This window comes from Pseudofrankia asymbiotica (assembly GCF_001983105.1).
Lineage (GTDB): Bacteria > Actinomycetota > Actinomycetes > Frankiales > Frankiaceae > Pseudofrankia > Pseudofrankia asymbiotica.
Genome location: NZ_MOMC01000044.1, coordinates 57,672 through 115,342 on the forward strand (window position 1 = coordinate 57,672; position 57,671 = coordinate 115,342).

Genomic DNA, 57,671 nt, shown 5'->3' on the forward strand with positions numbered 1-57,671 from the left:
CCTGGAGGTCGACACCGCGGGCACCACGCGCGGCGCCCCCACGGCCGACACGGCCGACACGGCCACGACCGGCACTGGCGAGGCCGGTCCGGGCGGGAGCGGCGCCGGCGGGACCACACCGGGCTTCGACGCCCATGGGCTGCACCCCGCCGCCGTCCTCGCGTTGTTGCGCGGCCTCGGGGGGCACATCGACCGCGTCCTCGTCGTCGGCTGCCAGCCAGCCGCGCTCGACGAGGGTATGGACCTGTCGGAGCCGGTCGCGGCTTCGGTGGATGCCGCCGCGCGCCTGGTCGTCCGGCTGGCCCGGGATGAGGCGGCCGCACTGGCCCGTGTCAGGGAACCGCGCGCCAAGGAACCGCGTGCCAAGGAACGGAGGACCGTGCGATGACCACCACACCGACTCCCAGCCCAGACGCGGCGACATCGGCGCCGCGTGGGTTCGACGAGATGACCATCCTCTGGATCTCGGAGGGGATGAGCTGCGACGGCGACACCGTCTCGGTCACCGCGGCCACGCAGCCGGCGATCGAGGACGTGCTGCTCGGCCTCATCCCGGGCCTGCCCACGGTCAATCTCCACAACAAGGTGCTGTCCCCGACGCTCGGCGGCGAGGAGTATCTCGCTCCCTTCCGGGCGGCCGCGCACGGTGACCTCGCCCCGTTCATCCTCGTCATCGAGGGCTCCGTCCCGAACGAGAACATCAACGGCGACGGGTACTGGACCTCCTTCGGGAACGACCTGATCACCGGAGAGCCGCTCACGGTGAACTGGTGGATCGACAATCTCGCGCCGAAGGCGTGGGCGGTGGTCGCGATCGGTACCTGCGCCACCTACGGCGGTATCCACGCGATGGCGGGCAACCCCACCGGCTGCATGGGCCTGGCCGACTACCTCGGCTGGGACTTCCGGTCCACGGGTGGGTTGCCGATCGTGAACATCCCGGGATGCCCGGTCCAGCCGGACAACTTCATGGAGACCCTGACCTGGGTGCTGTACCACGCGGCCGGAACGGCGCCGCCCCCGCCGCTGGACGAGCTGCTGCGCCCGCAGTGGCTGTTCGGAAAGACGGTGCACGAGGGCTGCGACCGGGCCGGCTACTACGAGCAGGGCGACTTCGCCGGGGACTACAACTCGCCGAAATGCCAGGTGATGATCGGCTGCTGGGGCCCGGTGGTCAACTGCAACGTGCCGAAGCGCGGCTGGATGGGCGGGATCGGCGGCTGCCCGAACGTCGGTGGCATCTGCATCGGCTGCACCATGCCGGGATTCCCGGATAAGTTCATGCCGTTCATGGACATGCCGCCCGGCGCCAGCCTCTCCACGAAGTTCGTCAAGCCGTACGGCGCCTTCATCCGGCGAATGCGCGGCATAACGAACACGACCGTCAACAAGGAGCCGCGCTGGCGCCACAACGGCCCCGAGCTGACGAGCGGTTACGATCCGCGTTGGCGTCCGAACGGACAGGTATCCCAGGTTCGTTGACGCGGCGGAAAATCAGGGACGGCACTGGCTCGGGTAGGCACCTCACCCTTCTATCCGGAAGGCCTGACATGGCGGCGAGAACGACGCAGCGCACGGCGACTGAGCCTTCTTCCCAGCTTGTGGAGATGTCGTGGGACCCCATCACGCGCATCATCGGGAACCTGGGCATATACACGAAGATTGACTTCGCGAACCGGCGGGTGGCCGAGTGCCACAGCACGTCCTCGCTTTTCCGCGGCTATTCCATGTTCATGAAGGGCAAGGACCCGCGGGACGCCGGCTTCATCACCAGCCGCATCTGCGGAATCTGCGGCGACAACCACACCACATGTTCGGTGTACGCGCAGAACATGGCCTATGGCCTGAAGCCGCCCCCGATGGCGGAGTGGATCATCAACCTGGGCGAAGCAGCCGAGTACATGTTCGACCACACGATCTTCCAGGACAACCTGGTGTTCGTGGACTACTCCGCGGCGATGGTCGCCCAGACCAACCCGAGCGTGCTCGCCCGCGCGGAGAACACGCAGGCCCCGGGCGCCGCGATCCACGGCTACCGCACGATCGCCGACATCATGCGCTYGTTCAACCCGTTCGAGGGCGAGCTCTACAAGGAGGCGCTCCAGGTCTCCCGCGTCACCCGCGAGATGTTCTGCCTGATGGAGGGCAGGCACGTGCACCCGTCGACGATCTATCCGGGCGGCGTGGGGACCATGCCCGAGCCGGCGCTGTTCACCGACTACATGAGCCGGCTGGTGTCGATCCTGGACTTCGTCAAGAGGTCCGTGGCGATGAACGACGACGTCTTCGACTTCTTCTACGAGGCACTGCCCGGCTACGAGGAGGTCGGCCGGCGACGGATCCTGCTCGGCTGCTGGGGTGCCTGGCAGGACCCGGCTGTCTGCGACTACCGCTACGAGACCATGAACGAGTGGGGCAAGGCGATGTACGTCACCCCCGGCATCGTGGTCGACGGCGAGCTGATCACGACGAATCTCGTCGACATCAACCTGGGTATCCGGATCCTGCTCGGYAGCTCCTTCTACGGCGACTGGGTGAAYGAGGAGCCGTTCGTCACCCGTGACCCGCTCGGCAATCCGGTGGACATGCGCCACCCCTGGAACCAGACCACGCTGCCCGAGCCGCAGAAGCGGGACTTCGACGGCAAGTACAGCTGGGTGATGAGCCCGCGCTGGTTCGACAAGCGGTCCGGCGACCATCTCGCGCTCGACACCGGCGGCGGCCCGTACGCCCGGCTCTACACGACTGCCCTCGCGGGTCTGGTGGACACGCCGTACGTCACCTCGACCGGGCGCAGCGTCCGGATCTCGCTCCCGAAGAGCGAGCGGCTGCCGGCGACGACGCTGGAATGGAAGATCCCGCCGTGGTCGAACGCCATCGAGCGGAACCGGGCGCGGGTCTACTTCGTCGCGTACTCGGCGGCGATGTCGCTCTACTTCCTGGAGCGGGCGATGGAACGCCTTCGTTCCGGCGACACCCGCACCTTCACCGACTTCGAGGTACCCGACGAGGCGATCGGCTGCGGCTTCCACGAGGCCGTCCGCGGGGTCCTGTCCCACCACATGGTCATCCAGGACGGGAAGATCGCCAACTACCACCCGTACCCGCCGACGCCGTGGAACGGCAGCCCTCGCGACAGCTTCGGCACCCCGGGGCCGTACGAGGACGCCGTCCAGGACATGCCGATCTTCGAGGAGAACGGCCCGGACGACTTCAAGGGCGTCGACATCATGCGGGCGGTCCGCAGCTTCGACCCGTGCCTGCCCTGCGGCGTACATATGTACGTCGGCAACGGCCGCACCGTCACCCACCAGCACTCACCGATGCTGGGCGCCCAGCATGGATGACGTCCCGCGCGAACCGGCGAACGCCAGGGAGCCCGGTTCGCGGCTCGACGACGCGGCCGTGCGCGAGCGGCTGACCCTGCTCGACGGGCTGCTGGAGCAGGTCGAGCGGACGCCGGGGCCGGCGGCCCAGGCCGCGCTGGACGCGGTGGCCACGCTCCTCGAGGTGTACGGCGAGGCGCTGGCCAGGGCGGCCGCCCATGCCGCGCGGGCTCCCGACGTGCGCGACGCGCTGACGGCCGACGAGCTGCTCGCCCACCTGCTCGTCCTGCACGGCGTCCATCCCGACCCCGTCGAACGCCGGGCCAGGCGCGCGCTGGAGGCGCTGGGCCCGGAGCTCGCCACGGTCGGCGCCGAGGTCGAGCTGCTGGGCATCGACGGCGGCGTGGCGACGGTGGCGATGCGCGGCGAGGGCGGATGCGGCGCGGCGGCGACCAAGGACGCGGTCGCCGCCGCCGTCCGCGACGCGCTCCAGGCCGTGGCGCCGGAACTGTCCGAGGTGCGCGTCGACGTCGCGGCGAAGCAGACACTCGTCCCCGTCGACTCGCTGCTGCGCGGGCCGGCCACGCTGGGGTCGGCCCGGTGATCGCCGACGCCGGCCCGGGCGTGTTCGGCCCTGGAACGCGGGCCACCGGCGAGGCACTGCGCCGGACGGTTCGGCGGGCCGGGCGGGCCGGCGCGCGCGGGGCGGCGGCGGAGCGTTGCGGACTGTGCGCGGCGCCGGTGCCGGAGTCCCACCGGCACCTGCTCGACGAGCGGGAGGCCGGCCTGCTGTGCGTGTGCCAGGCGTGCGCGCTGCTGTTCGAACGCGACGCGGCGGGCCGCGGCCACTACGTCCTCGTCCCGCGCCGGCGGCTGGCCCTGCCCGGCTTCGTCTCGGGCGCGCTGGGGATACCGGTCGGGTTGGCGTTCTTCGTCACCCAGGCCGACGGGCGGATCATCGCGCACTATCCCAGCCCGATCGGTGTCACCCAGGGAGAGATCGATCAGGCCGTCTGGGCCCAGGCACAGGAGCGGTGCGACGCGCTAGGCACCCTGAGGCCGCAGGTAGAGGCAGTGCTGGTCAACACCGCCAGGGGCGCGAACGAGCACTKGATAGTCCCGATCGACCTCTGCTACCGCCTCGTCGCCATCGTGCGCGAGGAATGGAAGGGATTTTCCGGAGGCAGCACGGTATGGCCCGCGATTAACGAGTTTTTCGCCGCGCTGGCCAACCGCACGGTCACCAACCGCGCGGTCACCAACGGCGCCGTCACCGCCAGCGCCGCGCACGCCAACCAGGATTCCGGGCCCGCGCCGCGGGCGACACATCCGCCCCCGCCCGACGCCTCCGTCCACACCCCTGTCACCTCCGTCGCCTCCGCCCAGGCGGACACGGCGAACGCATCCGCCGGGACGGGCACCTGAGACGGGCACCTGAAAGGAGTGGTCATGTCCAGCATCCGAGTCGGCAGGCCCGACGTCGCCATCGACGCCTCGGCGCACACGCCCGGCGTCCCCCAGGGGAACGCCAAGGGCGCCTACGAGCGCGAGGCCGGACACCATCCCGACGGGAAGGCCGACGCGCGCCGCTCGACCGGCATCGTGCCGGAGCGGCACAACCCGGTGCTGCCGTCGATGCCCAACATTCCGCCCCCCTGACCAGCCGGCGCGGGCCGGGCCGCCTGGCGGCCCCATACCTGTGAGGACGGACAGGCATCGAAGCAGTCGGAAGGAGCATGCCGTGCGGAAATCTCTAAAGATGATCGCGTTGGCGGCGGCGACCGGGGTCACCGGCAGAATTGCCTGGGATGAACTCCCGGCCCTGCGCCGGTACCTGAAGGTCCGGCAGATGTGACGTCGTCACCCGCCGACCCGCCCGCGTTGGACCGGCGGTCGGCCGGCCCGGTGCCCAGACCCGACGCCGTACCGGCCGACGCCGTGCCGGCCGCCGCCGTACCGGCCGACGCCGTGCCGGCCGCCGCCGTACCGGCCGACGCCGTACCGGCCGCCGCCGTGCCGGCCGACGCGCTGGTGCGCCGCCGGTTCACCGTGTGCGGCGTCGTGCAGGGCGTCGGCTTTCGCCCGTTCGTCCATGCGACGGCGACCGGCCTCGGGCTGGCCGGCTCTGTGCGCAACGACGTCGCGGGCGTGGAGGTCGAGGTCGAGGGCTCCTTCGTGGCGGTCAAGGAGTTCGAGCGCCGCCTGCGGGACGACCCGCCGCCACTCGCCGAGATCGAACGGATCACGGTCGCCGCGCTCGCGCCGCGCGGCGAGCTGGGCTTCACCATCGCCCCGTCCGAGCCCGCCAAGCCTTCCGAACCATCCGAGTCGTCCCAGCGCTCCGCCGCCGGCCGTGCCCAGGCGCCCGCCGACACGGCGACCTGCGACGCGTGCCTGCGCGAGCTCGCCGACCCCGCCGACCGCCGCTACCGGCACCCGTTCATCACCTGCACCCACTGCGGCCCGCGATTCACCATCATCACCGATCTGCCCTACGACCGGCCGGTGACGACGATGGCCGGATTCCCCATGTGCGCCGACTGCGCCCGCGAGTACGCCGACCCGACGGACCGGCGCTTCCACGCGCAGCCGATCGCCTGCCCCGCCTGCGGGCCGCGGCTGGAGTTCCGCGCGCCGGACGGGCGCCGCGTGCGCGGTGACGAGGACGCGCTCGCCGAGGCCCGGCGGCTGCTCCTCGCCGGGGGCGTGCTCGCGGTGAAGGGCGTCGGCGGGTACCACCTTGCCTGCCTCGCCACCGACGAGGCCGCGGTCGCGACGCTGCGCCGCCGCAAGCGGCGCGGCGGCAAGCCCTTCGCCGTGATGGCCGCCGACCTCGCGACCGCGCGGGCGCTGGTCGAGCTCGACGACGCCGAGACCCGCCTGCTGACCAGCCCAGCCCGGCCGATCGTGCTGGCCCGGCGTCGGGCCGACCCGCGGCCCCGGCCAGCGGACGAGGTGGCCCCGGGCAACCTCGACCTCGGGCTCATGCTGCCCTACACCCCCGTGCACCACCTCCTGTTCGGCCACCCCACRCCGACCGACGCCGAAGCCGACGCCGACGCCGACGCCGGTACGGATGCCGGCACTGATGCCGACCTCCCTGGCATCGCCGTACTGGTGATGACCTCGGGCAACCTCGCCGGGGAGCCGATCGCCGCCGATGACGACGACGCGGCGCGGCGGCTGGCCCACCTGGTGGACGGCTGGCTGTGCCACGACCGTCCCATCCACATCCCGTGCGACGACTCGGTGGTGCGGGTCGTGGACGGCGTCGAGGTGATGATCCGCCGGTCCAGAGGATACGCGCCACTGCCGATCCGCCTGCCCTTCGCCGTGGCCCCGACGTTGGCCGTCGGGGGCGATATGAAGAACGCCTGCTGTCTTGGCTCCGGCCGCTCGGCCTGRCTGTCCGGCCACATCGGCGACATGGACGACCTCGCGACCCTGACCGCCTTCGGCCGGGCGGTGACGCACCTGGAGCACCTCACCGGGGTGCGGCCGGAGCGGCTGGCCGCCGACGCGCATCCCCGATACCGCTCACGCGCCTGGGCAACGGAAAGATCCCGCGGCCTGCCCGGCCTACCCGGCCTGCCCGGCCTGCCCGGCCAACCGGCCCACCGCCCCGCGCCCGACGCGCCAGGCCCGCAGGGCCCGCCCGGCCGGCCAGCCCTGCCCGTCCGGTTCGTGCAGCACCACCACGCGCACATCGCGGCGGCGATGGCCGAGCATGACCTCGACGGAACCAGCCCCGTCATCGGCTTCGCGTTCGACGGAACGGGATACGGCACCGACGGCGCCATCTGGGGCGGCGAGGTGCTGATCGCCGACTACCGGGGGTTCCGGCGGTTCGCCCATCTCGGCTACGTCCCGCTGGCCGGCGGCGACGCGACCGTCCGGCGTCCCTACCGGATGGCGCTCGCGCATCTCGCCTCCGCCGGGATCGCCTGGGACCCCGACCTGCCACCGGTGGCGGCGGCGTCGGCCGACGAGCGCGACGTGCTCGCCCGGCAGCTGCGCGGCGGGTTCGGCGCCGTCCTCACCTCAAGCGTGGGCAGGCTGTTCGACGCGGTCAGCGCGCTGCTCGGCGTGCGCCAGACCGTGGACTTCGACGCGCAGGCCGCGATCGAGCTCGAGGCCCGGTCCCGCGGCGGCCCGCCGGACGGGTCCCGCTATCGCTTCGAGCTGTGCGAGCCCGCGAGCGATGGCGGACCTCTGATCGCCGACCCGGCGCCGGTGGTACGGGCGCTGGTAGCCGACCGGCGCCGGGGTGTCGACGTCGCCACCGCCGGCGCGGGGTTCCACGACGCGCTCGTCGCGCTGATTCTGGCGCTGGCCGAGCGGGCACGGCGCGATCTGGGGCTGGAGACGGTCGTGCTGGCCGGCGGCGTGTTCCTGAACGCGCTGCTGCTCGCGGGCGCTCGGCGGGCGCTGCTGACGGCGGGTTTCGACGTGGTGAGCGCCCGGCGGGTGCCGCCCGACGACGGTGGCCTCGCGCTCGGCCAGCTCGTCGTGGCGGCCGCCGGCGACCAGCTGGCTCGCGACGACGAGCCGGCTCCCGACGACGAGCTGATTTCCCGCGACCAGCTGGATCCCGACGACCAGCTGGATTCCGACGAGCGGCCGGTTGGACCGGCCGCGGTGGACAGGATGGGGTGAGGGCGGGTGTGTCTGGCGGTGCCGGGCAGGGTTGTCCGGACGTTCGAGCGGCACGGGACGCCGATGGCCGAGGTCGACTTCGGCGGGGTCAGCAAGGACGTCTGCCTGGCGTACCTTCCCGAGGTCGCCGTCGACGACTACGTGATCGTGCACGTCGGTTTCGCCATCCAGCGCCTGGATGAGCGGCGCGCGTTGGAGACGCTCGCCGAGTTCCGACGGTTCGGCCTGCTCGACGAGGAGTTCACCGACCCGGTCCTACCGGCGCCGCAGGATCCCGAACCCGCCGGCGGACGGACGCAGAAGGGGGCGATCGCGCCGTGAGGTATCTGGAGGAGTTCCGGGATCCCGAGCTGGCCGAGCGCCTGCTGAAGGAGATCCACACGGTGACCACCCGGCCGTGGGCACTCATGGAGGTCTGCGGCGGGCAGACGCACTCGATCATTCGTCATGGCATCGACCAGCTGCTTCCCGAGAGCATCGAGCTGATCCACGGCCCCGGCTGCCCGGTCTGCGTCACCCCGCTGGAGATCATCGACAAGGCTCTGGAGATCGCCGGCCGGCCTGACGTCATCTTCTGCTCCTTCGGCGACATGCTGCGCGTCCCCGGCAGCCGGGCGGACCTGTTCGGAGTGAAGAGCGCGGGCGGCGACATCCGGGTGGTCTACTCGCCGCTGGACGCCGTCACGCTCGCGGTCGAGAACCCGGACCGCCAGGTGGTCTTCTTCGGTATCGGATTCGAGACCACGGCGCCGGCCAACGCCATGGCCGTCCACCAGGCCCGGCGGCTGGGACTGCGCAACTTCTCGCTGCTGGTCTCGCACGTCCTGGTGCCGCCGGCGATGGCGGCGATCATGGAGTCGCCGTCCTGCCGGGTCCAGGCGTTCCTCGCCGCCGGGCACGTGTGCAGCGTGATGGGCACCGACGAGTACCCGCCGCTGGCCGAGCGGTACCGGGTACCGATCGTGGTCACCGGTTTCGAGCCGCTCGACATCCTCGAGGGCATCCGCCGGGCGGTGATCCAGCTGGAGGCGGGCCGGCACGTCGTCGACAACGCCTACCCCCGCGCCGTGCAGGCCGAGGGGAACGCCGCCGCGCGCGCGATGCTGAGCGCCGTGTTCGAGGTGACCGACCGGGCCTGGCGCGGGATCGGCACCATCCCGCGTTCCGGCTGGCGGCTCTCTCCGGAGTACCAGGAGTTCGACGCCGAGCTCCGCTTCGACGTCGGCGGCCTGCGCGCCGACGAGTCCACCGCGTGCAGGTCGGGCGAGGTGCTGCAGGGTCTCCTCAAGCCGCACGAGTGCGCCGCGTTCGGCGCCGAGTGCACGCCTCGCCACCCGCTGGGAGCGACGATGGTCTCGTCCGAGGGCGCCTGCGCGGCCTACTACCTGTACCGGCGGCTGGAACCGGCTCGGGCGGGTGCCCGGTGACCGCCGCCGAGAGGACGGTCACCGCGGTGATGGCCACCGCGGTGACCACGGTCACCGAGACAGCAAGGACCGCAGAGGCAGCAAGGACCGCCGAGGCGGTGGATCCGGCGGCGTGGAGCTGCCCGGCGCCGTTGCGGGACTCGCCGACCATCGTGATGGGGCACGGCGGGGGCGGCGCCATGTCCGCCGAGCTGGTCGAGCATCTGTTCCTGCCCGCCTTCGGCGAGGCGGCCGCGACCGAGCTCGACGACTGCGCCGTGCTCGCCGTCGGGTCGGTCCGGCTCGCCTTCTCGACCGACTCCTATGTGGTGCGCCCGCTGTTCTTCCCGGGCGGGTCGATCGGCGAGCTGGCCGTGAACGGCACGGTCAACGACCTCGCCATGTCCGGCGCGAGGCCGCTGTGCCTGTCGACGGCGTTCATCCTCGAGGAGGGGACGCCGCTGGCCGAGCTGGCGCGGATCGCGACGGCCATGGGCACGGCCGCCCGCCAGGCCGGCGTGCGCCTCGCCACCGGCGACACCAAGGTGGTCGACGCCGGCCACGGCCACGGCGTCTTCGTGAACACCGCGGGGATCGGGCTGATACCTGACGGGGTGGACATCCGCCCCGCCCGGGTCCGTCCCGGCGACGCGGTCCTGGTCAGCGGCGATCTCGGGGTGCACGGCGTCGCCGTGCTGAGCTGCCGGGAGGGCCTGGAGTTCGGCACGGCCCTGGAGAGCGACACGGCGCCCCTGCACGGCCTGGTCGCGGCCATGCTCGACCGCGGCTCCTCCGGCCGGCATCCCGATGTGCACGCCCTGCGCGATCCCACCCGCGGGGGTCTCGCGGCCTCGCTCAACGAGATCGCCCGCGCGGCCGGCGTGGGCATCGACATCGTGGAGCGGTCGGTGCCGGTACCGGAGGCGGTCGCCGATGCCTGCGGCATCCTCGGCCTCGATCCGCTGTATGTGGCGAACGAGGGCAAGCTGGTCGCGTTCGTCGCGCCCGACGACGCGGACCGGGTGCTGGCGGCGATGCGCAACCATCCGAACGGCCGAGGCGCCGCCCTGGTCGGGACGGTCGTCGAGGACCACCCGGCCATGGTCGTCGCGAGGACGGCGTTCGGGGCGACGCGAGTCGTCGACCTGCCGCTCGGCGAACAGCTCCCCCGCATCTGCTGACGAGCGGGCGCGGGCACGGAACAGCCAACGGAACAGCCAGGAGACACGGAGCGGGCACGGGACGCGGAACGGGCGCGACAGCACGGCGGCGGCAGCACGTTCAGGGCCGTGGGCGAGGGTCAGCGCGGCCAGAAGGGCCGGGGTGGCGAACGATCTCGGCCGGCCGACGCGGCGCGCGTATGCCCGGACAGCACTGGACCTCGCACGCTCGGTTCGAGCGCCGGCGGTACTCGATCCGGGCGGCCCGCGCCGCGCATATGTAACGCTGCGCATGCGTATGGTCTCGGCATGATGGGCACGTCCCCAGGCGTGACGGATTTCTCCGACGCCCATCAAACGGGCAACAAGCGGATCAGGCTGGAGGGAGCGGGCGCGACCGACAACCTGATCTACTTCGTGGGGACGGCTACGACGATCATCCGGCACGCCGGGTTCACCGTGCTCACCGATCCCAACTACCTGCATCGCGGCCAACGCGCCTACCTGGGCCATGGCCTGTGGTCGAAGCGACGCACCGAACCCGTGTTCCCCCCCGGCGGGATGCCCGCGCCGGACCTGATCGACCTGTCCCACCTCCACGGTGACCACTTCGACCGGGTCTCCCGCCGGGCACTCGCCGGCAACGTCCCGGTGATCACCACGTTGGAGGCGGCCCAGACCCTGCGTGGCCGGGGCTTCCCAGCCGCCTGTGGCATGCGGACCTGGCAGGCGGTCGACCTGACACGGGACGACGCGCAGCTGCGGGTCACCGCCACCCCGGGCCGGCACGCCCTCGGCGCGGCCCGTCGCCTGCGGCTCCCGCCCGTGATGGGCACCGTCATCGAGTTCAGCGAGCACCCGGACGCGCGCCCCTTCACGATCTACGTCACCGGCGACACGCTGCTGTTCGACGAGCTGCGCGCCGTGCGCGAGCGGTTCCCGTCGATCGACCTGATGCTGGTCCATCTCGGCGGCACCCGCATCCTGGGCATGCTCGTCACCATGGACGCCCGGCAGGGCGCCGACCTGATGGAGCTGATCGCGCCGCACACCACGGTGCCCATCCACTACGACGACTACGGCGCGTTCCGTTCCCCGCTGGCGGACTTCGAGCGCGAGATACGCGCCCGCGACCTGGACGGCCAGGTCCGTTTCCTGGCGCGAGGCGACACGCTGCCGCTTCCCGCGGCCGCCACGACCCGCTGACCTCCCCGCCCCGGCTCCACCCCTGCCTGCCGCCTGCCGCCGAGCGGTCCGCCGGAAATATCCGTCCGCACGGCCATCCGGGCAGCTTGCGACATGGCGCCGGGCGGCGCACGTAGGAGACTCGTCCGGTGACGAAGGCTACCCTGCGTACCGCCACAGTGACGCAATTCGCCCCCTCCTCGACAGACGGCCCCTCCTCGACGGATGACCCGGCGGGCACGGCGGGGACGGCACCCTCCCGCGGTGTACTGCTCGACGGCTGGCGAGACGCGGTCGCGTCGGTGGCGGCCCGGGTCCTGCTCGCGGCGGCGTGCTGGTCGCTGGTCAGCCTGGCGCTGCGGCGGGCTCACTGGGCGCGCCGCGTCGACGACCTGTTCGGGCTGGTCAACCTTCCGGTGAGCCCGAGCCTGTTCTCCACCGCCCTGCTGTTCATCGTCGCGGGCGCGGCCCGGCGGCGGATGCGGGCCGCGCTCTGGCTGCTGCTCGCGTTCCAGGCCGTCGCGGCCGGTTATCTGATCGCGGTGCTGATCGCGATCATGACCGACGCGCGGGACGTCCGGGATCTGACGGCGCTGGGCACGGTGTACCTGGTGCTCAACGCGGCGTTGACCGTGACGGTCGTGACGCTGCTGTGGCTCGCCCGGCCGGCGTTCTCCTCCCAGCTGGAGCCCGGCGCGCGATGGCGGGCGCTCGGCGTGCTCGTGGGCGGGCTGGCGGTGTCGGTGGCGTTGGCCGTGACACTCACGCTGCTGTTCCCGGACGAGCTGACCGGCACGACCCGCAGGATCGTCTGGGGAGCGCGGGCCGCGCTCGGCGTCGAGCCGAACTCGTCGGAGGTGGGCTGGCGAGGGCAGCGGGGCCACCACTGGGTCGCCGCGCTGGCGGGCCTGATCTCCGCCGCCTCGCTCATCACCGCGGCCGTGGTCTTCCTGAGGTCCGCCCGGGCCAAGGCGTACCTCACGGCGGCCGACGAGCTGACGGTGCGCGGGCTGCTGCTGCGCGCCGGGCAGCGGGACTCCCTCGGCTATTTCGCGACCCGCCACGACAAGTCCGTGATCTTCTCGCCCCGGGCCGACGCCGCCGTGACCTACCGGGTGCTCGCCGCCGTCAGYCTGGCCAGCGCGGACCCGATCGGGCCGCGCTCGGCCTGGGCGGGCGCGATCGAGTCGTGGCTCGCCGAGACGCGCCGGTTCGGCTGGTTCCCCGCCGTGCTGGCGGCCAGCGAGGAGGGCGCCCGGGCCTACGTCGCGGCCGGGCTCAAGGCGCTGCCGGTCGGGGACGAGGCGATCATCGAGGTCGCCGAGTTCAGCCTGCAGGGCCCGACGATGGAGCCGGTCCGGCGGGCGGTGCGCCGCGTCCGCCGTGCCGGCTACACCATCGCCGTGGCCCGGCACGGGACCCTGAGCCCCGCCGAGCTGGCCGAGATCGAGCGCCGCGCCGAGGACTGGCGCGGCGACGACACCGAGCGCGGGTTCTCGATGGCGCTCGGGCGGATCGGCGACCCGGCCGACGAGGCGTGCGTCGCCGTGCTCGCCCGCGACGGCGACGGCCGGCTGCGCGGCCTGCTCTCGCTGGTCCCGTGGGGCTCGCACGGGCTCTCCCTCGACCTGATGCGCCGCGACCGGGAGGCGGAGAACGGGCTGGTCGAGGCGATGGTCGCCGCCCTCGTCCAGGCGGCGGGCGACGAGCTCGGCGTGCGCGCGATCTCGCTGAACTTCGCGGCGTTCCGGGAGGTCTTCAGCGCGGCCGAACGGGTCGGAGCCCGGCCGGGCGCCCGCCTGGGCGCGCGGCTGCTCACCTTCGCCTCCCGGTTCTGGCAGATCGAGGGCCTGTACCGCTCGAACGCCCGCTACCTGCCGCGGTGGACGCCCCGCTACCTGTGCTATGACTCGGCGCTCACGCTGACGAGGGTCGCGCTCGTCGCCGGGATGGCCGAGGGATTCCTGCCGGCCCTCGCCGGTCCCCGGGAGCGCGGGCCGGGCGCGGTCGTCGAGTACGACGGGCGGGAGATGCCCTTCACCGAGGCGGTCGCGGCGCAGCGGCGTTCCGCGGTCCAGCTCGTCACGCCCCGGCGCCGGCTCGCCGAGCAGCAGCGGGTGCGGTACGCCAAGCTCGACCTGCTGCGGGCCGCGGGCATGGATCCCTACCCGGTGGCCGTCCCGCGCGACAGTGACCTCGCCGACCTCGTCGACCCGTTCGGCGGCCTCGCGCCCGGCACGCGGACCGGCTGCCGGGTGTCGGTGACGGGACGGGTCCGCGCGCTGCGTGATCACGGTGGGCTGATCTTCGCCGTCCTGCGGGAAGGCGACGCGTCGATCCAGGCGATGGTCGAGCGCGCCCGGCTCGATCCGGCCGCGCACCGGCTGTTCCGCGCGGCCGTCGATCTCGGCGACCACCTGAGCGTGACCGGCGAGGTGGTGACGTCGCGGCGCGGCGAGCTGTCGGTGCTGGTCGACGAGTGGCGGATGGCGGCGAAATGCCTGCGACCGCTGCCGGACGCCCGCGCCGGGTTCACCGACCCCGACGCCAGGGCCCGGCAGCGCCACGTCGACCTGATCGTCAACCCCGACGCCCGGAGGATGCTCACCGACCGTTCACAGGCGGTGGGCGAGATCCGCCGCTTCTTCGCCGGCAGGAGCTTCACCGAGGTCGAGACGCCCATGCTGCAGGCGGTCCACGGCGGCGCGAACGCCCGTCCGTTCGTCACCCACATCAACGCCTACGACTCGACGCTCTACCTGCGGATCGCGCCGGAGCTGTATCTCAAGCGGCTGTGCGTCGGCGGGATGCGGCGGGTCTTCGAGCTGAACAGGAACTTCCGCAACGAGGGCGCCGACGCCACGCACAACCCCGAGTTCACGTCCGTCGAGGCGTACGAGGCCTACAGCGACTACCTGGCGATGCGCGACCTGACCCGCGACCTGATCATCGCCGTCGCCACCGCCGTCCACGGCGCGCCGATCGCGCGCAGGCCAGGGCCGGATGGCCGGACCGTCGACGTCGACCTGTCCGGGCCGTGGCGATCGGTCACCGTGCACGACGCCGTCTCCGCCGCCGCTGGCCACCCCGTCACCGTCGACACGCCCCGCGACGAGCTCGCCGCCCTGTGCCGGAAGCGGGGCGTCACCCCGCCCTTCGACGCGGCCGCCGGCGCGCTCGTCGCGGCGCTCTACGACGAGCTCGTCGAGCCCGCGACCACCGAGCCGACCTTCTACCTCGACTTCCCGACCGAGACCTCCCCGCTGACCCGCGCCCACCGCCGGGACCCGCGGCTGGCCGAGCGCTGGGATCTGGTCGCCTTCGGCACCGAGATCGGCACGGCCTACTCCGAGCTCGTCGACCCGGTCGACCAGCGGGCCCGGCTCACCGAGCAGTCGCTGCTCGCCGCCGCGGACCCGGAGGCGATGCAGCTCGACGAGGCGTTCCTCTCCGCGCTCGAGTACGCGATGCCGCCGACGGGCGGCCTGGGAGTCGGGGTCGACCGGCTGGTCATGATGCTGACCGGCGCCTCCATCCGCCAGACGCTGGCGTTCCCCTTCGTCCGGCCCGTGTAGTCGCGGCGGTCAGCGGGTCGCCGAGTTCATCCGGGCTCACCGCGAATGAATCCTGCCGTCGCCGATGGCGGGTCAGGAGGCCGGGCGGGATGAGGTCAGGAGGCCGGGATGGGGGTACCGGCCTTTGCCAGCGGGACGGTCAGGGACAGCGAGAGCGAAACGCTGCCCCGGGAGTTCTGCGGCGCGAACAGGGCCGATCCGGCGACCACCTGCAGGACCAGATGGCTGCCGGGCGTCACGTGCCACGCCACCGTGGCGAGATCGACGCTGACGCTGTGCCGCTGCCCGTCGAGATCGAGCTTGACCGGGACCGCCTGGTTGTCGACGACGACGTGCCGGTCGGTGTCCACGAGCTGGGCGTACACGACCGCCCCGGCCGGGTCCGCGGTGCCCTGGTAGGCGACCGTGAGCTTCGGCGCGCCGACGATCGCGCCCGCGGCCGACGGCGGCGGGACGGCCACCTCGACGGCCGTGCCGGCGGCGGCCGGCGCGGCGGCGGTCGGCGACCCGGACGTCATGCTCGGGTCGAGCGTGAGGACGCCCTGGCCGGTGGCGGCGAGCGAACCGGCGGCGGCGAGCGGGTACGAGTCGGCGCCGTACCAGGTACCGGTGTCGTCGACGTACTCGAACCCGGGGCCGGTCGCCGTGCCCTGGCGCTGCCGGAGGTACCGGTCGAGCCAGCTGATGGTGAGCTGTTCGGTGTGGTCGGCCGGCCCGGGATTCGTCAGGCACTCGCCGTGCCCGCCGCAGAACCAGACCATCTTCAGCGGTACCCGGCCGCGCAGCGCCTGGTAGTTCCTGATGCCCTGAGCGAGCGGGAAGAGCGTGTCCACAGTGCCCTGGATGATCAGCGTCGGCACGCGGATCTTCCCGAGCAGTGCCGCCGGGCCGTGGTCGGCATACCAGTCCATGACGTCCGCCGGCGGCACGCCGAACGCGGTGGCCGCCCGGCACGAGTCGACCACATGCGTGTCGAGGCGGTTCTTGCCGCTCTGGCCGATCTGGCACAGCAGACCGGCCCAGCCGGCCTTGTTCACACCGTCGGGATAGAGGCTGTCCGGCAGGGAGTTCCAGGCGATGGACGGGACGATCGCGTCGACGCGCGGATCGGACGCCGCCGCGATGAACTGGATTCCGCCGCCGTAGCTGCCCCCGACCATGCCGACCCGGGGATCACCGGTCGCGTCGAGCTGCGTCTCCGGCTGCCGGGCGAGCCAGGCCACCAGCGCCGCGACGTCGCGGCCCTCGAACGGCGCGTAGTCGGTGTGCGCGGCTCCGCCGGAGCCGCCGAAGCCGCGCGGATCCCACGTCACGACGTTGTAGCCGGCGGCCACCAGCGGCGCGATGCTGCCTGTCGCCGCAGCCGGGTCGGTCTCACCGGGCTGACCCCAGCCGGGGCCGTCCAGCACGGTGGGAGCACGGCCGCCGGCCCGCAGGCCGGCGGCCGGGAAGAAGTGCGTCACGATCTGGGTGCCGTCGAACGACGCCACCTTCGTCGTTCTGGCGGCCACCGCCGCGCCTGTGCCCACGGCGGCCGGCGCGGCGCCGACGGCGGCCCGCGGCGCCTCCGGCTTCGAATCACCGGACCCGCCACAGGAGGCAAGAATCAGCGAGGTGAGGACCACGGCAGCCGCCAACCGCGCCGGACGCCGAACAGGATGCCGATTGGGGCGTGCCATCATCCGCACCTCTGACGGCCAGAGCCAGGCGAAACGCGCAGAGTTCACCAGGTTCAATAAACAAGACGAATCGGTGAGGTTAGCAGCGCCTCGCCGCTCGTGCTACCGGCAGATCGTCCGCGCGGTCCAAGCGGCTACGCGGCCTCGCGGGCGCGGCGGGTGRCCTGGGCCGAGCGGGCCAGGTAGGCCGGCTCCGAGAGGGCGCCGCCGGCCTATTCGGCCGCGACGCGGTTCAGCTGGCCTTCGGACAGCTGGGCCTGGGGAGGGGACGCCGCCGAGGCCTCCCACGCGAACCCGTCCGGGTCGTTGAAAGGCGCGGTGTCGCCGCCGATCACGAGCCGGTGCGAGCCGGTCCCGTCGGGAGAGACGCCGGCGTCCTTGGCGAGTGCGCGGCGCCGGTAGAGCGCCAGCTTGACGGGGCTGGAAGGAGTGTCGAACTCGACGTACATGCGGGCGAAGCTCTTCCCGACGGCGAGGCCGTGGTCTATGTAGAACCGCTTGCTCGCCACCACGTCCGCGACTCCCAGCAGGAGCACGATCTGGCCGATCTCCCGGCTGGCCGGGCCGCTGTCCTTCTTCGCCGACGTCGCGATCTTCAAGATCGTCCCGTCCGGGGCCTGGACGACGCCGCCGTAGCCCCAGAACGACTTCGTCACGGGCTTCAGCGGCGAGGCGCCGGCGTCGAGGGCGGTGCCGACGAGGCTGTCGACGTCGGCCGGCTGAGGCACGGTGAGCGACAGCGTGAACCCGCGGAAGCCGGTCGTCGGCTCGTCCGAGGCCCGGAGACGGATCTGGTCGCCCAGGTCGAAGGCGTCGTTGTAGAAGCGGCTGGCGGCGGTGGGGTCGGCCACCTCAAGGGTGACGGATTCGATGGAAGCCATGCCGATCACGCTAGGTGCGGCCCCCTACCGAACGCTTCTCCATTCCTGACCGATCCAGTCCCCTTTCCAGATGGCGACGACTACGGTGACGACGCAGCTTGGGGCGGTCGCGGCCGGTCTCCGAGTGCGAGTGGAGGTGCGGTCGACCGTGAGTGCTGTCAAGGCGCCGCCTGCGCCGTTGTCGGCGGGTTCGGTTTCGTTACGTCTTTATCCGCACGCGGTGGAGCCGCCGATGAGCGCCCGGCGGACGGTCGCCGAGCTGCGGGCGCAGGCCGCGCTGGCCAGCGACGCCGGCTTCGACGGCGTCATGACCAGCGAGCACCACGGCGGGTTCGCCGGCTACATCCCCAACCCGTTGCAGATGGCCGGCTGGGCGCTGGAAGCCATGGCCTCGGGTTGGGCGGCCGCCTGCCCGTTGCTGCTCCCGCTGCGCCCGACCGCACTGGTCATCGAGGAGACGGCGTGGCTGGCGGCCCGGTTCCCGGGCCGCGTGGGCCTGGGCGTCGCCGCCGGGTCGCTGCGGGACGACTTCGACATTCTCGGAACCAGCAAGGACGGGTTGACGCAGCGGTTCGCCGCCGGGCTCGCCGACGTGGCGGGTGCCCTGTCCGGTCGCGATCCTGGGCCGCTGGCGGGCGACCCGGCCGTCGCGGCCTGCGCCGACGCCCCGATCCCGCTCGTCAGCGCGGCCATGAGCCCGGCGGCCGTGCGCAGGGCCGCCGCCGTCGGTGCCGGCCTGCTCTTCGACTCGATGTCCGCCCTTGAACGCTGCCGCCAGCTCGCCGACGCCTACCTCGAGGCGGGCGGCGAGCAAGCCCGCGTCATCGTCCGGCGGATCTGGCTCGGCCCGCCGCCGACCAGCCGCCAGGCCAAGCAGGTGCAGGTCTACCGCGGTTACGCGGCGTCGGCGGCGGTCTCCCACTGGGCGGACGACGCTCTCGTCGCCGACGACGACCCGATCGCCCTGGCCGAGCGGCTCGCGGCCGACGTGATCACCGCCGGCTGCGACGCCGTCAACGTCCGCCTGCACGTTCCCGGCATCACCCCGGCCGAGGCGCGCCACCAGCTCGCCCAGCTCGGTGGCCTCGCCCCCGAGGTACGCGACCGCCTGGCCGGGCACGGGCGGACGACCCGAACCCGGTAACCCAGGCCGATCGCCGATCGCGGCGTCGCGGGCCGTCCGCGCCGGGTGGGCCGGATCAGGCGGGACCGGCGGAGACAGGACCGGCGGAGACGGGCGGCAGGGGCGAGGCGCCATCTACGCCCGCGATCACGACCTGCTCTGACCGGCCGCGGGCGCCGGACGGGATCAGGAGGCCTTGACCTTGCCGGCCGCGGACACCGCGCCCTGGGTGGTCATTCCGTTGGTGCCGTAGGTCAGGTGGGCCGCGCCGTTGGCGCCGTTGGCGCAGACCGGGTCACCCAACGCGCAGAACTCCTGGGACTTGGGGCCGTAGAGCTTGCTGGCGGTCGGGATGTGCTGCCCGGACAGCGCCAGCGGGTTGCCGAACACGACGACCGCCGAGACCCGCGGGGCCAGGTTCGTCGGGATGGTCTTGCCACTGCCGAGAAACGTCGGAATTCCGATCGCGATGTCAGTGACGCTGGCACCCTGCGAATATCCGCCGAGCACGAACTTGGTGTTCGGGCATTCGGCGGCCACCGAGGTGACATGGTTGGTCATGTCGGTGGCGCCGGGGCCGGCCGAGGTCTGGGCGATGTCGGCCGCGTAGTTCACGGCATACGAGTTCACCGTCTTGCCCGTCAGGTTGGCCTTCAGGGAGCTGACGAACGGGCCACCGGTGATCCCGAGGCCCGGCAGCTCACCGCTGCCGCGGGCGAAGACGACCTCCACGTCGGCGCACTTCGTGGGTGTGGACGGCCCTGTGTCGGGTCCCGGGCAACCGGAGACGCCTCCGGCCGAAGCCGCGGCCAACGCCACAAATGCAAACAGAGTTCCGTTCTTGAGCACCATCGTCGCGAGCACCTTCCTCGTCGCTGGCTGCCCGGTGGGGGGCCGGGCGCCGTCCCGGTTTGGGGGGAACCGGGAGCGGCGAGAACGTAACGAGCGCCCACAAAAGGAAAAAATGGCACCTAAGTGCCCACATAGGCCTTTAGGCCTCTGTTGCAGAGTGAAACTGCAGGCTCGGGCGATGCGGCAAACGGGTTGCCGGGACTGTGGTCCTGGCTATAAAGGACCATCGGCTGGCACTTCTAGGCTAGTGAGCCAGCTGACCAGCCAAAATCCGTGAGCGGAACTGGTCCGCCCCGCGCCCGGGGCCAGCCTTGGTCGCGTCGACGGCATCCGGGCGCCCGTGCGGCTCGGCCCCCGCCATTGACCAACGTTCAAATCCCGCGCGCGCATCCGCTCGGGAGCGCACGGACAGGCCACCGCGGGAGTGCGGACGAGTGAGGACGCGGGGTCCGCTCACATGATCGCCTGACAGATACTGACCAGACCCATGGTATTATCCGCCGCCCATCGGGCGCGACGAGGAAGCGTGTCGAGGACGTCGTCGATGTCGCGCGGCGCGGAATCGGCGAGCGCCTCGTCCACCCGGTCCCGGACCTGAATGCGCTCGTGCGGGGGGAAGGAAAAGGCGGCCAGGATTCCTGGCAACAACGCCGGGAGCTCGCCAGGTTTCAGGACGAAGTTGCCGAGGAATCCGGGCAGGGATCGGGCACGCGCTGGTCCGATCGCGTGGAAAAACGCTTCAGGCGCGGAGCACCGCCGAGTGACGTGGACATCGGTAAGCAATTCCGATGCGCACTCGTTGGAGAATTCCCAAAAGTCTTTCCAGCCACCGTGAGCTACGGCGGAGAACATCTGGGCGAACGACTCATCCGGCTGACCGTCATCAAGCCAGCGCCGCCAACGAGCCCGCAGGTCCTCCCGGGACGCGTATCCGTCGAAAAGATTCGTCCAGACCGGAGCCCACCGGTCCAGCGCACGCGCGTCCAGGGCCGAGACCATCCACAGCATGCTCACGCTCACGTCGGCACGGTATGTCCCACAAGGACACCCGGTGGCTGGTGGTGAGCAATGGTCGGCGGTGAGCGGTGGGCGATCAGTAGTGGATGGGACCGGGCGGCGCTTCGGGCGGCTGCCGGAACATCGAGGCAGGGGCTCGGATTGGACCCTTTGTGACCGCATCCACGAGTCCCGCCGCACCGACGTCCGTCGCACCGGAGGACAGCACGCGCCTGTTGGACGGCACCGACGCGGCGCCGCTGTTCACGCCCTTCTCACTKCCGGGTCTCGAGCTGCGCAACCGCTTCGTGATGGCGCCCATGACCCGCCAGTTCTCCCCGGGTGGCGTGCCGGGCGAGGACGTGGCCGCCTACTACGCGCGCCGCGCCGCGCACGTCGGCCTGGTGGTGACCGAGGGCACCTACGTGGATCACCCGTCGGCCGGGGCCAGCGACCGGGTGCCGCGTTTCTACGGTGACGACGCGCTGGCCGGCTGGCGCCGTGTGGTCGACGCGGTGCACGGCGCCGGCGGGCGGATCGTGCCGCAGCTCTGGCATCTCGGCGTGACCCGCACGCCCGGGTCGCCGCCGCATCCGTCCGCGCCGGTGCTGAGCCCGTCCGGCCTGCGGGCCGATGGCACGGCCGTCGGCGACGAGGCGACGACCGCGGAGATCGACGCACTCGTCGCCTCGTTCGCCCGCGCCGCGGCGGACGCGCGGCGGATCGGATTCGACGGCGTCGAGCTGCACGGCGCGCACGGGTACCTGCTGGACCAGTTCTTCTGGCCACAGACCAACCGCCGGGTGGATGCCTACGGCGGAAGCCTGGCCAACCGGGCCCGGGTCGGGGCGGAGGTCGTCGCCGCGGTCCGGGGCGAGGTGGGTCCCGAGTTCCCCGTGATCTACCGGTTCTCGCAGTGGAAGGGCGGCTACTACGACGCCCGCGTCGCCGACACCGCCCACGAGCTCGAGACGCTGCTCGCCCCGCTCGTCGACGCCGGCGCCACCGCGTTGCACGTCTCGACGCGCCGTTACTGGCTGCCGGCGTTCGACGGCTCGACGCGCACCCTGGCCGGCTGGGCCAAGCACCTGACCGGTCTTCCCACGATCGCGATCGGCTCCGTGGGAGTGCCGACGGCCTTCCATGACGACAAGGGCACCGTCGCGTCGCTGAGCCTCGCCCCTTTGCTGGACCTGTTCGCCCGCGACGAGTTCGACCTCGTCGCGCTCGGCCGTGCCCTGCTGTCCGAACCCGCCTGGACCAGCAAACTGCGCGACCGGCGCCTCGCCGAGATCCGGCCCTACAACCCGGCCGACGGCTCCCGGCTCACCTGACCTGACGACATGGCCGGTCCCGCCGGGGCGTCCCGGCGGGACCGGCTGGGCCCGCGGATCGCGCGGAACCACTGAAACCGAATTCGGCGGCAGCTCGCCGACGGCTGGGCCCCGCGAGCACGAGTCCCTCACACTCCAGTGCGTAGGTGAGCAGGTGCGCTGGCGCTCGACCTGAGCTGCCACGTCCAACCGACCCTGAGAGGCTTTCGCCATGGCTGACTCCGAGATCTACGAGCGCTTCCTGGCCCTGCACACCCGCGCCGGCGGGCTCGTCATGCCCAACGCCTGGGACGGGCTGTCCGCCCTCCTGCTGGCCGACGCCGGGTTCGAGGCGATCGGAACGTCATCGGCCGCGCTCGCGGCCGCCCTGGGCCGCCTCGACGGCCGGCACGCGGTCAGCCGCCAGGAGCACCTGGACCATGCGGCCCTGCTCGCCCGGCTCACCGGGCTGCCGGTCAACGGCGACTTCGAGGACGGCTACGGCCAGACGCCGCGCGACGTCGCCGCGACCGTCGAAGCCTCGATCGACGCCGGCATCGCCGGGATCGGCATCGAGGACACCTCCGGCGACCCGGAGCAGCCCATCCGCCCCTTCGACGAGGCCGTCGACCGGGTCCGCCACGCCGTCGCCGCGTCCAAGGGCCGGATCGTCGTCACCGGCCGAACCGACAACTACCTTCAGGGCCGGCCCGACCTCGACGACACCATCCGCCGCCTGACCGCCTTCGCGGAGGCCGGCGCCGACGTCCTCTACGCGCCTTTCCCGCCAGACCTCGCCGCCGTGACCGCCATCGTCAGGGCCGTCGCGCCCAAGCCGGTCAACGTCGTCGTCTCTCCCACGGACAAGACCCTGACCGTCGCCGAGCTCCAGCAGGCCGGCGTCCGACGGATCAGCCTGGGCGTGGCCCTCTACGCCCATGCCATGACCGCGCTCCAGCAGGCGGCCACCGCCCTGGCCGCCGGTGACCTCGCCACCGCCACCACTGGCATCAGCTTCGGTCAGCTGAAGCGCCTGCTCAGCCCGGCCGAATCCTGATCAAGRCCCGAGACCGGCTGGGTCATCGGTATCCTCCGGCTGAGGGCCGAGAATGGGGGTAGCGGCCGGGTGGACTACCTGTCGGAGCCAGAAATCCGGGAGTTCGCGCAAAGCTTCCTGACGCCGGAATCGGCCCGCCAGGTACTGGTGGCGGCGGGGTGGTCGCCGGAACGCGTTCCCGCGTGGAACGCGTTGAGTTCGGACCAGTTCTGGCACGAGGTCTCGGCGCTGCTCGGCCGTGGTCTGGTGAAGGACGGGCGGCGCCTGCTGTTCGCCGCGGCGGCGCGCTGGTTCCCGGCCAATCCGGTGTTCGCGGCTGGCAGAGGTCTGGCGGGCGGGCGGGTTCGGCTGGTCCCGTCGCGGGACCTGCTGCCGGTGTTGCCCGCGCGCTTCGTCGCCCGGGAGGCCGACGCCGCGGCCATGCGCGCAATCCTGTGCGACCGGCGGGCGGGGCAGGTCGTGGGTGTCGTCGGGATGGGGGGCGCGGGGAAGTCGACGCTGGCAATGGCGTTGGCGCACGACTCGGCCGTGGCGGAGGCGTTCCCGGACGGGGTGGTGTGGGTCGATGTGGGCCAACGTCCGGACGTGGATGGCAGGCTCACGGGCGTTCTGGCCGCCTTCGGCGATCCCGGGCCGGTCGTGGAAACGGCGGACGGGACAGGGCGGTTACGGGGGCTTCTGGTCGGCGCCCGCGCGCTGATCGTCCTGGATGACGTGTGGGACRTCGCGATCCTGAAAGCGTTCCGGGTGCCGGCCGGTGTACGGCTGCTGGTGACCGCGCGTTCGTGGGACGCCATGTTCGGGGACGCCACGGTCTACACACTGCAGACGGCGGACGAGGAGATATCCCGGCGGGTGCTCGCCTCCTACGCCGGCTGTGAGGTGGCCGATCTGCCAGAGGCCGCGGAGGAGATCATCCAGCGATGCGCCGGCCTGGTTTTCGCGTTGGCGCTGGTCGGCGCGATGGTCTATACCGGGCGGCGTTGGGAGACCGTCGCCAAGCGGCTTCGCCGGGCGGACCTGGCAGCCATCAACAGCCATTTCCCCGACTACCCGTACCCGACGTTGCGCGCGGCGCTGGACGCCTCGGTGAACGCCCTTCCCGACATCCAGGCCGAGCGGTTCCGTGAACTGGCGGTGTTCGAGGGGCGCGGCGCCGTCCCGCCTGAGATCGTGGTCGGCCTCTGGAGGGCGACGGGCGACCTCGACGAACTCRACGCCGAGGACCTGCTCGACATGCTCGCCCGGCAGTCGCTCGTCCGGATCGACGCGGTGTCCGGCGCGGTAACCCTGCACGGCCTGGTCTTCCAGTACGCACGCGCCGCGCTCGCCGGCGCGCGGCGGGAGAACCTGCACCGTCAGGTGGCGAGCTGGCTGCTCGAGCGCTGGGGCGGACTGGCCGACAGCCTGCCGGGGCTGCGTCAGACGATGACCTTCGATGATGTGGATCGCTACGGTCTGGCGGCGCTGGTCCCGCATCTGCTCGCCGCCGACGACTACGCCACCGTCGATCTGCTCCTTGCCGCCGAACCGCCAGCTTCCGCCGGCAGGGCGCAGAGCGTCTGGTACGCGTCGCACGAAGCCGTCGGGCGCACAGGCGACTACCTCGCCGCCGTCCGCGAGGCCTGGCGGGACGCGCGCGGCCGCCATCCACCCGACGACCCGCGCGGGATGGCCCGCCAGATCAGCTACGCGCTCGTCATCGGATCGATCACCAACCTGGCGGCGAACATCCCACCAGCCCTGCTCGTCCGCCTCGTCGAGACCGGGCACTGGCCCATGGACCGCGCGCTCGCCTTCGCCCTGGCCACTCCCAACCTGGGCGACCGCGCGCAGGCGCTGACCGAGTTGGCGCGGTCCCTGCCCGCGGAGGAACGCGGGCCCGTTCTCGCCTGGGCATCGGCTGCCGCCGCCGCGATAAGTCGTCCCGGCGCCCAGGCGCGGGCGCTGGTCGAGCTGGCGCCGCACCTGCCGGCTGATGAGCGCGAGCCCGTCCTGGCACAGGCGTTGGCCGCCGCGAGCGCGACGGACAGTCCGGACGACCGCGCGCGGAACCTGACGGCGCTCGCGCCGCACCTGCCCGCCGGCGAACGCGAGGCCGTTCTGGCGGACGCGCTGGCCGCCGCCACGGCCATCACCAGTCCGGACTACCGCACCCGGGTCCTCACCGAGCTGGCACCGCTCCTGACCGCCGAACAACTGGCCGAAGCACTGGAATCCACCACCAGCGTCACCAATCCGTATGACCGCGCGAAGGCCCTGGCCGCGCTCGCGCCGTGCCTCCCCGGCACGCTCCTGCCCCAGGTACTGACCGCCGGGATGATGATCGACCGCCCAGGCGCGCGGGCCCGCGCCCTGACTGGCGTCGCGCCGCACCTGCCCGCTGGTGAACGCGGTCCCGTCCTGGCGGACGCGCTGGCCGCGGCGACGACGATCGACCGTCCCGGTGCCCGGGCGCACGCGCTGACCGCGTTGGCGCCGCACCTGCCAGCGGACGAACGCGGTCCCGTCCTGGCACAGGCGTTGGCCGCAGCCGTCACGATTGGCCGCCCGGGCGCCAGAGCACGCGCGCTGACCGGCCTGGTGCCCCGTCTTCCCACCGAGGAACACGGGCCCGTGGTGGCGCAGGCATTGGCCGCCGCCAGCGCCATCGAGGATCCCGATGACCGTGCGCGGAACCTGACGGCGCTCGCGCGGCACCTGCCCGCCGGCGAACGCGGCGCCGTTCCGGCGGACGCGCTGACCGCCGCCACGGCCATCACCAATCCGGACTACCGCGCCCGGGTCCTCACCGCGCTGGTGCGCCTCCTGACTCCGGACCTGCTCGTGCGGGCGCTGGCCGCGGCGACAGCGATCGACCATCCGGACGGCCACGCGCGGGACCTGTCCGCGCTCGCCTCCCACCTGCCCACCGAGCTGCTGGCCCAGGCGCTGACGGGCGCCATCGCGATGCACTCGCCCGACGAGCGGGCGCACGTTCTGGCGGAGTTGGCTCCGAACCTGCCCGCCGAGCTGCTGGCGCGGGCCCTGACCGCCGCCGCGTCCATCAGCCGCCCGGGCGCCCGCGCGCGAGCTCTGGCCTCGTTGGCGCCGTACCTGCCGGCCGGCGAGCGCGTCCTGGCGGATGCGTTGACCGCGGCGCTGGGTATGCCCCGGCCGGACGAGCGTGCGCAGGTTCTGGAGGAGCTGGCGGCGCACCTGCCCCGCGACCTGCTGGTCCGCGCGTTCACCGCCGCCGCGTCGATGGACACGCCGAACGACCGTGCGCGAGCGCTGGCCGCGCTCGCGCCAGCTCTACCCGATGACCTGCTCGCGCGGGCGCTGGACATCGCCGCCGCCGACCGTGGCCACACCGACCGTGGCCACACCGGCCGTGGACAGGCCGGCCTTGACCGGGCCGTGGCTGTCGCCATGGTCTCCTTCCCCGACCCGTATGACCGCGCGCGGTTCCTCACCGCGCTCGCGGCACGCCTACCCTTCGACGGCCGTGAGCCCGTCCTGCGCCGAGCACTGGCGGCGGCCACAGCCGTCGACAGACCCCACGAACGAGCACGGGCCCTCGCCTGGCTGGCGCCACGGCTGACCGCCGCCCTTCTGGCTCAGGCCTGGGCCGTCGGGAGCGCCGAACGATACCGCCGGACGGAGACGTTGGTCGCCCTCGCGCCACATCTGCCCCCAGACCTCGCCGAGCAGGCGATGACGGTCGTCGCCTCGGTCAGGAGTCCCACCGATCGGACGCGGGTCCTGACCGCGCTGGTACCCGCCCTGCCCGCCGGCACGCGGGGCATCGGCGTGGGCCAGGCACTGGAGCTCGCCTCCAGGACGAGCCGCGCCGCTGTTCTCTCCGTCGCCCGGATGGCGCTCGCGGCCGATCCGCCGGCCGCGAAAGAGGCCGGCCCGCTGGTTTCCGCGGCGCTGCTGCGCGTCCGACGCTGGTGGCCCTGACGCGGACCTTCTCGTCGCCTCGTTGGGCCTCCGCCAGGCCGTAGCCGGCAGGTGCCGCCGGGAGCGACGCTGTCGAAGCGAGCCGCGGACCAAGGCGGCCGCCAGTTAGCCGCTAATCCCGGTGCCGACAGCCGGGTTCCAGCGGGTGATGATGTCGAGGGCTGGCGCGGTGGCGGTGCCGCGGGGCTCGGCTGCCAGGCCGGCGGACTCGGCCACCTCGACCACGTCGTCGACGGTCTTCACCGGGCGGCCGGCGGCTTCGGCGAGCAGGAGAGCTCGGGTCAACAGGCCCTTCGCCTGTTTCGCCTGGTAGCTGAGCGAGCGGCGGACCCAGCGCCCGTCGACGAGTTTCTCGGTCAGCGCGCGCACGGGCAGGGCGTTCGTCCGGATCGGCCCGGAAAGCCTGGGCACGGTCGCGTAGTCCGACGAGCGCAGGTCCACGACGAGGTGCTCGCCGACGGCGGCCGGGGCTGGCGGCGGGGCGGCCCTGGTGGCGCTTCCGTTCCCGGCCGTCACCTCGTCGGCCCCGGCGCGCCCGTCGGCGGCGGCCGGGGCGGACACAAGCAGGTCCGGCAGGACCAGGGCGAGCCTCGCGCGCCAGAACGTCGCGAGCACCGTCGGCGCGGCACGGCCATCCAGGCCGGGAATGGCCGCCGCCATGCCGACGCGGTGGTCGGGCACCGGCTCGGCCGCGCCGATCAGGCCGAACGCGCCGTTGGAGACGAACAGCGCGCGGTCGGCCGCGGCCCGCGCGGCGGGCGGAAGCGTCGCCGGGGCCAGCGCCTCGTAGAGCACGCCCACGAACCGATCAAGCGCCGGCCTTGTCGGCGCGTCCACGATCGCGGCGTTGGCGGCCAGGTCCGCCTCGGCCCGCGAGGCCGGCAGCCGAAGCGCGACGATCGCCGCCGCCGGGTCGTCGCGGCAGAAGGCCGCGACGGCCTGTGTCACCTCGGCGCGGGCGGCCGCGAGCGGGCCGTCGCCGAACCCGGCGACCCGCAGCGACGGCCCGTCGCCGCCTTCGGTCTTCGCCTCGCTCGGCGGCAGCAGGATCCGCACCTACCCGACCTCATTTCCCGCGATTCCCGTGATCTGGGCGTCCCGATGCCACCCGACGATCGGGCCTACGGCGCCAGCGCGGCAGGGAGAAGCGTAACGACGACCAAGTCCGACTCCACCCGACACGTCTGCCCGGCGGGGTGCGCGGCGCGGCGGGCATCCGTGCCGCCACGGAAGGCCACATGGCCCACGCGACCCCACCGATCTCCATCAGCACCTCCAACCGTTGCTCCGGGTCGCTTATATGCCGGGTTATGCTCGCCCGGTGCTCACCACCCAGGGCCAGCCCAACCCGGGCGTCATCCTGCTGGAAAAAGCCGTTCTTTGAACAGGCCCCGCTCCGCACTGCCCGTCAGGCCCGCGGCGGCTGAGGCCAACGGACGCGAACGCGCTGGTCGCGGGCGCACGCGTCATGATTCTCGGCGGTTCACCACGACGGTTGATTGATCGCGGATAGACAGTTCGTCCGCGGACAGCCTCCGCGCAATACGCGCGCTCTGACGTCTGTGGAAGCCATCACGCAGGGGGGTCATGGAAGCGGGGGTAACGATGTCAGCCGGGCTGACTGTCCGCAGTGGGCGCGAGGTCGTGGCCGTTGTTCCAGAGGGCCAGTCGTGCGTCATCGGGCGGACAGCTGGCGATCCCCTGCTGGCGGACGATCGGGTCTCCCGGCGTCATCTGCTCATCGAGCCCACCCCCGAGGGCTGGACCGCGGTCGACGTCAGCACCTTCGGCACCTGGCAGAACGGCTGGCGGATCGGACGAGTCCTGATCCACGGGGAGTCGCACCTGCGGCTCGGCGCGCCGGACGGCCCGATGGTCACCCTGGTGCCGCACCCGATCACCAGTCCGGCCTCCCCGCGCTCGTCGGCGCTGGCCGTGTCTGTCACCTCGGTCGACGAGCCCGCCGGCCAGCAGCCGCGCCCCGATCCGTCGGAGCAGCCACAGGCCGGCCCCTGGGGGCAGCCGGCCGAGGCGTGGAACTCCACCGAGGCCTGGAACTCCGCTGAGGCGTGGAACCAGCCCGTCGTGTCGACGCCCGTTGGAACCTGGGAACCACCGGTCACGTCCATCCCGATCGGGCGCTGGGACCCGCGGATGTCCTCGCCCCCCACCGGTTCCGGGGAACCGGTGGCATCGTCGATCCCCGCCAGCCCCTGGGACACCCAGGCGGCCCCACCCGCCATGGGATTCCCGGTCACGCAGGTCCCGCCGGACCCGGTACCGTCCGTCCCCATCGACCCATGGGACCCGCGGGAGGTCCCGGTCCCCCCTGGCCCCTGGGAGCCCCCACTCGCCGCGCCCCCCACCGAGCGGCGGGATCAGCACCAGTCCCGGCCGGCGCCTTCGGACCCCCAGGACCCGCTCAGGACTCCCGTCACGGACTGGCCTGAACAGACGGTCAGGATGACGCCCAGGGCGCTGCGCATCGCCGACCCGACCGGGACACGGCCCGTCACGGACCCGATCGGAGCACGGCCCGTCGCCGACCCGGCCGGAGCGCGGCCCGTCACGGACCCGACCGGGGCACGGCCCGTCGCCGACCGGGCCCCGACGCCGGCTACCTCCCGACGCGGGGACGACCGGGACGCGGCGCCGTCGGAGCGGCGCGGGGACGACCCGGCCATGGCCGATCCCGCGCATCGCGCGGGCAAGCCAGCCAGAGCCTCGTCCGCCCCGCCTGGCGGCGTCGTCCGATCCGAGGTCAAGCGCCATCACGAACGCCCGACCCTGTTGCCCAAGAAGGCGCGCTCTGGATCCGGGCCTCGGATGCCCCCGGCCGAGGGCGACGTGCCGGATACCGACGCGGGGCTTGGCCGCATCCACACGCTGCGGCCGGGCCGGACGGTGATCGGACGGGCGCTGACGAGCGACGTCGTCGTCGGTGACCTGCTGACGTCGCGGGAGCACGCGGCGCTGTTCGTCGACGCCGACGGGGTCGAGATCATCGACCTGGACTCGGCGAACGGCACATTCGTCAACGGCCGCCGAACCGAGCGGGCACGGCTGCGGACCGGGGACTTCTTCTCTATCGGGCACCACGTCTTCCACACCGGTGCCGCGGCCGCGGAGAAGAACGCGGCGCCCACACGGCTGGTCGAGTACCTCGATCACGGTGACGTGACCTTCCAGGTCGACGGGCTGTGTGTCGACGTCGGCGAGACCCGGCTGTTGCACGACGTCACCTTCCGCCTGCCCGGGCGTGCCGTGCTGGGCGTGATCGGTCCGAGTGGTGCCGGCAAGTCGACGCTGCTGGGCGCCCTGACCGGCTTCCGCCCGGCCGACGTCGGAACCGTCCGCTACTCCGGCCGCGACCTCTACGCCGAGTACGACGAGCTGCGTCGCCGCATCGGCTATGTCCCGCAGGACGACATCCTGCACACCGCCCTCACCGTCCGGCAGGCCCTCGAGTACGGTGCCCAGCTGCGCTTCCCGGCCGAGACCACCAAGGAGGAACGGGCCAGGCGTGTTGACGAGGTCCTCCTCGAGCTCGGCCTCACCAACCGGACGGGCGAGGCGCGCGCGGACCGACCCAGTCGGGATCCCGACGTCGCCGCCCGTCGCCGCCGCCATCCAGCCGGCGCTGGCGGCCACGACGACGAGGGCCCTGACGACCTCGACGACCTCGACGCCGCCGCCGGCCCGGCGGACGGCCTGGACAACCTCGACGACGAGGTACCCCAAGGCGTCGACCTACCTGGGCTGAAGGTCTCGAAGCTCTCCGGTGGCCAGCGCAAACGGACCAGCGTCGCGCTGGAGCTGCTCACCCAGCCGACCTTGCTGTACCTCGACGAGCCCACGTCGGGCCTTGACCCCGGCCTCGACAAGGAGGTCATGGAGTCGCTGCGCCGTCTCGCCGACGGTGGCCGGACGGTGGTCGTCGTCACCCACAGCGTCGCGAACCTCGACCTTTGCGACTACCTCCTGGTACTCGCCAAGGGCGGTCACGTCGCCTACTTCGGTCCCCCCGCGCACGCGCTCGAGTTCTTCGGCCGCGACAGCTGGTCGGACGCCTTCCAGCTACTCAAGAACCCGAAGAGCGCGGTCAGGCTTGCCCACCGGTACCGGAACTCGAAGTACTTCATCCGGGGCTCGGCGAGCGTGCCCAAGCCGCGCCCCGCGCCGTTGGAGAACATCCGCCAGCAGTCGGTGCTCTCCCAGGCGCTGACGCTGAGCCGTCGATATCTGCGGGTCATCGCCTCGGACCCGGCCTATTTACGGCTGCTGGTCGCATATCCGATCGTGCTCGGCCTGATACCTCGGACGCTGCCGTCGAGCTATGGCCTGGCCATGTCGACCAGTCCGGAGGAGTCGAATACCGCCGCGTCTCAGATCCTGCTGGTCCTCATCCTCATGGCCTGTTTCATGGGCATGTCCAACTCGATCCGGGAACTCGTCAAGGAACGCGCGATCTACCGCCGAGAACGCGGCATCGGCCTGTCGACGGCTGCCTATCTCGGATCCAAGGTGGCGGTGCTCGGGCTGATCACCACGGTGCAGAGCGTCGTGCTCACCCTGGTCGCGCTGGCGGGCATGAAGACCTCCGGGCACGGTGTCCTCACTGGCATGCCGCTGCCGGAAATCATGATCGCGACGGCGGCCACCGCGATCGCCTCCGCGATGATGGGCTTGGTCGTGTCCGCGCTGGTCGACAACGCGGACAAGACCCTGCCGCCGCTGGTCGTGGTCTCGATGGCGCAACTGGTGTTCATGGGCGCGATGATGCCGCTGTCGGGAAAGGCCGGCCTGGAACAGATCTCCTGGCTCTTCCCCGCCCGCTGGGGATACGGCGCCTCCGCCTCGGTGATCGATCTCATCGCGATCCAGCGGATCGGCGACGAGCGGTTCGCCCCCGGGATCCCGGTCGACCCGCTGTGGAAACACACGGCGGTGACCTGTCTCGCCGACCTGGCCGCCGTCGCCGTCATCGGCCTCATCTGCGCGGTCGTCGCGGCCCGGCTGCTGCGCCGCCTCGACCCCCAGAACGCCCAGCGCGGCTCCGCCCGCGCCAGCGAACGCTGACCCGGCTCCACCATGCCGTGGGGCGGCTGCCCGAGGGTTGGCCCCGGGCAGCCGTGCCTCACTTCTTCTTGCTCTTGGGACGGGACGTCGCCTGCGCCAGCGTGCTGGCGGCGGCCGACTTCTCCGCCTTGGTCGCGCTCTTGCTGGCAAGGATCTTGCCGGCGGCGGAGGCAGCCTTCACCCCGGTCTGTCCGGTGCTCGCGGGCGCCTGCGACAGCGCGCTCGCCGCGGCGGTCTTCCCCGTCTTCTTGGTCTTCTTGGGTGCGTCCTTACTGGTCAGCGTCTTGCTGGCGGCCGTGGCGGCCTTGGCGCCAGTCTGACGAGAATTCTTTGGAATGATCAACACCTCTCTCCAGGTCGGATTTGCATCGCGACCCGGAAGCTGATGCCCGACGCCGTCTCACCTGGCGCATTGACATCAGCTCGGTACCGCGATGAACGCCCGTCCCCTACAGGCCGGGTGTTCGCCGTTCTAGCCGCCGAGCCCGGCGACCGCGACGAACCAGGTGGTACCCCGACTTGGGCGACGAAACCAAAACATCCGCGCCAACCAGACCAGACCGTCCCCCGCGACCGACAGTCAGCCTGTTGTGGCACTGACCCGAACCCGCGGAAGTGCTCTTCGGTGTGGGTCATGGTCTCGAACAGGCTCTGTGGGTGAGCGATGAGTCCACGCGACGGGTCCGCCCTGGCATGACCCGGCRCCCGTGGGGGTGATGAGACGCTTGGCGATATCGGGCAGGCTCATCCAGTGCCAAGGTGGCTGGGCCGCGAGGGAAGGAGCACATCTCCTGCCAGCCAGCTCGACCCGCATCACCGGCAGGTACTCGCCGCGTCGCTGCCCGCGCTCTCTGAAATGGCCCGGCCCGCTGCCCAACCACCCACCAGGCCGACAGCGCTTCTTCCCTGTGCAGTAAGGAACCATGCGATGACCACCCCGCGAGCCTTCCCTCTGGAGCCCGCCCCGATCCAGGTGTCCGACGAGGTCCTCGATGACCTGCGCGTCCGTCTCACTCTGACCCGTCCTCCCCTGGACGAGGGGAACGAGGACTGGTCCTACGGCGTCCCGGACAGCTATCTGCGTGAGCTGGTCGCCTACTGGCGGGACGGCTACGACTGGCGCGAGGCCGAGGCCGCCATCAACGCCTACGAGCACTACCAGGTGAGCGTCGCCGGTGTCCCGGTGCACTTCATGCGCAGGCCCGGCCGGGGCCCCCACCCGATCCCGTTGATCCTCACCCACGGCTGGCCGTGGACGTTCTGGCACTGGTCGAAGGTGATCGACCCGCTCGCCGACCCGGCCACGTTCGGCGGTGACCCCGCCGACGCGTTCGACGTCCTCGTGCCGTCCCTGCCCGGCTTCGGTTTCCCCGGCCCGCTCACCGGCTTCCCGGACGTCAACTTCTGGAAGGTCGCCGACCTCTGGCACACCCTGATGACCGAGACCCTGGGCTACGACAGGTACGCCGCCGGGGGCTGCGACATCGGCGGGATCATCTCCAGTCAGCTCGGCCACAAGTACGCCGACGAGCTGTACGGCATCCACATCGGCTCCGGCCTGCCGCTTGACTTCTTCACCGACCCCCGCGCCTGGGACTTCGCCCGGAACCGGCCCCTCACTGACGACCAGCCCGCCGAGATCCGCGCCCGCGTCATCGAGCTGGACCGCCGCTCGGCGTCCCACCTCACCGTGCACATGCTCGACGGCGCCACCCTGGCTCACGGACTGAGCGACTCGCCCGCCGGACTGCTCGCCTGGCTGCTGGAGCGCTGGAACGCCTGGAGCGACAACGGCGGCGACATCGAGTCCGTCTTCACCAGGGACGACCTGCTCACCCACGCCACGATCTACTGGGTGAACAACTCCATCGCCACGTCGATGCGTTACTACGCCAACGCCAACCGCTACCCCTGGGCCCCTGCCCACAACCGCACCCCAGCCGTGCAGGCCCCGGTCGGCCTCACCTTCGTCACCTACGAGAACCCGCCCGGCATCCACACCGCCGCCGAACGCGTCCGGGCGTTCAGGACCGGCCCGCAGGCAGCCTGGTTCAACCACGTCAACGTCAACGCCCACGACCACGGCGGGCACTTCATCCCCTGGGAGAATCCCGACGCCTGGGTGAKCGACCTACGCCGCACCTTCCACGGCCGCAGGCCCTGAACAACGAGTGGATGGTCTTCCTGGTGCTCGAACCGCTGGCATGCCGCGCACGGCCGTGTCCACGCCCGCGCGACGGCAGGCGCGCGGTCAGGCTCGCTGGATATCGGACTCGAGGACGTCGAGAAAATCCGCCAGAGCCACCATGGCCGACGCGAGCCGGATGTCGGAGCGGTTCCCCCGCAGCTCGTGCCGGCGGACCACGGTCGCGGTGGGGGACGCGGTCGCGGTGAACACCTCGCCCACCGGCCTGCCGTCCTGCTCGCCGGGGCCCGCGACACCGGTGACGCCGATCCCGGCCGCCATGACCTGCGCCTCCGCCCTGGGGTCACCTATCCGACGCCTACCTTGGCACGCCCCCCGGCGACACCGCGGACCACGGCCGCCGCACTCGCCTGGGCGGATCCCGCTGCAGGCGTCGACCACGATGACGGCAGGCCTGCCCAGGTGCCTCCTCGGTATGCCTACTTCCGTTCCCCGCGACGGCCCAGTCCGAAGGCCGGTGCTCGGTCGCGCGCGGGGACGCACCTCGTCCACCTGCGCACCCCGCCAGCCCGGACCGACGGCGCCGCTCGAGAGGGCCGTCGCCCTGGCCGCGCGTCCAGTTCACCCGATCAGGGCTTCGACGGTAGGTGCTCGCCCTGCCTCGATGTGGGCCCACATCAGCGATTCGGCGAGGCGGTCGTTCCCGTTGCGAATCGCGTCCGTGATCGCGTGATGCTCGTGTACCTGGGTGTAGAGATCACGCGCCGCCGTGAGGTAGAAGACCCAGGCGAGCCGGCCACTGATCACGCGCATCAGCTCATTGAGAAGGGCGTTTCCCGCCGCCGCGACCAGGGCGACGTGGACCGCGCTGTTTGTCTCGGCGAGCTCCAGGGCTTCGCCTTCGACCAGGTGCTGTTGCGCCTTGACGAGGATCGCCTCCAGGTTCTCGCTGCCGATGCCCGCGCCCGCCCGGCGGGCCGCGCGCCCTACCGCGATCACCTCGACGCCCAGTCGCGCGTCGAACAGGTCGTTGATCCGTTGCTCGGTCCAGGTGGTCACGCATGAGGTGCGGCGCGGAGACGTCTCGACGAATCCCTGCTGCTGCAGTATCGGCATCGCCTCGCGAACCGGGACCCTCGACGCGTCGAGGTCTGCCGCCACTCGCTGCTCGGCCAGCGCCATGCCCTGCGGATACTCACCCACGATGATCTTCCGGCGTATGGCGCGTTGGACCACGACGGAAAGAGGCTCATCCCTGTCTGGTCGTGCTCCCGCGGTTCGCCTGTTCGACGAGCCAGTCATCGCAGAACTCCGTTCCTGCATTCGACGTCACCCTGGTGGTGCGCGGTCCCGTGCCCGGAGCTGGCTTCTCCCGCCGACGCGCGGGACGGTCGCCTTCTCGGGCGGGTCGAGGCGGACCCGACGATGTCGCTGACCTTCTCCACGAACCGCGCCGGTCCGGCGGCATCCATGTCTCGACCTGATGCGGTTCCAGGCCGAAAGCACACCACATCGGCGACACCGTCGACGGTGGAGGCCCGACGCCTTCGCCATTGGCGCCGACGACCAGTGGGTGTCGTCGGCCAGTTCGATCGGCACCGCATGCCATCCCGGCACACCCCAGCCTCCGATCGGTAACGGATCCAACGACTCAGGACGCCCGCGGCCGGCGGCCCGGGGCGGCCCGGCCGGCCCGACGCGCTGGGGGACGCTGGCCCCGACGGCCACCCTCCGATCAGTTGTATACCACCGAGCGCTCGTTGGCTGAAGTAACTCACAATTTACCTGCACGGATCTGGCGTCTGCGTGCCAAGTGTATACAGTCGGGGCCAGTTCAGGATCATCGCCGTCTCGGAGGCCACCATGCCTGTACCGACCCATCGACCCCGGTGGCGTCCCGCGCCGGGTCGCCTCCTCACCAGTGCCATCGCCGCTGGGGCCGGCGCCGCGGTGCTGCTCGCCGGCTGCGCGGGCGGCCAGAGCTCCGGCTCCGACCGCGACGAGACGGCAGTGATCGCGTACYGCAACCAGATCGACACCCTCGACCCGGCGCGCGCCGACTACCAGCAGACCGACAACACCGACCAGCTCCTGTACGACACCCTTATCGGCTACGACAAGGGCAAGATGGTCCCGCAGCTCGCGAGCACGTTTACGTACTCGCCCGATGTCACGAGCATTGATCTCACGCTGCGGTCGGGTGTCACGTTCCACTCGGGCAACCCGCTGACCGCCAAAGACGTCGTCTCCTCACTCGACCGCTACAAGGCCGTCGGTCAGGGAATCATCGGGCAGATCTCGACCTACAAGTCGTCGACCGCCGTCGACGACTCGCACGTGAAGATCGAGCTGACGCAGCCGGACTCACTGTTCATGGGCGCGCTCAGCCGCATCTACATTTTGGATTCGAAGCTGGTCGCGCAGCACGCGGGCAGTGATCAGGCGCAGAGCTGGCTGCTCAACCATGACGCGGGTTCAGGCCCGTTCACGCTGGCGTCGGCCTCGGGTGGGACCTACCAGATGTCCCGGGCCGACAAGTTCTGGGGCTTCGACGCGAAGCGCCCCAAGACGATCATCCTGCGCCRCATCGACGACCAGGCGACGATCCGCGACGAGATCCGGGCCGGAAACGTCGACGGGGGCTGGATCTCCTACGACGACAAGGACGCGTTCGCCGGGAAGAACGTCGTGGTCGGGGCCTCTCCGGACACGTTCCAGATGGCGATCTACTTCAACACGTCGTCCGGGCCGACGGCCAACCCCGCGGTGCGTGAGGCGGTGCGCCTCGCCTTCGACTACAAGGGAGCGCTCTCGACGATCTACAAGGACCAGGGGACGATCGCGAACGGCCCGTTGCCGACGAACCTGACGTGCCGTCCCGACCTGCCGACCTCCGCGCAGGACCTGAACAAGGCCAAGGCCGTGCTGGCCGATGCCGGGCTGTCGGACCTCACGCTCACCATGCGCTTTCAGCCGAACTTCCCCGAGCACGCCGCCGCGGCGACGTTGCTGCAGTCGGACCTGTCGAAGATCGGCGTGAAACTCAAGCTGGAGCCGATCGCGTTCTCCGATTACCTCACGATGCTGGACGACCCGAAGAGCATCCCGTCGATCATGCTGCTCGGCGAGGGCGCGTCCTACCCGGACACCGGCGTCATGGTCGTGAACACCTTCTGGTCGAAGAAGATCGGGACCAACCGTGGCGCCTACTCCAACCCGGCCGCCGACGCCCTGATCGAGAAGGCGATCGTCACCCCGGACGCCGCCGCGCGCTGCGAGATCTACTCGCAGGTGCAGCAGACCGTCGACGGCGACTACGCCACCATGCCGCTCTACACGGTCAGCATGCTGTGGGCGTGGCGATCGGACATCAAGGGGACGGACATCCCATCGCCGGGCGAGGGCATCTCGTACCGCTCGATCACCGTCGGCAGCTGACGGATCGCGGATCGAGGGGGATCTGCCATGAGCCGATTTGTGCACCCGGCGCTGTTCATCGCGCGCCGACTGCTCGGTGGAATCGGCACGCTGCTGACCCTGGCGACGATGGTGTTCGTCCTGCTCAAGGCCATCCCCGGCGACGAGGCCCGCGTCGCCGCCGGGGAGTGGGCCACCCCTGACCAGGTGGCCGCGGTCCGCGCCAGGCTCGGCCTGGACCGCGGCGTCCTGAGTCAGTACCTGCGTTTTCTGGGGCGGCTCCTGCACGGTGACCTGGGCGTTTCCAGTTCGACCCACGGATCGGTCGGATCARCCATCGCCGACCAGCTTCCCAGCACGGCGGAGGTGGCGGTCGTCGCGGTGTTGATCAGCGTGACGGTCGCCATTCCGCTGGCGGCCTTCTCCGCGCTGCGCTCGTCAGGCGCCTGGGACTCGACCCGGCGGGTGACCGTCATGGTGCTGGCCGGCATGCCGACGTTCTGGCTCGCCCTGCTCGCCCAGTCGCTGCTCAGCGCGAAGCTGCACGTCTTCCCGATCTCGGGACAGCTCTCCGTCGGCTACTCGGTCCCGCACGTCACCGGTGCCCCCACCCTCGACGCCCTCCTGTCTGGTGACCTCGCCGCCGCGCGGGACGCCTTCTCACACGTGGTCCTGCCCGCGATGGTGCTGTCGATTCCGCAGGCCGGCCTGATGTATCGCGTCACCAGATCGGAGATCCTGCGGGTCGCCGCGCGCCCCCACATCACCGTCGCGCGGGCGGCCGGTGTCGGGCGGGCTCGCCTCATCCGCAAGCACATCCTKCCCCCGGCGCTGACACCAGTGATCATTCTCATCGGCGTCGACTTCGGCACGCTGTTCAGCACGGCGATCCTGGTCGAATCGGTGTTCGGCCGGCCCGGCCTCGGCTCGATGATGACGAACGCCATCAGGGTCAAGGACACGCTCACCGTCGAGGGCTGCGTCCTCGTCATCGGCATGATCGTGGTGGCGTCGAGCCTGGTCGTCGATCTCGTCCAGCTGGTCCGGGATCCACGCKTGCGTACGGCGGAGCTGTCGTGACCGGCGAGCTGGTTCCCCTCGCGCGGCRCTCGCTGCTGCGCCGGCTGCGCCGACCGCCCCGCCTGTCGTGGTCGCTGCGCAGGCGTGAGTCGACTCCGCTGGACAAGGCCACCATCACGCTGGTGGCCCTGATCGTCCTCACCGCGCTGATCGGACCGCTGGTGGCACCGGACATCTACCTCTCGGACATCAGGAACGCGTTTCACCCGCCGAGTGGACAGCACTGGTTCGGCACCGACGACCAGGGCCGGGACGTTCTCTGGCGGGTGATCGTCGCCTGTCGGACCTCCCTCGGCGCGGCGGCCGTCATCGTGTTCGGCTACGGCCTGCTCGGCACGGTCGTCGCCACGGTCGCGAGCGTCGGCCCGCGCTGGCTCGACGAGGCGCTGATGCGCCTCACGGACGCCGTGCTCGCCTTTCCGGGGCTGCTGTTCGCGCTCGCGGTCACCGCGGCGCTCGGCGCCGGAGTGCTCACGGTCATGACGGCGCTGATTCTCACCGGCTGGCCGATGACCGCCCGGCTGCTGCGCGGGATCGTGCGCGAGACGATGGCGATGCCGTTCGTGCAGGGCGCGCGGACACTCGGCGTCTCCCGCACTCGGCTGATGACTCGCCACGTGCTGCCCAACGCACTGCCCGCTCTCTGGGTGAAATGGGCCAGCGACATCGGTAATACGGTGATCACGGTCGGCGGCCTGTCGTTCATCGGTGCCGGGGCTCAGCCGCCCACCGCCGAGTGGGGGGCCATGGTCGCCACGGCACAGGGGCATGTGTCGACCGCGTGGTGGATCGCGCTGTTCCCCGGCCTGGCGATCGCGGTGACGGCCGTGGCGTTCGGCCTGCTCGGCGACATGTTGCATCTACGCACCGACCCGGCGGTGCGGCAGCGTGCCGCCGCCGCACGCGCGAGGCAGGTGGCGCGGTGACGAAGCCTCACCTGCTGGCGGTCGACGACCTCACGATCCGTGTGCCTGGCGGCCCGGTGCTGGTCGACGGGCTGTCGTTCGCGATCGGAGCCGGCGAGCGATGGGCGATCGTCGGCGAGTCGGGCTCCGGCAAGTCGGTCACCGCACGCGCCCTGTTGCGGCTGGACGGCGAGCTCGATCTCACGGGCTCGGTCCGCCATCACGGACGAGAGCTGCTGACCCTGAGCGAGYGCGACCTTGCTCAGGTTCGTGGCAGCCAGATCTCGATGGTGTTCCAGGACCCGTTGGCCGCTCTGCACCCGATGCGTTCGATTGGCGACCAGGTCGCCGAGCCGCTGATCGTCCACGGGGTCGGCCGGCGAACGGCCTGGCAACGCGCCCGCCGGATGCTCGACGAGCTCGGTATCGCCGCCGCCGACCGTCGCATGCGCGCGTACCCCCACGAGTTCTCCGGCGGCATGCGCCAGCGCGTGGTGATGGCGATCGCACTTGTCGCCGAACCGGACCTGCTCATCGCCGATGAACCCACCACGGCGTTGGACGTCCGCGTGCAGCAACAGGTATTGGAATTGATGGGCCGCATCGCCGAGGAACGCGCACTGGCCGTGCTTCTGATCACCCATGACCTCGGCGTCGTCGCCAACTTCGCCGACCGGATGGTCGTCATGTACGCCGGGCGTGCCGTCGAGCAGGGCAGCGTGCCGTCGCTTCTTCGATCGCCGCGGCATCCCTACACCGCCGCCCTGCACGCGGCGGTCCCACGCCTGGATACCGTCCCCGGCGAACTGCTGGCGCTTGCCGGCGTGATGCCGAGTCCGGCGCGGCGGCCCAGCGGCTGCGCCTTCCATCCCCGGTGCGCGGTCGCCGTCGACGCGTGCGCCACCACTGTGCCGCCCCTGTCGCCCGCTGGCCCGGACGGTGACGAGGTCGCGTGCCACCTCGTGACGGGCAGCGAGGCCGTGGACCGGAAGGTGGCTCCATGATCTTGGACGTGCGTGGCGTCAGCAGATCGTTCAGAGCGATCGGCCGGCCCCCGGTCGTCGCGCTCGACGACGTCTACCTGCGAGTCCCCGAAGGGGACACGCTTGGTCTGGTCGGCGAGTCGGGATCCGGCAAGTCGACATTGCTGCGCTGCGTCATGCGCCTCGAGAAGCCCGACGAGGGCGAGGTGCTGTTCCGCGGGCGGGACGCCCTGCCCCTGCGGGGCAAGGGACTGCGGGCCTACCGACGCCAGGTGCAGATGGTCTTCCAGGACCCGGCCAGCAGCCTCAGCCCGCGTATGACGGTGGAGCAGCTCGTCGGCGAGGGCATGCTCGTGCACAGGCTCGAGCGGTCGGCCGCGCGACGTCGCGAACGGGTCGCGGAACTCCTCGACGCCGTCGGCATCCCGCCCGACGCGATGGCGCGGCACCCCGTCTCGTTCTCCGGCGGCCAGCTCCAACGCATCGCGATCGCACGTGCCCTCGCTGTGGAGCCCAGCCTGCTCGTGTGCGACGAACCGGTCTCGGCACTGGACGTCTCGGTGCAGGCACAGGTGCTCAACCTCTTGCTGAGAACCCAGGCGCGCACCGGGTTGTCGATTCTGTTCGTCTCCCACGACCTCGCCGTCGTGAAGTACCTCTGCCCCTCGATCGCGGTGCTCGAGAAGGGCCGGATCGTCGAGGAGGCCAGCCGCGACAAGCTGTTCCAGGCACCACGGGCGGCCTACACCCGTGCGCTGATCGACGCGGTGCCCAACCCCGATCCGGTGCGTCCGGGCCCGGGCTCCCGACCGCCCAAGCCCCGCCCCGGCGGTAACGACGCGGAAGGCAACCACGAATGAGACTGGGCAGTGACGCGCTCAAGCTCCCGGACTCCGGCGACCACTCGCCGCTGCGCCAGCTGGAGCGGGCCAGGTCCGAGAACCTGGCCGGCCTGTTCTTCCGGCACCTGCTGCACGTCTCCGCGACGCTGGATGCCGGTGAGCTGCGTGCGGTGCGCCAGCGCGCCGACGAGCTCGGCATGTACCTGGAGGCCGGCCTCGGCCGGGTCAACCCGTACAACATCCCGGAGTCGCCCGAGATGCGCGCTCTCGGCGCCGGCGACACCGTCCTCGGCTACCGAAGGGTGATGGAGGCCGCGGCCGGCGTCGGCGTGACCGAGCTCTGGGCCGAGACCGCGACGTTCAAGCCCTACCGTGGTCGGCTCGCCTACGACCGGTTCCGTACCGACGTCACCTGGGCCGACCAGCTGGAGGCCACGGTCAGGTTCCTCACCGTCCTCGCGCCGATCGCTCGCGATCTCGGGATCCATATCAACCTTGAGACCCACGAGGAGATCACCTCGTTCGAGCTGGTGCGCATCGTCGAGGCCGTCGGGCCGGACGTCGTGGGGGTCACGTTCGACACGGGCAACGTGCTGCAGCGGCTGGAACACCCGACGTKGGCGGCACGCCGGCTCGCGCCGTACGTGCGGCAGACCCACATCAAGGACTACGACCTCGTCCGGCTCCCCGACGGGCTCGACTGCCAGCTGCGCCCCAACGGCCAGGGCGTCGTCGACCTGGCCGAGATCATCCCGATTCTCCACGGGGCCAACCCGGACCTGAACCTGTCGCTGGAGGTCCGCCCCTTCGGCGGCGCCGGCGGAAACGGGATCGAGGGCACGATCCCGGGTGCGACGATCTCGCTGTACGACCCCGAGTGGCTGGCCGGCCACCCGGACCTGACCACCGGGGAACTGGCCGCGTTCCTCGAGATGCTGCAGCGCTACGAGGACCGCGTCACCGCGGGCGAGGTCGCGTCGTACGAGGAGTACCGAGCCTCGGTGTGGGACRAGCAGGCCGCGTGGCAGTACGTCCGCTCGTCGTGCGACCACGTCCGCGAGTGTGCCGCCAAGGCGGGCATCGCGCTCGAAGGACCGGGCGAGCGGCAGGCATCGTGAGGGTGCGCGGCATCGTCATCCGCGACTTCCCGGTTGTCCCCGGCGCGGCGGAGGAGCTGATACGCGCCGCGGCGGCGGTGAACGTGTCGAACGTGCACGTCAATCCGCCGCGGTGGATCGGGCGGGACCATCCACCCGGCGAACTGCGCGCGATCGGCGCGGCCCTGGCCGAGGCGGGTCTGACCATCACGGTGGATCTCGGGGCGGTCAACCCCGCCTACTGGCCGAACGACGATCTGTCCGACCGCGACGGAACACGGGCCCGAATCCGGCTGCTGCGGGAGGCGGCACTGCTGGGCGTGGAATCGGTCCACGTGCGGGTGGGCTCACCGGAATCCCGGGACGATCCGGCGGTCGCCTGGGAGGCGCAGAAGGCGGCCGCGACGCGGGCGCTCGCCGCCCTCGGGCCAACCGCGACCGAACTTGAGATCGCCGTCGTGCTCAAGACCCACGAGGAGATGGCCTCCGCGGAGGCGCTGGCGATCGCCGACGAGGCGGGTGAGCACGTCCGTCTCGGATACAGCGCGGTGAACCTGCTGGCCGTCCTGGAGGACCCGGTCGTCGCGGCTCGCCGCCTGGCCCGCCGGGTGCACACCGTGTTCCTCGACGACGCCGCCATGGTCTTCACCGCCGAAGGGATGGCCCGGCGCCTGCGCCCGCTGGGCGAGGGCATCGTCGACTGGCCGGCCGTGCTGGCGGTGCTCCCGGCCGAAGCGCCGCTGATCTTCGACCTGCACCGGGCGGAACTGACCGTTCCCCTCTACCGCGAGGGCTGGATCGCGGCCCGGCCCACCGCCACCGTGGCCGAGATCCTCCGCATCGCCGCCGCGGCCACACCGAACACACCGTCCACCGCGCTGGACGAGCGGCGGCGGACAGGCCTGGCGCTGCTGCCCGCGCTCGCGTCCATCGCTCCTGGCATCGCCTCGAACACCCACCGGAGAGCCCAGCAATGAACTCGACCGTCCAGACATCCGCGCCGTCGCTCGTCGACGAACTCCGCGCCGTCGTCTCGTGCGACGTCGTCGGACCGGACGACAGCGCCTACGAAGCCCTGCGACGCGTGTGGAACGCGGATATCGATCGCCGCCCGGCGGCGATCGTGCGGTGCCGCGCCGCGCAGGACGTGGCGAGCGCGCTGCGCTGGTGCGTACGGTCGCGTGTCCCCATCACGGTTCGGGGAGGGGGGCACAACCTCGCCGGCACCGCGGTGGGTGACGGCGCCGTCATGATTGACACCGGTCTGCTGCGCGAGGTGCGCCTCGACCCCGCCAGCGGGCGGGTCGTCGTCGGCGCCGGCTGCCGCTGGGGCGATGTCGACCGGGTCGCCGCCGAGTTCAACCGGGCGGTTCCCGCGGGCGTGGTGTCCCATACCGGCGTCGCCGGGTTGACCCTCGGCGGCGGTGTGGGCTATCTGAGCCGCATGTTCGGGGCCACGGTGGACTACGTCGACGAGATGGAGGTCGTCGTCGCCGACGGCCGGATCCTCACGGTGTCGGCCACGGAGCACCCGGACCTGTTCTGGGCCCTGCGCGGCGCCGGGCACAACTTCGGCGTCGTCACGAGATTCACCTATCGGACGGTGGCGTTGCCGGGGCTGGTCACGATCCGCCAGGTGTTCTACGGCGCGAAGGACCGCGTCGACATCATGCGGCTGTTCCGCGAGTGGGGTCCCGACGCGCCCGGGAACATGGGCACCTACATTCGGCTGCTGCGCGCGCCGGAGTACTGGTCGCAGCTCCCGGCCGAACACCGCGGCAAGCCCGTGCTCTCGCTCGCGACGATCTTCTATGGCGATCCGGCGGACGAGCCCGAGGYGACCGCGCCGATGTTCGCCCTCGGCACGCCGATCTACTCGAGCCTCAGGACGATGCCGCACGTGACCCTGCAGCACTCGACCGACGACGAGTTCCGCTACGGCATCGCGCATTACTGGAAGCACACCGCGGTCGAGGAGCTCGACGACGACGCGATCGACATGATTATCGGGCACTGTGACGCCTACCCGGGCCAGTCCCTGAACGCCAGCGCCAACATCGCGCACCAGTTGCTCTGCCCATTCGAGATCATCGCCGGCAGCCGCGTGAGCAACGCCCGGCCGGACGACGCGACCTCGGGCATCGACGGCCTGTTCAGCGCCAACATCGGCGCCGACTGGGTGTATCCGGCCGAGAAGGCACCGCTCGTGGAGTGGGCCCGCGCGTTCGACCGTGATCTCGAGCCGTACCGGAACGGCACCTACATCAATTTCACCTCCGTGGCCGGGGACGACGAAATGGCACGTGCCGTCTATGGCGACAAGTACGACCGGCTGGCATCGATCAAGCGCACCTACGACCCCGACAACGTGTTCTCGCGGGGGCTTGTCGATCTCGCCGAGAACGAGGACTCGCCCTGGGCCGCGAAGTAGTGGATCTCGCGTCCGGCCAGCCTTTTCTCGTGTCATCGGGTACTGGAGGTTATGGGTGACGACCCTGGCGTTGACCAGTGGCGAGTGTGAGACGTTGCTTGATCATCGCTTGGTCATGCGGGCGCTCGCATCGGCCCACGCGGCGCTGAGCAACGGTGAGGCGACGCAGCCTCGGCCGACGATGCTGCGGGCGGAGGCTGATTCCCCGGACGAGCCGCTCCTGGCGGCGGCGGTGCTGCCGATGACGGCGTCCTGGCGCGGGCTCGCGGTGGTGAAGCTGTTGTCGGACGCGCCGCTCAATCGGCGGCGCGGCCTGCCCGCGCAACGATCCACGGTCGCGCTGTTCGACGCCGCCACCGCCGAGTGCCTGGCGCTCATCGACGGCATGGCGTTGACCCGCATTCGAACCGCGAGCGCGACCGCACTCGCGACGAGTCTGCTGGCGAGGCCGAGCGGCCGCACGCTCGGCCTGATCGGCGCGGGGGCCCTGGCGCTCGAGCACGTGCGTGCTCACCATCACCTCGGTTACGACGAGGTCGTCGCATGGTCCCGGACCGGGGCCCGCGTCGAGAGACTGGCGGAGCGGGTGCCGCGCGGAGTATCGGTGCACGCGGCGAGCACGCCGGCGGAGGTGTTCGGCCGCGCGGGTGTCGTCTGCACAGTGACCCCGTCGGTCCAGCCGATGGTGGGAGCGGCGGACGTCCGACCCGGGACGCACATCAACGCTGTTGGATCACCACCGCGCCCGCACTTCCGCGAGTTGGCGGAGGATGTTCTGTCGCGCGCGGACCTGGTGGTGGTCGACGCGGCCGACGTTGCCATTCACGAGTCAGGGAACATTTCCGCGGCTGTCGCGGCGGGAAGCCTGCGGGAATGCGATCTTGTCGAGCTCGGAGACCTCGTCATCGGGAAGCACTCCGGCCGGGCCCGCGATGATGACATCACCGTCTTCAACTCGGTCGGCGTCGGTCTGCAGGACCTCGCCACGGCCGAGCTCGTCGCCTCTCGGGCGCGGGACCTGGGCGTGGGCCGAGAAGTGGCCGTTCGAGCGTGACTGTCGTGCGCCGAGCACCGCACCGCGCCCAGCGCGCTGGTCCGGATCCGGCGTGAACGGATCCGGACCAGCGGCGGGCTCAGCCGGCGGTCTGATAGAAGACGGACACCTCTGAAGTGGGAAGAGACTCCACTCGCAGGTCGGCGGAGCGGCCCAACAGGTGAAGCAGCGCCTCGACGGTGTATCCGCCGAGCGGTGGGGCGCCGACCTCGCGCCGCACACCGATCACCAAGGTGGCCACGCCCGCCTCCAGGACCGCGCCGAGGCACATGGGGCAGGGCTCGTACGTCGTGACGAGTGTCGCACCGGCGACGCGGTGCGGCCCCCACTCCCGCGCGGCCGAGCGCACGGCCATGGTCTCGCTGTGCGCGGTCGGGTCGGCGGTGCTCACCACTCGATTCCGTTCTCCGAGCACCAATTGATCCCGCACAATCACCGAGCCATAGGGGTGGTCGCCAGCGGCCACCGCGTCGCKGGCAAGTCCCAGCGCCCGGCTCATCAGCTCCGCTATATGCTCGGGCATTCCTTAGCTCTTTTCTCGTCGTTTGACAGGATGATACAAGATTGACGTCCCTATGGTAGGCGCTGTCGGTCGTCAGTAGTAGGCGCACTGAGCGATGCCTTGCGGAGGCRATGTTTCCGGGAACGCTTGCGCCGAAAACTCCGCGTTACGGGCATCAGCCCAGAGCGTCGGTGATCGGCGTGTCCGCCCCCATCGTCACGAGCAGCTTCCGGTTGGCGAACTCCTTGATACCGAGGTGGGACAGCTCCCGGCCGTAGCCGGACCGCTTGATGCCGCCGAACGGCAGTTCCGGCTCGGAGGACGTCGGATGGTTGATCCACACCATCCCGCTCTCGATCCGGCTGGCGACCGCACGCGCCCGGGAGATGTCGCTGCCGAACACCGCACCACCGAGACCGTAAGGCGAGTCGTTCGCCAAGGAGACCGCCTCGTCATCGTCTCGTACCCGATAGACGACCGCGATCGGTCCGAACAACTCCTCGCGAAAGGCACGCATGTTCGGAGTCACGCCGACGAGGACCGTGGGTTGCACGAACGCTCCGGGGTGGTCGACGCGCCCGCCGCCGACGACCGCGGTCGCTCCCTTGTCGAGCGCGTCGCGGACCTGGTCCATCAGCGTCTGGACGCCGAGGATCACCCCCAGCGGATCATTGATGACGGTGGCCGAGCCGTCCTCGAGATCCAACGGCTCGTCGGCGAGCAGCGCGGGGGGCCTTGTCGGCGTAGTACTGCAGGATCCGCGCGGAAAGGTCCATCTCGACGCGGCTGTGCCGGATGAGCTTACCCATCTCAAGAGTCACCAGCCGGGCGAGGTGCTCGCTGCGCTCACGCATCAGCCGCGCGGCCCGACCGACCAGCGCGGCCCGTTCGCCAACGCTGACACCGCGCCAGGTCTCGAACGCCCGATGTGCCTCTCGGACCGCATGGTCGACGGTTTGCTCGCTCATGGGAGGAAACTCGCGTATCACCTCGTTGTTGTACGGGCTGATGCTGGCGATCGGACTGTTCCGGACGGTGGAAGACGTGGACATGAGCTGTTCCCTCTGTCGACGTTCGGAGCACCTGCGTCTTTATGGCGGGCACGCGGACAAAGCCGAATGCGCGACGTCAGCATGACCTGGCTCGACGTACCCGACGGTCTCGGTCGTAGTCCGGCAGGACGTACMCAGCCGACGTGTACGGGTCGACGAAGCGGGTAGCCCCGGCCCGTACCCGCGGCTTCGAGCCGGTGGGCCCGGCGTGACGCGAGACGCGGTGTCCGTCATCGCCCCCGTGTGTCGTCTGACCGGGTTTCGGATCGCTGCCGAGATGCGGTGATGGACGTCGCGAACGGCGGAGGTCCGGCAGCGGCACACCGGCAGGGCCATGTATGGCCGCGGTCGCAGGTTCCCGAGTCCACTCGCGGCGCATCCGGATCGGAGAAGCTCATGACGAGGACGGACACGGCCGCGGTCACCGAGTCTCCGGACACCTACGGCGCGTACCCACGGCTGTCGGCCGACCAGATCGAGGCCCTCGCGACCCGAGGCGACCGCCGGGACGTCGCGCCCGGCGAGGTGCTGATCCGGGAGGGCGAACCGAGCGACCGGTTCGTGGTCATCCTGCGAGGTTCCGTACAGGTGATCACGGGTTCTGGCCGCGACGAGCCCCGGCGGCTCCTCGTCCACGGAGCTGGGCGCTTCCTCGGTGAGCTCGGCCTCCTGGCCGGGCAGGCGGCGTTCTACACCGCCGTCGCCGGCGCGGACACCGGGATCCTCGCGGTGCCAGTGGAGCGGCTTACGGAACTTCTGCAGCACGACGCCCAACTCGGCGACCTGATCGTGCGGGCCTTCTTCATCCGACGGGAGATACTCATCGGCCTCGATGCGGGATTCCGGATCATCGGCTCCCACTTCAGCGCGGACACCCGGCGGCTGCGCGAGTTCGCCGCCCGCAACCGGCTGCCACACCGGTACGTCGACCTCGAGGAGGACACCGAGGCGGAGGAGGCCCTGCGCGCTCTCGGCCTGACCCTTGAGGACACACCGGTCGTGATCTGGCGGGACGGAAAGGTCCTGCGCAACCCGAGCAACGCGAGGCTGGCGCAGGCGATCGGGCTGACGACCCCGCGCCCGGATGGCGCGGTGCGGGATCTGCTGGTGATCGGAGCGGGGCCAGCCGGGCTCGCCGCGGCCGTGTACGGTGCCGCGGACGGCCTGAGCACCACCGCGTTCGACGCGACCGCCACCGGCGGCCAGGCGGCGACGTCCTCCCGGATCGAGAACTATCTCGGCTTTCCCGCCGGAATCTCAGGCGCGGAGCTCGCCGAGCGGGCCGCCGTCCAGGCGCGCCGGTTCGGCGCCGAGATCAACCTGCCTGCCGAGGCCGTGTCGCTGGTTCCGGATGGCGAGCTGCAGGCCGCGTCGCTGGAACTCGACGGCCAGCGGGTTGAGATCGTCAGCCGGACCGTCGTCGTCGCGACCGGTGCTCGCTACCGCGAGCTGGACGTGCCCGGACTCGGCGAGTTCGCGGCAGCCAGCGTGTGCTACGCGGCCACCTTCATGGAAGCCCGGCAGTGCGTCCATCGTCCCGTCGCCGTGGTGGGCGGCGGCAACTCGGCCGGGCAGGCCGCCGTGTTTCTCGCGGAGGTCGCGCCGCGCGTACACCTGCTGGCCCGCGAGCACGATCTCCAGCAGAAGATGTCGAAGTATCTGGTGGACCGGATCGGTCGTCATCCGCGGATCATCGTCCACACCAATACCCACATCCGGCGGGCCGAGGGAGACGGCTGCCTGCAGGCGCTCGTCCTCGAGGACCTCCGCTCTGGCGAGCTGGAGTCGATACCCGTCGACATGCTTTTTGTCTTCATCGGCGCGCGGCCTCGCACCGACTGGCTGGGTGGCACTGTCGCACTGAACGCCGACGGATTCGTCCTGACCGGAGCCGACGCCGCCTCGGCCGCCAGGGGCGACCACGCGCGCCGTCTCGACCGGCCGCCGCACCGTCTGGAGACCAGCCGGCCGGGGGTGTTCGCCGCCGGTGACGTCCGGCACGGCGCCACCCGACGGGTCGGCTCCGCCGTCGGCGACGGCGCCGCCGCCATTCAGATGCTCCACGACCATCTCCAGCGGACCGGAAGCGCGGCGCGCTGACCGCGGCCATAAGCCCGGCAGGGCCATAAGCCCGGCACTCAGGCCACCGAAGGACAGGGACCACCGAAGGACAGGCCCGGCGCTCAGGCCACCGAGGACCTCCAGGCGGACCTCTAGGCGGATGCCGGGAGGGTGTACCGCAGCAGGGCGCCGACGCCGCCGGTCGGCGACTCCGGTCGATCGGCCGGCACGGTGTGCACCGCGGCGGCGGTCCCCAGGGCGGCCCTGACCAGCGCGTCCACCTGCCCAGCACGGATCGGGCTCGTCACCTCGGCCAGGTCGGCGGGATCAGCGGCGATGTCGTTGACCCGCGGTCCGATCCACGCCGGACCACCCGCGGGCAACCCTTCGGCCAGCAGCAGGTGGCTCACCTGTGCCCGGCGCAGAGCCTCGACCGTCGCATGCAGGCCGTCCGCGGCGTCCAGGGCAACCGGACCCGACAGTCCCGCCTCGCCCGCCACCTGCCCGGAACCGGCCGAACCAGCCGAACGTGGCGTGGCTTCGGCATCCGCAGACGCCGCGCGGCGCGTCGGCGCGGTCCCTGCCGCGACGCCGACCAGGGACCTGGCTCGGCAGCGGTACCGGTGGAACTCTGCCAGCAGGTCCGCGGTCCGGCGGGCCAGGTGCTCGGCGAGCACCTCGGTGACCCGGCTGGCCAGGTGGTCGTCCGATCCGTCCCGGGCGCGGCTGCCCTGCACGATCACCACCCGGATGGCGACGTCGACGGGTAGTTCGTCGCGCACCAGCGAAAGGGCCTTCGGATCACCGGCGAGGATCACCACCTCGGCGGCGACGTCCCGCACCGCGCGGACGATCAGATCCGCGGTGGACTTCGCCCCGAGCTTCCAGTGTTCCTCGACATGGCTCTCGTAGCGCCGTTGCGCCCATCCGCCCGCGCGCGCCTTGTGCCAGGGCGGTCGGGTGGTGTCCTGGGACCTCCCGTCCGAGGGCAGCGGCCCGTCGGTGTAGGCGAGCACGTCCACGCCGAGGCGGTCCACCAGGGCGACCACGTGGGGAACCCGCCGGTCAGCCCAGTCGAGGACGGGCAGCAGGTGCGGCAACGGGCCGACCGCGACGAGGTCGAAGTCGGAACCTCCCGGCAGCCACCGCGCGTAGGGCACGTGCGCGGACCGCCCCTCCCCCGCGGCCACCAGGACCCGGGTCCCGCCCTCCCGATAACGGGAGTCCCCCCGCTCGGCGATCAGCGCCTGGCGGGCGCCGGCGTCGACGCCCTGGTGCTCCAGATCGGCGAGGATGTCGTACCACCTCAGGTCGAAGAGGCGGGGGGCGTTCTCCCGGACCGGATCGGTACTGACGTACACGGTCACGAACGGCCCGGGCAGGTCGTACAGGTTTCGTAGACGGCTCGTCTCCATGAGGAGCTCCTCATCAGGCTCGGGAGTACCCGACCTCGACGCACCCCGATACGCACTCCTCATCGGGGCAGCTACCTGCTGGGGTGCGCGCTGTGCACGGGCTCAAACCCGCCGGCCTTCGGGGGCACGAGGCCGCCGAGCGTGCCGAGATCGGCGAGCACGGCGAGGGTCTCGCGGGCGAGCTCCAGGTCCTCGCGGGGTTCTATGACCAACACGGAGCCCACGGCGCGCACCGGCCACGACGCGACGTCGCCGATGAGTTCGTCGACCGCCGCGGCCGCGGCCGGCGATCCGGGCGGCTGCTCGACGTGACGGCTGGCGACGACCCGGTCCCCCGGCCCGGCCAGCACCAGCCGCGGGCTCGACGAGCCTGGGTCACAGACCAGGACGACCGGGTCCGGCTCGGTGGCTTGCGAAAGCGTTGTGGTCGTGCCCGCATCGGTTGGGTCCGCGGAAGGCGGGCAGCCTCCACGGCGGTGGCGTCCCGAGGCGACGCCCCGGATTTCTCGCGGCGGCTGACCGACGACCATCACAGCCGGCTCTCCCCCGCCGAGGGCAGCCAAGCCTGACCTCGGTCCGACCGCCGCCTCGTCGAGCCCTGCCCCGCCCAATGCGGTGCTTGGGAGGTCGGCTCATGAGACTCACGCGGGACACCCGCAAGGCCGGTACCCGGGACGTCGGTGCCGGCGCGATCGGCCAGGACCGTCTGGCGAAGGCGTTGGGGTTGTTCAGCCTCGGCCTCGGTGCGCCCGCGGCAGTGATCCGGGTCGCCGGCACCGAGAACACGGCGGCGAGCCGGGCGGTGTCGAGGGCCCTGGGTGCACGCGAGATCGCCAGCGGTGTCGGCGTGCTCGGCAGCAGGCTGCCGGGGCGCTGGCTGTGGGGACGGGTCGCGGGTGACGCGATCGACCTGTCCGTCCTGGCGATCGCCGCCCTGCGGCATCGCGACGACCCGCCGCGCCTGCTCCGCCAGGCCATCACGGCGGGTGTGGTCACGGGTGTCACCGTTGTCGATGTCGTCGCGGCCCGGCGGCACGCCGGCGGCCCGTCCGCCGGTCCGACGCGGGCACGATCAAGCACCACGGTGCGCCGTACCCCCGACGATCTCTACCGCGCGTGGCACGACTTCGAGGAGCTGCCGACGTTCATGTACCACCTGGACTCGGTGCGGACGTCGAACGGCCACTCGCACTGGAAGGCAAAGGGTCCCGCCGGCGGGGCGGTCGAGTGGGACGCCGAGATCGTCGAGGACCGTCCGGGTGAACTGATCGGTTGGCGGTCGGTCGGCGACGCGGACGTGCGCAATGCCGGAACGGTGCGGTTCGTCCCGGCGCCGGGCGAACGTGGCACCGAGGTGCACGTCGAGCTGGAGTACGACGTTCCCGCGGGAGCGCCCGGGGCCGCGGTGGCGAAGCTGCTGGGCGAGGAGCCCGGGCAGCAGATCGCCGACGATCTGCGTCGCTTCAAGCAGCTGATGGAGACCGGCGAGGTCGTCCGATCCGAAGGATCTCCGACCGGTGCCCGGTCCGCCGTGCACCTGCTCGACCAACGTCCCGCCCGGCCGCTGGACTGAACGCGCCCAGGCGTACGGCGCCGAGTCGCTGTCGGTGGGCCCAGGGCGCCAGGTAGGCCCGGACACCCGGAAAGGGCACCTGATCTGTCGCAACGGAACGGAGGGCGGATACATGCGAGCGAACTGCTGGCTCGRCCGGGGCGAGGTCGACGTGGTACAGGTCCCCGATCCCAAGATCCTCAACAACCGGGACGCCGTGGTCCGCGTCACCAGCACCGCCATCTGCGGGTCCGACCTGCATCTCTACAACGGCTTCGTGCCCACTATGAAGAAGGGCGACGTGCTGGGCCACGAATTCATGGGAGAGGTCGTCGAGGTCGGCCGCGAGGTCCGGAACCTGCGTGCCGGTGACCGCGTGGTCGTCCCGTTCCCCATCGCCTGCGGGCAGTGCAACACCTGCCTCGCCGGCGACTACTCGCTGTGCGAGAACTCCAACCCCAACGCCGCGCTGGCGGAGAAGATCCTCGGCCACCCCGTGGCTGGCATCTTCGGCTACTCGCACATGCTCGGCKGCTATCCCGGCGGTCAGGCCGAGTACGCCCGGGTGCCGTTCGCCGACGTCGGACCCATCAAGATCGAGGAAGACCTGCCTGACGAGCAGGTGCTGTTCCTGTCCGACATCCTGCCCACCGGCTATATGGGCGCCCATGGCTACTCCACGTTCCGCGACAAGGAGGAGGAGTGCGTCAAGGTCGTGCTGACGCCCTGATCGACACAGGCGGCGCGAGCCGTCGCACGAGTATCGATTCCCGCGTACATGTATATCGGTGGTGCGGGCGTCGCCGGCGGTTTTGAGATGCCGCCGGACCGGGCAGGGCAATGAACGGTGAATACCCGCGGGTAGCACCCGTCGGGCAGATATCGGGCGGTGTGGCCGGCGTCGTCTGGCTCAGCCAGGACACCCCTAGCCGGGATGTTTCGGAYGGTCCGTGGTGGCACGTTCGGCTTCTGGCCGTTTCCGTTCGCTCCTAGCTGGGAGCAGTCTCATGGCCAAGGCAGTAGGTATCGACCTGGGCACGACCAACTCGGTGATCGCCGCGTGGGAGAGCGGTGAGGCCAGGGTCATCCCAAATTCCGAGGGATCGCGGACGACTCCGTCCGTGGTCGCGTTCACGGAGGGCGGGGAACGCCTCGTCGGTCAGTTAGCCAGGCGGCAGGCGATCCTCAACCCGAAGGGCACGATCTACTCGTCGAAGCGGTTCGTCGGGCGGCACTACGACGAGATCAGCGAGGAATCCAAGGCGGTCGCCTTCGACGTCGTGCCCGGCCCCAGCGGCGCCGTCCGCTTCAAGGTGCGGGACAAGCTCTACTCCCCGGAGGAGATCAGCGCACTGGTGCTGCGCAAGCTCGCCGACGACGCAGCCAAGCAGCTCGGCGAGAAGGTCACCGAGGCGGTCATCACGGTGCCTGCCTACTTCAACGACGCGCAGCGCACCGCCACCCGGGACGCCGGCCGCATCGCCGGCCTGGAGGTGCTGCGGATCATCAACGAGCCGACCGCGGCCGCGCTGGCCTACGGGCTGGACAAGAAGCAGCACGAGACCGTGCTCGTGTTCGACCTCGGCGGCGGCACGTTCGACGTGAGCATCCTCGACGTCGGCGACGGGGTGGTCGAGGTGCGCTCGACCGCCGGCGACAGCCACCTGGGCGGGGACGACTTCGACCGGCGGCTGGTCGACCACCTCGCCGACGACTTCCAGCGCGACCGCGGTATCGATCTGCGCGCGGACCCACAGGCACTGCAACGGCTCTTCGAGGCCGCGGAGAAGGCGAAGGTCGAGCTGAGCTCGGTCACCCAGACCCAGGTCAACCTGCCGTTCATCACCGCCGACGCGTCCGGGCCGACGCACCTGACGACCACGGTCATGCGCTCGACGTTCGAGCAGATCACCGCCGACCTGCTGGAACGGACCATGGGACCGGTGCGCMAGGCCACGGAGGACGCCAAGGTCACCGCGGCCGACCTGGACGAGGTCATCCTGGTCGGCGGCGCCACCCGGATGCCGGCGGTGCAGAAGCTGGTCCGGCGGCTGACCGACGGCAAGGAACCGAACATGAGCGTCAACCCGGACGAGGTGGTGGCACTCGGCGCCTCGATCCAGGCAGGGGTGCTCAAGGGCGAGGTCAAGGACGTGCTGCTGCTTGACGTCACCCCGCTGTCGCTCGGCCTGGAGACCCGCGGTGGCGTGATGACGAAGATCGTCGAGCGGAACACCACGATCCCGGTCCGGCGGTCGGAGGTGTTCACCACCGCGGAGGACAACCAGTCCGCTGTCGACGTGGTCGTGCTGCAGGGCGAGCGGGAGCGCGCCGCGGACAACCGGGCGCTCGGCCGCTTCCGGCTGGAGAACATCCGGCCGGCCCCGCGCGGGGAGCCCCAGATCGAGGTCACCTTCGACATCGACGCCAACGGCATCCTCAACGTCACCGCACGGGACAAGGACACCGGAGCCGAGCAGAAGATCACCATCACGGAAAGCTCGACGCTCGACAAGAGCGAGGTCGAGCGGATGATCGCCGAGGCCGAGCGGCACCGGAACGAGGACGAGGCGCTGCGCGCCGCGATCGACGCCCGCAACGAACTCGACTCGGTCGCCTACCAGGTCGAGCGCCGGTTGGGCGATCTCGGTGACGCCGCGCCGCCCCACGAGAAGGCCCGCGCCGAGATGCTCGTCGCGGACGCGCGGCAGGCCGTCAAGGAGGAGGCGCCGCTCGACCGGATCCGGTCGCTCAGCTCGGATCTCCAGCAGATCTACCAGGCGTTGGCCAGCGTCCAGCCTAGCGGGGGCGGCCAGCCCGGTCCCGGTGGTCAGCCGGGCGCCGGTGGCCAGCCGGGTCCCGGTGGACCGGCCGGCGGCGGGCAGTCGCCGTCGAGCGGGCCGGACGACGTCATCGACGCCGACTTCGACCGGGGCTGAGCGCAGGAGCGAGCGAGCGGAGGACTGAGCGATGACGTCTGCCCGTCGACCACCGCCGGTGGAGCAGCCAGCGGGAGCCGAGCCGCCAGACGAGCCGGCGGCGCTCGCCGATCGGATCGAGGAGGTCACCGCCCGCTGGCGGCAGGCCCTCGCCGACCTCGACAACCAGCGCAAGCGGTGCGCACGGGAGGTGGAACAGGAACGGGAGGCCGAGCGGGCGCGGGCGGCCGCTGCCTGGCTGCCGGTGCTCGACCACCTGGAGCTCGCGCTGGCGCACGCCGGGGCCGATCCGGAGTCGATCCTGACCGGCGTGCGGGCCGTGCGCGACCAGGCCGTCGACGTACTGGCCCGGCTCGGCTACCCGCGCCACGACGAGGTCGGCGTGCCCTTCGACCCCGCCAGGCATGACGTCGTGAGCCTCGTCGACGAGCCGGGCAAGCCGCCGGGGACGGTGGTCGCCGTCGTCCGGCCCGGCTACGGCGACGCCGGACGGCAGCTGCGCCCGGTCGGCGTGGCCGTCAGCAAGCCCTCGGAGTGACGCCGTGGCCCGGGACTACTACGAGGCTCTCGGCGTCAGCCGCGACGCGACCACGGAGGAGATCCAGCAGGCGTACCGGAAGCTCGCCCGCCGCTACCACCCGGACGTGAACAAGGATCCGGCGGCGGAGGAACGCTTCAAGGAGATCAACGACGCCTACCAGGCGCTGTCGGACCCGAAGACCCGGGCCCGGTACGACCGGTTCGGGCCGGACTTCCGCCGCATCCCCGAGGACTACGAGGAACGGGTGGCCGCCGGCGCCGGTGCTGGGTTCGGAGGTGCTGGGTTCGGAGGTGCTGGGTTCGAGGGCGCCGGCTTCGGGGGCGGCCGCGGGGGCTCGGGCCAGCGGGTCCGGGTGACGCCGGGCTTCGGCGGTGGTGGAGGTGGCGGCTTCGAGGACCTGTTCGGAGACCTCTTCGGGGCGGGACGCGGCGCCCGCGGGGCGACCGGGCCGATTCCCGGCGCCGATCAGGAGGCCGAGCTGGAACTGAGCGTCGAGGAGGCTTACCGGGGCGGCCGCCGCCAGGTCACCCTCGCCGGTCCCGACGGCGCGCGCCGCTACACCGTGACCATCCCGCCCGGGGTGGTGGACGGCCAGCGGATCCGGCTGGCCGGGCAGGGCGGACGGGCCAGCGGTGCTGGCCAGGCCGGGGACCTCTACCTGCGGGTACGGATCGCGCCGCACCCGCGCTACCGGCTGTCCGGGCGGGACATCCACCTCACCCTGCCGGTCTCGCCCTGGGAGGCGGCGCTCGGGGCGACCGTCCCCGTCACGACTCCGGGCGGCGAGGTAAAGGTGCACGTCCCGGCAGGTTCGTCGTCCGGACGGCGGCTGCGCCTGCGCGGCGAGGGCATGCCTGACCCGCGGGGCTCCCCCGGTGACCTCTACGCCGAGGTCAGCGTGCTGGTCCCGGCGACGTTGTCCGACCGCGAACGCGCCCTGTTCGAGGAACTGGCGGCGGTCTCCACGTTCGACCCGAGGACGTAGACGCGAGCCATGACCGGAACGCGATCGGGCGGGGTGGCCGACGCGACCATGACCGCGACGCGCGGCGGACCCGGCCCGGGCGTGACCGCCAAGGAGGCGAGATGAGCATCCGTTCCCAGCAGGAGAGCGGGGCGTCCCGACCCGATGCCTCCCGCCGCTACCCACTGGTGCGGGTCCGCCGCCCGCGCGGCGGCTCCGCGGGCGGCGCGGGCGGCTCGGGCGCGAGCGGCGACGCCCGCCCACGGTTCGGCATCGTCAGATGGCTCACCCTGGAGACGGTCGCCGACCGGGCGGGGCTGCATCCCGAACTGGTCCACCGGTTCGCCGTGCTCGGTCTGCTGGACGCCTCCCGCGACGCCGCCGGCACGCTGTGGTTCCCTCCGGACACCCCGGCGACGATCGCCCGGATCCAGCGGCTGCGGGCCGGTCTCTGCCT

General features: G+C 71.5%; 48 protein-coding genes (2 of these 48 cut by a window edge). 35 read left to right on the plus strand and 13 right to left on the minus strand.

Annotation, left to right across the window (positions count from 1 at the left end):
* The 13 genes from BL253_RS21530 to lysX all read left to right on the plus strand — a co-directional run.
* Positions 1-388, plus strand: the 3' portion of a protein-coding gene (locus tag BL253_RS21530) for a hydrogenase maturation protease (RefSeq protein WP_081438538.1). The gene continues 326 nt to the left of window position 1, outside the view; 388 of the gene's 714 nt are visible here — the last part of the coding sequence; its start codon lies off the left edge, out of view; it ends in the stop codon at positions 386-388.
* Entirely contained in the window at positions 385-1,482 is a 1,098-nt protein-coding gene (locus BL253_RS21535) for an NADH-quinone oxidoreductase subunit B family protein (protein WP_076818936.1), read from the plus strand. Before BL253_RS21530 ends, BL253_RS21535 begins: the two co-directional genes overlap by 4 nt.
* A gap of 68 nt (positions 1,483-1,550) precedes the next feature.
* Positions 1,551-3,347: a nickel-dependent hydrogenase large subunit gene (locus BL253_RS21540; protein ID WP_076818937.1), complete on the plus strand. Its 1,797-nt coding sequence runs from the start codon at positions 1,551-1,553 to the stop codon at positions 3,345-3,347.
* A complete protein-coding gene (locus BL253_RS21545) occupies positions 3,340-3,930 on the plus strand; it encodes a NifU family protein (RefSeq protein ID WP_076818938.1) in 591 nt (196 codons plus the stop codon). Before BL253_RS21540 ends, BL253_RS21545 begins: the two co-directional genes overlap by 8 nt.
* Positions 3,927-4,751: a DUF5947 family protein gene (locus tag BL253_RS21550; RefSeq protein WP_076818939.1), complete on the plus strand. Its 825-nt coding sequence runs from the start codon at positions 3,927-3,929 to the stop codon at positions 4,749-4,751. The genes BL253_RS21545 and BL253_RS21550 overlap by 4 nt, the downstream gene beginning before the upstream one ends.
* A 24-nt stretch (positions 4,752-4,775) precedes the next feature.
* A complete protein-coding gene (locus BL253_RS21555; RefSeq protein WP_076818940.1) occupies positions 4,776-4,985 on the plus strand; it encodes a hypothetical protein in 210 nt (69 codons plus the stop codon).
* An 82-nt stretch (positions 4,986-5,067) separates the two neighbouring features.
* On the plus strand, positions 5,068-5,181 hold the full coding sequence (locus tag BL253_RS45440) for a DUF6893 family small protein (protein WP_420801701.1): 114 nt from the start codon (positions 5,068-5,070) through the stop codon (positions 5,179-5,181).
* 113 nt (positions 5,182-5,294) lie between these two features.
* Positions 5,295-7,982, plus strand: coding sequence for a carbamoyltransferase HypF (locus BL253_RS21560; RefSeq protein ID WP_076818984.1), 2,688 nt, complete (start codon positions 5,295-5,297; stop codon positions 7,980-7,982).
* 18 nt (positions 7,983-8,000) lie between these two features.
* Positions 8,001-8,303, plus strand: a complete 303-nt coding sequence (locus BL253_RS21565; protein ID WP_338013732.1) for a HypC/HybG/HupF family hydrogenase formation chaperone — start codon at positions 8,001-8,003, stop codon at positions 8,301-8,303.
* The gene (gene hypD, locus BL253_RS21570; protein ID WP_076818941.1) at positions 8,300-9,409 is read left to right on the plus strand and encodes a hydrogenase formation protein HypD; all 1,110 of its coding nucleotides are present in this window, start codon (positions 8,300-8,302) and stop codon (positions 9,407-9,409) included. The genes BL253_RS21565 and hypD overlap by 4 nt, the downstream gene beginning before the upstream one ends.
* Positions 9,406-10,569, plus strand: coding sequence for a hydrogenase expression/formation protein HypE (gene hypE, locus BL253_RS21575; RefSeq protein WP_476644118.1), 1,164 nt, complete (start codon positions 9,406-9,408; stop codon positions 10,567-10,569). Before hypD ends, hypE begins: the two co-directional genes overlap by 4 nt.
* A gap of 288 nt (positions 10,570-10,857) precedes the next feature.
* Complete coding sequence (locus BL253_RS21580; RefSeq protein ID WP_198946344.1) at positions 10,858-11,754, plus strand: MBL fold metallo-hydrolase; 897 nt, start codon at positions 10,858-10,860, stop codon at positions 11,752-11,754.
* 128 nt (positions 11,755-11,882) lie between these two features.
* On the plus strand, positions 11,883-15,308 hold the full coding sequence (lysX, locus tag BL253_RS21585) for a bifunctional lysylphosphatidylglycerol synthetase/lysine--tRNA ligase LysX (protein ID WP_096336057.1): 3,426 nt from the start codon (positions 11,883-11,885) through the stop codon (positions 15,306-15,308).
* A gap of 95 nt (positions 15,309-15,403) precedes the next feature.
* On the opposite strand, the gene BL253_RS21590 is transcribed toward lysX, so the two are convergent.
* Positions 15,404-16,819: an alpha/beta hydrolase family protein gene (locus BL253_RS21590; protein ID WP_241834989.1), complete on the minus strand. Its 1,416-nt coding sequence runs from the start codon at positions 16,817-16,819 to the stop codon at positions 15,404-15,406.
* Positions 16,820-17,199: 380 nt separating this feature from the next.
* A complete protein-coding gene (locus tag BL253_RS21595; protein ID WP_076818989.1) occupies positions 17,200-17,868 on the minus strand; it encodes a VOC family protein in 669 nt (222 codons plus the stop codon).
* A 232-nt stretch (positions 17,869-18,100) separates the two neighbouring features.
* On the opposite strand from BL253_RS21595, the gene BL253_RS21600 reads away from it, so the two are divergent.
* Positions 18,101-19,012, plus strand: a complete 912-nt coding sequence (locus BL253_RS21600) for an LLM class flavin-dependent oxidoreductase (protein ID WP_076818942.1) — start codon at positions 18,101-18,103, stop codon at positions 19,010-19,012.
* 165 nt (positions 19,013-19,177) lie between these two features.
* On the opposite strand, the gene BL253_RS21605 is transcribed toward BL253_RS21600, so the two are convergent.
* Both BL253_RS21605 and BL253_RS21610 read right to left on the minus strand, forming a co-directional pair.
* Entirely contained in the window at positions 19,178-19,723 is a 546-nt protein-coding gene (locus tag BL253_RS21605; RefSeq protein WP_241834990.1) for a cutinase family protein, read from the minus strand.
* 573 nt (positions 19,724-20,296) lie between these two features.
* Entirely contained in the window at positions 20,297-20,863 is a 567-nt protein-coding gene (locus BL253_RS21610; RefSeq protein ID WP_131831539.1) for a hypothetical protein, read from the minus strand.
* 149 nt (positions 20,864-21,012) lie between these two features.
* Between BL253_RS21610 and BL253_RS21615 the strand changes: the two genes are divergently transcribed.
* From BL253_RS21615 to BL253_RS21625, 3 genes are all read left to right on the plus strand, one after another.
* Positions 21,013-22,173 carry an NADH:flavin oxidoreductase gene (locus BL253_RS21615; RefSeq protein ID WP_241834991.1) on the plus strand — a complete coding sequence of 387 codons (1,161 nt, stop codon included), beginning with the start codon at positions 21,013-21,015 and terminating at the stop codon, positions 22,171-22,173.
* A gap of 211 nt (positions 22,174-22,384) precedes the next feature.
* Positions 22,385-23,209 carry an isocitrate lyase/PEP mutase family protein gene (locus tag BL253_RS21620; protein WP_076818944.1) on the plus strand — a complete coding sequence of 275 codons (825 nt, stop codon included), beginning with the start codon at positions 22,385-22,387 and terminating at the stop codon, positions 23,207-23,209.
* Positions 23,210-23,278: 69 nt separating this feature from the next.
* A complete protein-coding gene (locus tag BL253_RS21625) occupies positions 23,279-27,154 on the plus strand; it encodes an NB-ARC domain-containing protein (RefSeq protein WP_076818945.1) in 3,876 nt (1,291 codons plus the stop codon).
* Between the two features lie 105 nt (positions 27,155-27,259).
* On the opposite strand, the gene yaaA is transcribed toward BL253_RS21625, so the two are convergent.
* Positions 27,260-28,210 carry a peroxide stress protein YaaA gene (yaaA, locus tag BL253_RS21630; protein ID WP_076818946.1) on the minus strand — a complete coding sequence of 317 codons (951 nt, stop codon included), beginning with the start codon at positions 28,208-28,210 and terminating at the stop codon, positions 27,260-27,262.
* Positions 28,211-28,798: 588 nt separating this feature from the next.
* On the opposite strand from yaaA, the gene BL253_RS21635 reads away from it, so the two are divergent.
* Positions 28,799-32,233, plus strand: coding sequence for an ATP-binding cassette domain-containing protein (locus BL253_RS21635; protein ID WP_241834992.1), 3,435 nt, complete (start codon positions 28,799-28,801; stop codon positions 32,231-32,233).
* A gap of 58 nt (positions 32,234-32,291) precedes the next feature.
* Here the strand turns inward: BL253_RS21635 and BL253_RS21640 are convergent, their stop codons facing one another.
* Positions 32,292-32,576, minus strand: coding sequence for a hypothetical protein (locus tag BL253_RS21640; protein WP_198946345.1), 285 nt, complete (start codon positions 32,574-32,576; stop codon positions 32,292-32,294).
* A gap of 585 nt (positions 32,577-33,161) precedes the next feature.
* Here BL253_RS21640 and BL253_RS21645 point away from each other — a divergent pair.
* Positions 33,162-34,397 (plus strand): epoxide hydrolase family protein, encoded by a 1,236-nt coding sequence (locus BL253_RS21645; protein WP_076818948.1) that lies wholly within the window; start codon positions 33,162-33,164, stop codon positions 34,395-34,397.
* Positions 34,398-34,484: 87 nt separating this feature from the next.
* On the opposite strand, the gene BL253_RS21650 is transcribed toward BL253_RS21645, so the two are convergent.
* Positions 34,485-34,700, minus strand: coding sequence for a CinA family protein (locus tag BL253_RS21650; protein ID WP_076818949.1), 216 nt, complete (start codon positions 34,698-34,700; stop codon positions 34,485-34,487).
* 300 nt (positions 34,701-35,000) lie between these two features.
* Positions 35,001-35,702 (minus strand): FCD domain-containing protein, encoded by a 702-nt coding sequence (locus BL253_RS21655; RefSeq protein ID WP_081438540.1) that lies wholly within the window; start codon positions 35,700-35,702, stop codon positions 35,001-35,003.
* Between the two features lie 540 nt (positions 35,703-36,242).
* On the opposite strand from BL253_RS21655, the gene BL253_RS21660 reads away from it, so the two are divergent.
* The 9 genes from BL253_RS21660 to BL253_RS21700 are packed head-to-tail and all read left to right on the plus strand — an operon-like array spanning position 36,243 to position 46,188.
* Complete coding sequence (locus tag BL253_RS21660) at positions 36,243-37,817, plus strand: ABC transporter substrate-binding protein (protein WP_076818951.1); 1,575 nt, start codon at positions 36,243-36,245, stop codon at positions 37,815-37,817.
* Between the two features lie 27 nt (positions 37,818-37,844).
* Entirely contained in the window at positions 37,845-38,876 is a 1,032-nt protein-coding gene (locus BL253_RS21665; RefSeq protein ID WP_076818952.1) for an ABC transporter permease, read from the plus strand.
* A complete protein-coding gene (locus BL253_RS21670; RefSeq protein ID WP_198946346.1) occupies positions 38,873-39,802 on the plus strand; it encodes an ABC transporter permease in 930 nt (309 codons plus the stop codon). Before BL253_RS21665 ends, BL253_RS21670 begins: the two co-directional genes overlap by 4 nt.
* Entirely contained in the window at positions 39,799-40,785 is a 987-nt protein-coding gene (locus tag BL253_RS21675) for an ABC transporter ATP-binding protein (RefSeq protein ID WP_076818953.1), read from the plus strand. Before BL253_RS21670 ends, BL253_RS21675 begins: the two co-directional genes overlap by 4 nt.
* Complete coding sequence (locus BL253_RS21680) at positions 40,782-41,624, plus strand: ABC transporter ATP-binding protein (protein WP_076818954.1); 843 nt, start codon at positions 40,782-40,784, stop codon at positions 41,622-41,624. The genes BL253_RS21675 and BL253_RS21680 overlap by 4 nt, the downstream gene beginning before the upstream one ends.
* Positions 41,621-42,724 (plus strand): sugar phosphate isomerase/epimerase family protein, encoded by a 1,104-nt coding sequence (locus tag BL253_RS21685; protein WP_076818955.1) that lies wholly within the window; start codon positions 41,621-41,623, stop codon positions 42,722-42,724. Before BL253_RS21680 ends, BL253_RS21685 begins: the two co-directional genes overlap by 4 nt.
* Positions 42,721-43,680, plus strand: a complete 960-nt coding sequence (locus tag BL253_RS21690) for a sugar phosphate isomerase/epimerase family protein (protein ID WP_158230391.1) — start codon at positions 42,721-42,723, stop codon at positions 43,678-43,680. The genes BL253_RS21685 and BL253_RS21690 overlap by 4 nt, the downstream gene beginning before the upstream one ends.
* Complete coding sequence (locus tag BL253_RS21695; RefSeq protein WP_076818957.1) at positions 43,677-45,134, plus strand: FAD-binding oxidoreductase; 1,458 nt, start codon at positions 43,677-43,679, stop codon at positions 45,132-45,134. The genes BL253_RS21690 and BL253_RS21695 overlap by 4 nt, the downstream gene beginning before the upstream one ends.
* Before the next feature lie 55 nt (positions 45,135-45,189).
* A complete protein-coding gene (locus tag BL253_RS21700) occupies positions 45,190-46,188 on the plus strand; it encodes an ornithine cyclodeaminase family protein (protein WP_076818958.1) in 999 nt (332 codons plus the stop codon).
* A gap of 79 nt (positions 46,189-46,267) precedes the next feature.
* Here BL253_RS21700 and BL253_RS21705 read toward each other — a convergent pair whose 3' ends face one another.
* The 3 genes from BL253_RS21705 to BL253_RS45865 form a co-directional block, all read right to left on the minus strand.
* On the minus strand, positions 46,268-46,711 hold the full coding sequence (locus BL253_RS21705) for a nucleoside deaminase (RefSeq protein ID WP_076818959.1): 444 nt from the start codon (positions 46,709-46,711) through the stop codon (positions 46,268-46,270).
* Positions 46,712-46,865: 154 nt separating this feature from the next.
* The gene (locus BL253_RS21710; RefSeq protein ID WP_241834993.1) at positions 46,866-47,396 is read right to left on the minus strand and encodes an aldehyde dehydrogenase family protein; all 531 of its coding nucleotides are present in this window, start codon (positions 47,394-47,396) and stop codon (positions 46,866-46,868) included.
* Complete coding sequence (locus BL253_RS45865) at positions 47,359-47,658, minus strand: aldehyde dehydrogenase family protein (protein WP_241834994.1); 300 nt, start codon at positions 47,656-47,658, stop codon at positions 47,359-47,361. The genes BL253_RS21710 and BL253_RS45865 overlap by 38 nt, the downstream gene beginning before the upstream one ends.
* Positions 47,659-48,138: 480 nt before the next feature.
* On the opposite strand from BL253_RS45865, the gene BL253_RS21715 reads away from it, so the two are divergent.
* Positions 48,139-49,842: an FAD-dependent oxidoreductase gene (locus BL253_RS21715; protein WP_076818960.1), complete on the plus strand. Its 1,704-nt coding sequence runs from the start codon at positions 48,139-48,141 to the stop codon at positions 49,840-49,842.
* Between the two features lie 113 nt (positions 49,843-49,955).
* Here BL253_RS21715 and BL253_RS21720 read toward each other — a convergent pair whose 3' ends face one another.
* Together BL253_RS21720 and BL253_RS42975 are read right to left on the minus strand one after the other, a co-directional pair.
* The gene (locus BL253_RS21720) at positions 49,956-51,218 is read right to left on the minus strand and encodes a baeRF2 domain-containing protein (RefSeq protein ID WP_076818961.1); all 1,263 of its coding nucleotides are present in this window, start codon (positions 51,216-51,218) and stop codon (positions 49,956-49,958) included.
* Positions 51,219-51,289: 71 nt separating this feature from the next.
* Positions 51,290-51,568: a hypothetical protein gene (locus BL253_RS42975; protein WP_076818962.1), complete on the minus strand. Its 279-nt coding sequence runs from the start codon at positions 51,566-51,568 to the stop codon at positions 51,290-51,292.
* A gap of 284 nt (positions 51,569-51,852) precedes the next feature.
* Between BL253_RS42975 and BL253_RS21730 the strand changes: the two genes are divergently transcribed.
* From BL253_RS21730 to BL253_RS21755, 6 genes are all read left to right on the plus strand, one after another.
* A complete protein-coding gene (locus BL253_RS21730) occupies positions 51,853-52,791 on the plus strand; it encodes an SRPBCC family protein (RefSeq protein WP_198946347.1) in 939 nt (312 codons plus the stop codon).
* Between the two features lie 112 nt (positions 52,792-52,903).
* Complete coding sequence (locus tag BL253_RS21735) at positions 52,904-53,500, plus strand: alcohol dehydrogenase catalytic domain-containing protein (protein WP_274535233.1); 597 nt, start codon at positions 52,904-52,906, stop codon at positions 53,498-53,500.
* Positions 53,501-53,777: 277 nt separating this feature from the next.
* On the plus strand, positions 53,778-55,709 hold the full coding sequence (gene dnaK / locus BL253_RS21740) for a molecular chaperone DnaK (RefSeq protein WP_076818963.1): 1,932 nt from the start codon (positions 53,778-53,780) through the stop codon (positions 55,707-55,709).
* A gap of 31 nt (positions 55,710-55,740) precedes the next feature.
* Entirely contained in the window at positions 55,741-56,247 is a 507-nt protein-coding gene (locus BL253_RS21745; RefSeq protein ID WP_076818964.1) for a nucleotide exchange factor GrpE, read from the plus strand.
* Positions 56,248-56,251: 4 nt separating this feature from the next.
* The gene (locus tag BL253_RS21750; protein ID WP_076818965.1) at positions 56,252-57,235 is read left to right on the plus strand and encodes a DnaJ C-terminal domain-containing protein; all 984 of its coding nucleotides are present in this window, start codon (positions 56,252-56,254) and stop codon (positions 57,233-57,235) included.
* Positions 57,236-57,336: 101 nt separating this feature from the next.
* Positions 57,337-57,671, plus strand: the 5' portion of a protein-coding gene (locus BL253_RS21755) for a chaperone modulator CbpM (protein ID WP_076818966.1). The gene runs 154 nt beyond the window's last position; 335 of the gene's 489 nt are visible here — the first part of the coding sequence; its start codon is at positions 57,337-57,339; its stop codon lies beyond the right edge, outside the window.

Bases quoted from the DNA above. Each gene is read 5' to 3' on its own strand.
- BL253_RS21535 (WP_076818936.1), top strand. From the start codon at position 385: ATGACCACCACACCGACTCCCAGCCCAGACGCGGCGACATCGGCGCCG.
- BL253_RS21545 (WP_076818938.1), top strand. From the start codon at position 3,340: ATGGATGACGTCCCGCGCGAACCGGCGAACGCCAGGGAGCCCGGTTCG.
- BL253_RS21555 (WP_076818940.1), top strand. From the start codon at position 4,776: ATGTCCAGCATCCGAGTCGGCAGGCCCGACGTCGCCATCGACGCCTCG.
- BL253_RS21580 (WP_198946344.1), top strand. From the start codon at position 10,858: ATGATGGGCACGTCCCCAGGCGTGACGGATTTCTCCGACGCCCATCAA.
- BL253_RS21595 (WP_076818989.1), bottom strand. From the start codon at position 17,868: ATGGCTTCCATCGAATCCGTCACCCTTGAGGTGGCCGACCCCACCGCC.
- BL253_RS21600 (WP_076818942.1), top strand. From the start codon at position 18,101: ATGAGCGCCCGGCGGACGGTCGCCGAGCTGCGGGCGCAGGCCGCGCTG.
- BL253_RS21620 (WP_076818944.1), top strand. From the start codon at position 22,385: ATGGCTGACTCCGAGATCTACGAGCGCTTCCTGGCCCTGCACACCCGC.
- BL253_RS21650 (WP_076818949.1), bottom strand. From the start codon at position 34,700: ATGGCGGCCGGGATCGGCGTCACCGGTGTCGCGGGCCCCGGCGAGCAG.
- BL253_RS21655 (WP_081438540.1), bottom strand. From the start codon at position 35,702: ATGCAGGAACGGAGTTCTGCGATGACTGGCTCGTCGAACAGGCGAACC.
- BL253_RS21680 (WP_076818954.1), top strand. From the start codon at position 40,782: ATGATCTTGGACGTGCGTGGCGTCAGCAGATCGTTCAGAGCGATCGGC.
- BL253_RS45865 (WP_241834994.1), bottom strand. From the start codon at position 47,658: ATGAGCGAGCAAACCGTCGACCATGCGGTCCGAGAGGCACATCGGGCG.
- BL253_RS21715 (WP_076818960.1), top strand. From the start codon at position 48,139: ATGACGAGGACGGACACGGCCGCGGTCACCGAGTCTCCGGACACCTAC.
- BL253_RS21720 (WP_076818961.1), bottom strand. From the start codon at position 51,218: ATGGAGACGAGCCGTCTACGAAACCTGTACGACCTGCCCGGGCCGTTC.
- BL253_RS21730 (WP_198946347.1), top strand. From the start codon at position 51,853: ATGAGACTCACGCGGGACACCCGCAAGGCCGGTACCCGGGACGTCGGT.
- BL253_RS21745 (WP_076818964.1), top strand. From the start codon at position 55,741: ATGACGTCTGCCCGTCGACCACCGCCGGTGGAGCAGCCAGCGGGAGCC.